Raw genomic sequence first — 57,671 nt, 5'->3', positions numbered from 1 at the left:
ATGCCCCCGCCTGTGAAGCGTTTTGCATTGATGCTGTCTTTCAAATGCTTTGAAAGGGCCGAATCCCTAACGCGGCGATTCAGTTCCTGCTGATATGCATGATAGCCTCTGCTGTAAGGTTTCTGGATGCTTCGGCCCGAAGGCGTGTAATACCTGGCAATGGTAAGATTTAAAGCAGAACCATCTCCAAAAGGAAATTGCTCCTGCACAAGGCCCTTTCCGAAAGAACGGCGACCGATAATAACGCCCCGGTTTAAGTCCTGCACGGCTCCTGCAAGTATCTCACTTGCCGAGGCGGAATTTTCGTTGATCAGTACCGCGAGCTTACCATTTTCGAACTCCCCTCCGCCTGTTGCGATATACTCTGTCCGGGGTTCGTGCTTTCCTTCTGTATATACAATCAGGGCATTCTCGTGTAAAATCTGGTTGGCCAATGCCGTCGCCGCAGTTAAGTAACCACCGCCGTTGTCGCGCAAGTCCAGCACCATCTTGGTCATGCCGGAAGCTTTGAGGCTTTTTATGGCGTCGACAAAGTCTTTGTCGGTCTCGGCGCCAAACCTGCTTATCCGGACGTATCCGGTTTCATTGTTCAGCATATAGGCTGCGTCGATGGTACTCACCCTAACCCGGTTCCTTTTGATGTTGAGCACCAGAGGCTCGGCCAGTCCCGGCCGCAAAAGCGTTAGCTTTACAGCTGTACCTTTTCTCCCTTTTATGCGTCCGGTCATCTGTTCACGCGGCAGCGCTTTACCGCTGACCTCAAACGTATCAACCTTCAGGATCTTGTCACCCTGCCGTATCCCGGATAAGTATGCCGGTCCGCCCTTGACCACGTTGGTGACCAGAAGGGTGTCTTTTAAGATATAGTATTCAATGCCTATCCCCTCAAAATTTCCAGCCATTTCCCGGGCAAATTCGCTCGCCTTGGTTGGCGGCAGGTACACGCTGTGCGGATCAAGCTTGTGCAGCATGCTGTCGATAGGCAGGTGCGTAAGCGTATCTGGGTTTACCTCATCCACGTAGTTTTTGCGGATGATGTGCATGATTTCTTCAGCCTTATCAGAATTATTATGAGCATACTGGGTTACTTTGGTAAAAGTATAGCCCTGGTCTTTTAAAAACTTATACCCGAGAAACATACCTGCGATCAGGGTGACCGAGTAAGTAAGTGCGACAAAGACATTTTCGCGAGTGCTCTTTTTCATTTTTAAGATACACAAAGTTACGCAATAAAGATACCAAACTGACTATCAACCTTTCTGATTTTAATTTGTTTTGACAGTAAAAGCAGGGATTTCCCATTTCATAGGAAAATCACGATTTTAGCCGGCGCAAGTTATTATGATCAGAACAACAGAACAGGAATCAAATTACCGTGATATTGACCAGATGTCGGTACACGAAATACTTACCGGCATCAACAATGAAGACAAGTCGGTAGCCCTTCAGGTTGAAAAATGCCTGCCTCAAATTGAACGTCTTACTGCCGCAGTTGCGGAGCGGATGCAGCAGGGCGGTCGCCTGTTTTACATTGGCGCGGGTACAAGCGGCCGACTGGGTGTTGTGGATGCTTCTGAATGTCCGCCAACGTTCGGCGTGCCATTTGATCTTGTTGTGGGCATTATTGCAGGTGGGGATACGGCCATACGCAGGGCCGTTGAAAATGCAGAAGATGATGAAACGCAGGCCTGGGCCGATTTGCTTGCTTATAATATTTCGGACAAAGATTGTGTCGTTGGACTCGCTGCATCGGGCACTACGCCTTATGTGATCGGTGGATTAAACGCCGCCAGGGAAAATGGTGTCCTTACCGGTTGTATTGTCTGCAATGCAAATAGCCCGGTTGCGCAGGCTTGTGAGTATCCTGTGGAAGTGGTGGTGGGACCTGAATTTCTTACGGGCTCAACCAGAATGAAGTCGGGCACCGCACAAAAAATGGTTCTGAATATGCTGAGCACCACAGTGATGATTCGCCTGGGACGAATTAAGGGCAATAAAATGGTGGATATGCAGTTAACCAATCATAAGCTGGTGGATCGCGGTACACAGATGATTATGGCGGAGTTGAATGTCAGTGAAACGGAAGCTGCAGAACTGCTCTCGCAACACGGCAGCGTCAGAGCTGCAATTTCCGCTGCGCAAAAAACCAAACTATAAAAACAGATGCACGAGATAGAACCTTTTTACTTGTGGAGAGACGATTACATTGCGTCGGAAGATGACAGGTCTCCTTTCTTTAATACCCAATATTCCGAGTTTTATTTCGACAAGCAGCTTTATAACTTTCTGATCCATCCGCAATGGGATGACTTTGGCTCAAATACCCTGTACATTAAAGTCCTGTTTGTGGATTACGACAGAAGGTATGCGATCATTGAGTTGATTGGCGAATGGAACGATGCCATCAATAATGACATTATGCTCCTTAAGCGTGAAATTATTGAAATGATGATGGACGAAGGCATCAACAAGTTTATCCTGATCGGCGAAAATGTACTGAACTTCCATTCCTCGGAAGACAGTTATTACGAAGAGTGGTTTCAGGATGTGGAAGATGGCTGGATCAGCGGCGTGAATTTCCAGGAACATGTAATTACCGAATTCCGGAACAACAACATTGATTACTACCTGAATTTTGGGGGACAGCTTGACGATTTGGCATGGCGAACCTTAAAACCTCTGCAGTTTTTCAAAAAAGTTGAGGAAATCCTGACAAAAAGACTCGGGGCATAGCTTTTGTTTGAGGCAAAGTATTACTAACTTTAACAAGCTAATATTACCATCAAAATTATTAAACATGGAAAATAACAACAATTATAACTGGACCTCCCAGTACACCAATGTAGAGGATGTGACGGGAAAGGTTGCAAAGAAGTTCTTTGCCAATGTATTCCTCTGGATGTTTGTAGCGCTCAGTCTGTCGACTTTCGCTGCCTATTATTTTGCAAATACACCTGAACTGCTTGCTTATATGTTCAATCCGGAAACCGGAAAAATGGCAGCACTGGGATGGGTAGCCATGTTTGCGCCGCTTGGCCTGGTATTGCTCATGAGTGCCGGAATGAGCCGTTTGTCTTATGGCGCGCTTTTGGGGGTGTTTGTGCTGTATTCTGCGCTGACTGGTGTGAGTTTAAGTTTCATACTCCTGGCTTATACCGCTAGTTCTGTGGTAAGCTGTTTTGCAGCCGCAGCGGGTATTTTTGGTTTGATGGCATTTTTGGGTTATACGACGGACATTGACCTGAGCAGGTTCGGCTCAATTCTAATGATTGGTCTGGTAGGCTTAATTATTGCCTCCATAGTAAATGCCTTTATACAAAGCGAGAGCTTCAGCCTGTTCCTGGCTTTCATCGGCATCGCCATCTTTACAGCGCTGACTGCCTATGATGTTCAGAAACTGAAACGTATAGGCGCTGGTCTTGAAGAAAGCGGCGCACGCATGGAAGATGCTGATACCAAAAAATTGGCCATCATGGGTGCTTTGTCACTTTACCTTGACTTCCTTAACATTTTCTTGTATCTGTTAAGAATCTTCGGCGACAGAAGATAATCACGCAAAATTCACAGTCAGTTAACACTGACTTCAAACCTTGAACGCATATTTGGAGAACACATTTTATTCTCCAAATATGCCTAAAAGGGAAGTGGACCTGGCCGTAATTTCTGATGTACACCTTGGAACGTACGGCTGCCACGCAAAAGAACTGCTCAACTATCTCAAGAGCATTAAGCCAAAAGCACTCATCCTCAACGGAGATATCATCGACATCTGGCAGTTCAGCAAATCTTACTTTCCCGAATCTCATATGAAAGTGATCCGCCGGATCATGAAGTTTAGCACGGAGGGTGTTCCGGTATATTACCTTACGGGCAACCACGATGAGATGCTGCGCAAGTTCAGCGATTTAAGTATCGGCAGCTTCCTGCTCACCGACAAACTTGTGCTCGAACTGGATGGTAAAAAGGCCTGGTTCTTTCACGGCGATGTATTTGACGTGACTATGCAGCATTCTAAGTGGCTGGCGAAACTAGGCGCCATCGGGTATGACACACTCATCCTCATCAATAGCCTCGCCAACTGGATGCTTACCCTTTTAAAACGAGAGAAAATGAGCTTCTCTAAAAAGATCAAAGCAAGCTTTAAAGACGCCGTTAAGTTCATTAACGACTTTGAGACTACAGCGGCCGAGCTCGCTATAGATAAAGGTTACAGTTATGTGGTGTGCGGACATATTCATCAGCCTGAGATCAGGGAAATAGCGACCGACCAGGGCTCGGTCTGCTATCTGAATTCTGGCGACTGGGTCGAAAACCTCACTGCCCTTGAATATCATCAAGGCGCATGGAGCCTATACAAATACCTGCCTGAAGATTTTATCGCATACGTAGACGATGCGGATCTGCTCGACAATGAAGATCTGAAGATGAAACTGGATGTAAAGGCCATGTTTCAACGCTTTAAAACAGAGCACATCTAGGATAGGAAGCTGGCATACCAGCGTCCTGACGACTTGACGATCCGATGCTGGGAACTAAAGTCGACATGCACGAGCCCGAATCTTGGATGGTATCCTTCAGCCCACTCGAAATTGTCTGTAAGCGTCCATACAAAATAACCGTGTACCTTCGCACCCTCCCGCTTTGCTTTAAGAACCTCTGTAATGTGGTCCTGCAAGTACTTCTTGCGAAGATCATCCTGCACCTCCCCGTTGGCCGTGACCTGATCCGGAAATGCTGCTCCATTCTCGGTTACGATGATCCGCCGGATTTGCGGGTAAGCATCAAACTTCTTTAATATATAATAGATCGCCGGAGGGTACACTTCCCAGTGCATTTCGGTTAACGGTACACCGCGTGTAGACGCCTTAACCAGCCCGGCATGAATATAGGGTGTGAACAGCGAGTAACGGACCACTTCCCGCGTATAGTTTTGAAGGCCAACAAAATCGAAGTCGAACACCATACGCTCTTCGTCGCCCGGATAAAAATATTTACCGATCTTTCGAAGTACCGGAACTTCACTCAGCGGATAGCCCAGACCCAAAACCGGCTCAATAAACAGCCTGTTAAACAATACATCGGCCCGCAACGCGGCGGCTACATCTTTTGGCGTTTGCGAATAGGGCTCTACATGGGAACAGGAGAACGTGGTTCCGATCTGAGCACTCGGACATAGCCGCCTTAAGGTTCTACCGCCCTCAGCCATGCACAATACGGCATGATGAACCGCCGGAAGGAAATTTCTTAGTCCCTTTTTGCCCGGTGCATGTACACCAAGGAAGTAGCCAGCTCCTGTAAAGACCATTGGCTCATTCATGACCATCCAGTTTTTGATGCGGTCGCCGAAATGAAGGGCGCAGACCTCAACGTATTCCGAAAACCAGTCGACGATAAGGCGGTTGGTCCAACCACCATTCTCCTCAAGAATCTGCGGCAGGTCCCAGTGATATATTGTAGGCCAGGGTTCAATACCAAGCTCCAGGCAGTAGTCGATGACCTGATTATAAAAGGCAATTCCTTTCTCGTTTACCCGCCCGGTGCCTTCGGGTAAGATGCGCGACCAGGACAGGGAAAACCTGAAATTGGGAATGTTCATCTGCTTCACCAGATCGATGTCCCGCTTGTATTCCGCATAAAAATCGCATGCAGTCTGCGCATGATGACCGCCCTTTACTCTGCTCTTCTTGGAGGTGAATACGTCCCAGATGGAGGGACTTTTACCATCGGTTCCGCAGCTCCCTTCGGTCTGAAACGCTGCAGTGGACACTCCCCATTGGAAATCAGCCCCAAAATACGCTCTGCTTAGCTCATCCATGTCTGGCTACTATAGTTTCCAAAATATTTCTCGTCTCATCAGGGTAGTCGACCGTTATCCGATCATTGCTTTCAAGCCAGGCACTGAGTACGTCACTATGTTTGCTCTTGAGGCTCTTCATAACCGGAACCCCCATTTCCATCAGCGCCGCTGCATTTAAATGCTGTTCATATTGGCCTTTCATAGGAATCACCAGCAGCTTTTTTTTCATAAACAGCGCTTCTGCCGGCGTCTCAAAACCTGCGCCGCATAGTACGCCCGTCGACATGGCCATACTGGCCGTAAACTTTTCAGAATTCACCGGCTGGATACTTACATTCTTAACAACGCGGCTTTTTTTGTTGTGTTTGGAAAACACCTCCCACTGCACATTCTTACAGGCCGTCAGCTGCTTTATCAGGCGTTCATCATCGTAAGCCGGCAGATATACTGTATAGTAGCCCATATCCTTCAACTCTTTGTCTCGCACCGCCTGCCTGATCACAGGGGTGAAAACATTCTTATTGTATCGCTCAAAATGGAATCCATAGTGCACGCTGGCTGGCGCGTAGTTATTCAGGATCAACCTGCCCGTAGGATCGGCATGCGAAGCTTTCGGCGCATTTGGTGCGATAACCGCCGCCTGGTGACTCAGGCCGATACATGGTTTGTTCTGGAAGTAGCAGGCCCAGGCAGAAACGGGTTCAAAATCATTTATAATGAGGTCATACTCGTGAACCGGAAGGGATCGGATGGCGCTTCTCAGGGCGCGCAGATCGGCTTTTACGATAGTCTTCCACAGATTTACGCCGCCTGCCTTTCCGAAAATAAAGCTCATGCCTTTTAATTTGTATCGGACAGGAAAGGCAAGTTCCAGATCGCCCTGGATGCCGCTGACCAATACATCCACCTCTCCCATCTCACGAAGGAGCGGAACAATATCCATTGCCCGGCTCAAATGACCGTTGCCCGTGCCCTGCACGGCATAAAGTATCTTCATTATGCGTTAACCCGCAAATGAAGCCCTGATAATCTGACGCAGAAACACCTCCTTGAAGAAGTCGATGAGCAGAAACGGGTTAAAAATGGTAGCCATAATCGATCTGTTTTGGTCGCAAGCTAGCGTTACTATGTAAACACTATATTTAGTTAATGTGAAGTTTTATCTCCGAACGCTTTCGGAATCTGAAGCTGCTTGTGTCTTGATCTTTATTTGGAATTGATTTTTCTTTGTTGCATTTTTGTAACGCTTATAGAGAAAGACGGAGGGATTAGACCCTGCGAAGTCTTAGCAACCTGTACTTACAAGGTGCTACATTCTACTGGAGCCTTCTTTGCTCCCGAAAGATAAGTTAACTGGTAGCATTGGCTAGAGCACATTCAGCTAAACTCCGCAACTTTCCATTAAGCTTTGTATGTAATCAGTTCGGCACTTGTTTTGGCGCTGCGCCACTATCAAAAATAGCTTTTTACATGCTCATATTGTGTAACCCGTTAAATGAATATTAGAGAAGAACTAGAGAAACGTATTTTAATTATCGACGGTGCGATGGGCACCATGATCCAGCGATATACCCTGACTGAGGAAGATTTCCGGGGGGAACGTTTCAAGGATCACCCCTGTGATGTAAAAGGCAATAATGACCTGCTCAACATCACCCGGCCCGACATCATTAAGGCCATCCATACCGAATATCTTAAAGCCGGTACGGACATTATTGAAACCAATACTTTCAGCACGCAGCGCATCTCTCTGGCCGATTACCAGATGGAGGAGCTCGACTATGAACTAAGCTTCGAGGGGGCTAAAATTGCCAAGGAAGCGGCCAATGAGTTTATAGCGGCAAATCCGGAGCGGAAGTGCTTTGTGGCAGGTGCCATTGGCCCGACCAACCGGACGCTATCCATTTCACCTGATGTGAACGACCCTGGGTTCAGGGCCATTAGTTTTGACGAACTTGTAGATGCGTATGACAGGCAGGTGCGGGGACTGGTAGACGGGGGCGCCGACGTGTTGTTGATTGAGACGATATTTGACACGCTGAACGCTAAGGCGGCGATTTTTTCTATAAAGAAATATGAAGCGGAAATTGGCCGCAAGATAGAGATCATGATATCCGGAACCATTACCGATGCTTCAGGGAGAACCCTGAGCGGACAAACCGCTGAGGCCTTTCTGAATTCGGTAATGCATGCTAAACCTTTAAGTATAGGGTTTAACTGTGCGCTTGGCGCAAAAGACATGCGTCCGCATATTGAGGAGCTTTCAGCTAAGGCGGGCTGTTATGTTTCTGCCTATCCGAACGCCGGACTCCCGAATGAATTTGGGGCGTACGACGAGACACCGCATGAAACGGCTCACCTGGTTGAGGATTTCATACAACATGGTTTTGTGAACATTGTGGGTGGCTGCTGCGGCACTACGCCCGACCATATTGGCTGTATCGCCGAAAAAGCAAAAGGTATTGCACCGAGGAAGATTCCTCAGGTTGAACCGTTTATGAGGCTTAGCGGTTTGGAGCCTGTTACGATTACACCGGAGAGTATCTTCGTTAACATCGGCGAGCGCACAAACATCACGGGATCACCTAAGTTTTCCAAACTTATCCTGAGTGGTGATTTTGAAGCGGCTTTGTCGGTAGCCCGCCAGCAAGTGGAAGGCGGTGCCCAGGTTATTGACGTGAACATGGACGAAGGAATGATCGACTCTGAAGCGGCCATGACGAAGTTCCTGAACCTGATCGCTTCGGAACCGGACATCTCAAAGTTGCCGATCATGGTCGACTCCTCGAAATGGACGGTTATAGAAGCCGGACTAAAATGCTTGCAAGGCAAGGGCATTGTGAATTCCATCTCTTTGAAAGAGGGCGAGGATAAATTCCGGGAAAGTGCCCGGAAGATCATGACGTATGGTGCGGCTGTGGTAGTGATGGCTTTTGATGAACGGGGACAGGCCGACAATTATGAAAGAAGGATCGAGATCTGTAAGAGATCTTACGACATACTGGTTAACGAACTTGGCTTCCCCGCTGAGGACATCATTTTCGACCCGAACATTCTGACGGTGGCGACGGGCCTGGAGGAGCATAACAATTATGCGGTCGACTTCATTAACGCAACGCGCTGGATTAAAGAAAACCTCCCTTATGCTAAGGTTAGCGGTGGAGTTTCCAATATATCCTTCTCATTTAGAGGCAACAACACCGTAAGGGAAGCCATGCATTCTGCTTTTCTCTATCATGCCATAAAAGCGGGGCTTGATATGGGCATTGTGAATGCCGGTATGCTTGAGGTGTATCAGGAGATTCCGCCTGAACTGCTTGAAATGGTAGAGGACGTTCTTCTGAACCGGCGGGATGACGCCACGGAACGGTTGGTAGAATACGCTGAAACCATTAAATCGAAAGGCAAAGAGGTGGTGCGCGATGAAACCTGGCGCAGAGGAACGGTAGAAGAGCGCTTGTCGCACGCCCTTGTTAAAGGGATTATCGAGTACCTGGATGCCGATGTAGAGGAAGCACGCCAGAAATATGACCGCCCGATTCAGGTCATTGAAGGTCCGCTGATGGACGGTATGAATATTGTCGGCGACCTCTTTGGCGCTGGAAAAATGTTTTTGCCCCAGGTGGTAAAGTCGGCCCGCGTAATGAAAAAAGCTGTGGCTTACCTACTCCCGTTCATTGAACAGGAAAAGCTTGCCAACCCGGATCAGGATCAGAATTCCTCGGCCGGAAGGGTACTGATGGCGACTGTTAAAGGCGATGTGCACGACATTGGAAAAAATATAGTTGGTGTAGTGCTTGCCTGCAACAACTTTGAGATTGTTGATATGGGTGTGATGGTGCCTGCACAGGACATTATAAAAAAGGCTAGGGAGATCAACGCAGATATTATCGGTCTGAGTGGCTTGATAACGCCTTCCTTGGATGAGATGGTCCATTTTGCCAAGGAGATGGAGCGCGAAGGGTTTACGATTCCGCTGATTATTGGCGGGGCAACCACCTCGCGTATCCACGTAGCCGTAAAGGTGGCACCAAACTACTCCGGCCCTGCTATCCACGTCCTCGATGCGTCTAGAAGTGTGACCGTATGCAGCACGCTGATGAACCAGGACACGCGCGACGATTATATAGCAGGCATTAAAGCTGAATATGAGAAGGCCCGTGAAGCACATTTGAATAAGCGGCCTGACAAACGGTATAAGACCTTGGAGGAAGCACGTGAGGGTAGTTTCAAATTGGATCTGGATCAGGTTGCGACAGCACCCCGGTTTTTAGGAACAAAGGTATTTGAGGACTATCCGCTGGAAGACCTGGTGCCTTATATCGATTGGACACCGTTTTTCCATACATGGGAACTTCGGGGCAGTTATCCGAGAATTCTGGAGGATGAGATAGTTGGCGACGAGGCGAAAAAGCTGTTTGAAGACGCTCAGTTGCTGCTTAAGCGCATTGTAGCCGAGAAATTGCTGGCTGCTAAGGCGGTAATTGGTTTTTGGCCTGCCAATGCGGTTGGCGATGATATTGTACTGAATGTTGACGGAGAAGAGGTCGTGATCCACACACTTCGTCAGCAGGCCGAGAAAGCAGACGGTCAACCGTACTATGCGTTGTCGGACTTTATTGCACCTAAAAGCGCGGGAATACAAGATTATTTCGGGGGCTTTGCACTCACTGCCGGTATTGGCTGCGATGAACTGGTAGCAAGTTTTGAGGCGAATCATGATGACTACAACAGCATCATGGCCAAGGCGCTGGCCGACCGACTGGCTGAGGCTTTTGCAGAACGTATGCACGAACTGGTACGCAAGGACTACTGGGGTTATGCAAACGAGGAATCATTTAGCAATGAGGAACTGATCAAAGAAGAATACGTGGGTATCCGCCCTGCACCGGGTTACCCGGCCTGCCCGGAACACACTGAGAAAGGCACATTGTTTAGCCTCCTTGAAGCTGAAAGCAAGATTGGCCTTCGGCTCACAGAGAGTTATGCCATGCATCCTACTGCGGCGGTTAGCGGATTTTACTTTGCCCATCCGCAATCGAGGTACTTTGGCCTGGGTAAAATAACCCGCGACCAGGTGGAAGATTATGCGGTGCGAAAAGGCATGACTACCGAAGAAGCAGAGAGATGGCTGGGCCCGAACCTGGCGTATTAATCCATATTTATAGACCGACCAACCATGAAAATTACCGACCATATAAAAAACGCAAACGGCAGGACGCTGTTCTCTTTCGAACTGCTCCCCCCTGTTAAAGGAAGAAGTATAGAGGAGATATATAAGGCTATTGATCCTTTAATGGATTTTAAGCCGCCTTTTATTGACGTCACTTACCATCGTGAGGACTACATCTACAAGCAGCACGACAGCGGTTTGCTTGAAAAGGTTTCCTATCGCAAACGCCCGGGCACCGTAGCCATCTGCGCAGCGATTATGAACCGTTACAAGGTAGACGCTGTACCTCACCTGATTTGCGGTGGATTTACGAAAGAAGAAACCGAGAATGCGCTGATTGACCTGCAGTTTTTGGGTATCGACAACGTGCTGGTACTAAGAGGTGATGCCCGGCACGGGGATTCCTCGTTCGTACCAACCCCGGGGGGCCATGCCTACGCTACGGAACTGCTTCAGCAGGTGATGGATATGAATAGCGGAAAGTACCTGCATGAAGATCATTCTGCTTTTAAGACAGACTTCTGCATTGGGGTGGCCGGTTATCCGGAAAAGCATTTTGAGGCGCCTAACCTGAAAATAGACTTCAAGTACCTGAAGCAGAAAGTAGAGATGGGTGCAGAGTTTATTGTAACCCAGATGTTTTTTGACAACACCAAATATGTCGATTTCGTAAAACAGTGCCGCGAAAACGGTATTCATGTACCCATTATACCGGGGCTAAAGCCGATCACCTCTTCCAAGCAACTGATCAGCTTACCTAAGATTTTCCATATTGACCTGCCGGAGGAACTCACGGAAGCAGTGTTGGCATGTAAAGACGAAAAACAGGTGAAAGATGTTGGCATTGAATGGATGATCCATCAGTGTAAAGAGTTGATTAAAGTTGGTGCGCCGGTTTTGCATTTTTATACCATGAGTAATCCGGAGCCAACCAGAAAAATAGCGGAAGCGGTTTTTTAATATTTGTGGAATACTCTTTGTATCTTTCGTATCCATCAACACGAAAGAATATGAAAAGACTGGCGATCATTGCTTTTATTTTTATAGTGAGCTCCGTGGGCTGCACCACCATGAAGCCGGGAACAATCAGTAATGGTGGACTTTCCGCTTTAGGAGGCACCTGGGAGCTGGTTTACATTTCCGGCCCGAGAATCGCCTTCAACGGATTGTATCCGGCTAAACGGCCCAGCATTAAATTCGATATTTCTGAAAAGCGTTTCAGCGGCAATACGAGCTGCAATTCATTTTCCGGGACACTCTCAGCTGATGATACCACGATTGATTTTACACAACCTTTTATGATGACAAAAATGGCCTGCCCGGGTGAAGGAGAGGCCATTTTTGTTGAAATGCTTCGTAAGGTGAACCGTTATGAAATTACTGCCGATACGGCATTAAATTTTATGACGGGAGATATCACGATGATGAGGTTCAATAAGAAATAAGGATTTCTTTCAGAGACTCAAACTTTGGAGCCATTGCAGTAACCTGCTTTTCTTTCTGCCTAAGCCCGTCGACCTGAGCTGGCACCTGGATATTGGCCCGTTGTTCTTTTGAGAACACGTCCGGAAACTTGCAGGCATGGGCAGTGGAAAGAAATACTGCGGCATCTTCCTGCTCACTTGAAATATACTGTTTTCGATGCTCCTGTATAGCCAACCAGGCGATCGCGGTATGCGGACAGGCGATATAGCTGTATTGCTCATATAAAGCATCCATACCTTTAAGGGTTTCTTCGTCGGTAAACCGGTAACTTGTAACCAGCTTTCTAATAGCCTCAACGTCCTGGTCAAACATATCCATAATTCTTACCCAGTTACTCGGTGCACCTACATCCATGGCGTTGGCATAGGTTTGAACGGATGGTCGCGCATCATAAACGCCGGTCTGAAGGAAGCGCGGAACAGTATCATTTACATTGGTAGCCGCGATAAACCTGCTCATAGGAAGACCCATCTTTGTGGCGAGCAAGCCTGCTGCGATATTACCGAAGTTGCCGCTTGGGACAGAGCATATAAGATTCGTTTTCCCCTGTCTTTTCAACTGCGCATAGGTATAAAAATAATAGAACGTTTGCGGGATGAGTCTTGCTATATTGATGGAATTGGCTGATGTAAGCCTTAGATGATTATTCAGTGCTTCGTCGGCAAATGCCTCTTTAACCAGGCGCTGACAATCATCAAAGGTGCCCTGAACCGATATTGCATGGATATTCTCCCCGTTTGTACATAGCTGCAGTTCCTGTATATCACTTACTTTACCTTCCGGATATAAGATTGTTACCCTGGTATTGGGAACGCCCAGGAAACCCAGCGCCACTGCTCCGCCCGTATCGCCTGAAGTGGCGACCAGAACATCCAGCATTTTTTCGCCGTCCTTAAGAAAATAACCCATCACTCGGCTCATGAACCTGGCGCCAAAATCCTTAAATGCCAGAGAGGGGCCATGAAAAAGCTCCAGCACATAGGTCTGCTCATCAAGTTTTACCGCTGGTGCATCAAAATCAATAGCGTCATCTATAAGCTTTCTAAGATCCGATGCCGGGATGGCTTCCTGCAGAAGTGAAGAGGCTACATGAAAGGCGATATCGCGCAGACTGTATTGATCAATCTGATCCAGGAAAGCACTATCGAGCTTAGGAATATGACTCGGCATGTACAAGCCTTTGTCGAGCGGCATACTATTAAATACCGCGGTTTGGAAATCGACGCTCAGGTCGTGATTATTGGTACTGTATAATTTCATGATGCTGCTTAGTCTAGTATTATCGGTCCTTTTTTGTTCACCTCGGAAACAAAGGAGAGGCTATTGATGTCGAGTCCTTTTAGATGATCCTGAAGCTTTTGTGTAATCTGCCGGGCCGTATCTGCGTCTTTAGTAAGCGCGAATACGGATGGCCCGGATCCGGATATACCAAAACCTATACCGCCTGCTTCCAGGGCCATCGACTTCATCACTGCGAAGTCCGGGATCAGGATGGCGCGGGTAGGCTCCACGAGTACGTCGGTCATACTCCTTCCAATGAGCTCATAATCGTTCATAAAAAGTCCGCTGACAAGTCCGGCTACGTTGCCCCACTGCGTTACGGCGTCTTTTAGCTGAACTTTGGCACGGATCATTTGCCTTGCGTCTTTGGTGGGTACGTCGACTTCGGGATACACTACCGCCGCATGCATGCCCTGCGGGAAAGGCAGGCTGATGATATCAAGCGGCTCATAACTTCTGATCAACACGAAGCCGCCCATAAGCGCCGGTGCAACGTTGTCTGCATGCCCGTAACCACAAGCTAGCTCCTCCCCTTTCATAGCAAAGGGCACAAGGTCACGGTTGCTCAGCTGACTGTCAAACAGGGTATTGATGGCAAAGAGTCCGGCTACGGTACTTGCCGAACTTGAGCCAAGGCCACTGCCGATCGGCATTTTTTTATGCAGTTCAATATCGACCCCAGTGTCAGGTTTGCCGATATGCCGGAGGTAGTGCTGTACACTGGCACTGACGGTATTCTTTTCGGGATCTAGCGGCAACTTACCCTCGTCGCCAGTGATCTTAGATATGGTCACCCCGCTGCCGCCAGTAAGACGCATCACGACTTCGTCGCCAGGCTGATTTACCGCGAAACCAAGCACGTCGTAACCACAGACAACATTGGCTACAGTAGCGGGAGCGAAAACTTTTACAGATTGTTTCATGTATAAATTATATGTCTTTCTAAATCTTATCTTTTTCCGACGTTGATGATATCTGCAAATACGCCAGCGGCAGTAACTTCCGCTCCTGCGCCCGGACCCTTTACGACCAGCGGCCGGTCTTTATATCGGTTTGTGGTAAAGGAAATGATGTTGTCACTTCCCGAAAGCGTAAAGAAAGGGTGACTTTCATCCACCATCTGCAGGTTGATGGATACCTTGCCTTGCTCCAGCTTACCTATGTACCTGAGCACTTTATTCTCTGTGGCAGCCCTGGTTTGGAGCTCCTGGAAATACGCTGCGTTTGTTTGCAGTTCCACATAAAAGTCCTCTACGCTTTCCGCGGCCATACATGAGGCTGGAAGCATGTTTTCCAGTTCAATATCTTTCTCTTCGAGCGCGTACCCGGCATCGCGGGCCAGGATCAGCATCTTGCGCATAAAATCCTTGCCATTCAAATCGTCGCGCGGGTCTGGCTCAGTATAACCTTTTTCTTGTGCCTCGCGGACAACCTCGTGAAATTGTTTGCCCGCTTTATAGTTGTTAAAAATGTAAGAAATGGTACCCGAAAGAATAGCCTCAATGCGCATAATCTTATCGCCGCTCAGCATCAGATCCTTGAGCGTCCGGATAATAGGGAGACCTGCACCTACATTGGTTTCATAGAAAAAGTCGACTCCGTATGTCCGTGCCGCCTGCTTAAACGAAGCATATTGCTCGTAGTCCGAGGAATTACCGATTTTGTTGCAGGTAACAACCGAGATGCTCGATTGGAGCACGTCGAGGTAATGGTTGATCGGGTTCTGACTGGCTGTATTGTCTACAAACACGCAGTTGGGCAGGTTCATCGACTTCATCTTTTTGATGAATTCGGGCAGACTAGCTGCCGTACCTTCTCTTTCCAGTTCTTCTTCCCAGGTCGACAGTTCAATGCCATCGGCGTTAAGGTGCATTTTGCGCGTATTGCTAATGCCCATTACCTTCACCTGCAGATCATTGTTGTCGGCCAGAAAAGGCATCTGTTCCTGCAGCTGGTTAAAGAGCGTTTTGCCGATATTGCCCGTACCCAGGCAGAAGATGTGCAGTGTTTTCTTAAGATCGGCGTAAAAGGCATCGTGGACTGCATTTACGGCCTTGGACAGGTCTGTTTTGGAGATGATTACCGATATGTTGTACTCCGATGAACCTTGAGCGATGGCCCTGACATTGATACCATTACGGCCCAGGGCACTGAATAACTTGCCCGACATGCCTGGGGTACGCTTCATATTCTCACCGACAATAGCGAGCACCGAAAGTCCGTTTTCCACCTCCGGATACTCCAGCTTTTTTGCCTGAAGTTCCAGTTCAAACTCCTTATTGATAAGTGATAAAGCTTTTAAAGAATCAGATGGTTTTACGGCAAAAGTGATGCTGTGTTCTGATGAGGATTGTGTGATCAGCACGACGTTGACTTGCTCGCGTGAGAGTAACGAAAAGAGGCGACCACTGAAGCCGGCTTTACCCACCATTCCGCTGCCCGACAGGTTGAGCACACTGATCTCGTCGATAGAGGATATTCCTTTGATCGGCAGTGTGGAGGGTTCTGTGTTATGCCGGATGTAGGTTCCTGAGAAATCAACATTGAAGGTGTTGCGGATAACAATAGGAATTCTTTTCAGGAAAGCCGGAATCATGGTAGGCGGATATATAACCTTTGCCCCGAAATAGGAAAGCTCCATGGCTTCCGTGTAACTCAGCTCGGGAAGAGAAAACGCCTTCTTTACCATTCGCGGGTCGGCGGTCAGCATACCGTCTACATCGGTCCAGATCTGGATCTCCGCTGCGTCTAATGCCGCAGCCCATATCGCCGCAGTATAGTCGCTCCCTCCCCTGCCCAATGTCGTGATCCGGCCTTCATCGTTGCTGGCGATAAAGCCGGTGACGAATAGCATTTGATCCCGATGCGCGTCGTAAAAATCACGGATAAGTATCTCGGTAAGGTTTGTGTTTACTTTTGCCTGCCCGAAATTGCTGTCGGTCTTGATCACCTGAGCACCGTCTACAAACACTGCCTCAGGAAATTGTTGCTTAGCGATGTGGCTGATCATTGCCGTTGAACAGCGTTCGCCATAACTCAGGATAAGGTCTTTCGTTTGCGCACTTAGTTCGCGGATATTGTGCACCGACTGCAATATGTCTTCGAGTTCGTTGAAATAGATCTTAAGCCTGGTAAGCACCGGATTCTGGGCTGCTGCCGGAAGTAGCGTACGAATCACATGAAAATGTCTTTCTTCTACTTCTTTCAGCATCGTGCCGTAATCGTCCTGATTTCTTGCCTTTTCAGCCATGCTCAGCAAAGCGTTGGTTACTCCGCTCATAGCTGATAGCACAACCACCGGCTTTTGGTCTATGCGTTCTGATTTGAGTATCGACAGTAAAGTGCTGATCCGCTCTGCTGAACCTACCGATGTACCTCCAAATTTTAAAATATTCATTTTTTTCATGTTAAAAAAAAGGCGCCTTCCGTTTGGGAAGGCGCCTTTGTGTTCTTTATGTATTCAGTTACACCACTAGCATACCTTCCCCGGAAATATCCCGGCGGTAATAATAATGGTAATAATTGATGAGTTTAAATACATTGTAAATTGTACACTAAGTGCTGTTCCTCAAAGTAAAGTTATATTTTTTGAATTCGCAACTAATATTTTAAAGTATTTCCTGAATACCTCGACGGCATCATCTGCAGCAATGGCATTTGTCTTGTTACTCGGCTTGATAATAAATACCTTTACAGAAGAATATGCAAGGATTAGTGATTAAATCGACAGGAAGCTGGTACCAGGTCCGAACGGAATCGGGGCAGGATTATGATTGCCGGATCAAGGGTAAGTTCAGGATTAAGGGCATACAGACCACCAATCCTATTGCAGTAGGCGATATTGTAGATTTTGAACTTGAACCGAATTCGGATAGAGGGGTGATCGACCGCCTGCATGAACGTAAAAACTACATCATCCGTAAGTCGATTAATCTGTCGCGCCAGGCCCAGATCATTGCGGCAAACATGGATCAGGCATTTTTGGTGGTTACACTGGCTTCGCCAAGAACCTCTCTTGGGTTTATCGACCGTTTTCTGGCAACGGCGGAAGCGTACGACATTCCTGCTGTGCTTATTTTCAACAAGCTTGACCTGTTTCATGAAGAAGGGCTAAAAGTGTTAGCCACCTATGCGTCAATCTATGAAAATATTGGTTATCCTTGTTATTCGGTGTCGGCCCTCGAAGGCACAAATATCCCGCTGATACAGTCCCTACTTAAGGATAAGACCACGCTTTTTTCGGGTCATTCAGGCGTAGGCAAGTCCAGCCTGATCAATGCATTGATGCCGGGAATGGAAATAAAGACCGGTGATGTTTCTGAAGCAACGGATAAAGGCCAGCATACAACCACCTTTGCAGAGATGCATGAACTCCCTTTTGGCGGTTTTTTGATTGACACGCCTGGCATCCGGGAACTCGGAATTTTTGATATCGGTAAAGAGGAACTTGGTCACTATTTCCGGGAGATCCGTGAGCTGATGCATGACTGCCGTTTCAATAACTGCCGTCATGTAAACGAACCGGGCTGCGCTGTGATCAAGGCTGTGGAACAAGGGGAAATGGAATTAAGCCGCTATGAAAGTTACCTAAGCATCTATCATGGTCATGATACCAGAGCCTAGTTAAATAGGATTAAACAATGAGAGCCGTTATACAAAGAGTTTCTGAAGCAAGCTGTGTAGTTGGTGACGCGGCAACCGGCGCTATCGGTACAGGCTTGGTGGTGTTATTAGGGATAGAGGATGCTGATGGCAGGGATGATCTCGACTGGCTGGCCGCAAAAATTGTCAACATGAGAATTTTTTCCGACGAGCAGGGCATGATGAACAAATCGCTTACAGATGTTGGTGGTGATATCTTGCTGATCAGCCAGTTTACCTTGTTTGCCGCCACCAGAAAGGGTAACCGTCCGGGCTTTACGCGGGCCGCACGTCCGGAGAAAGCCATTCCGCTCTACGAACTTATGATTGAGCGGCTTTCAGCGATTTCGGGGAGGACCGTGCAAACCGGAATATTTGGAGCGGATATGAAAATCAGTTTAGTTAACGACGGGCCGGTGACTATCATAGTAGATACGCACAACAGGGAGTAGCGGCTTGTACATTATTTTTTAACTTAGGCATATGACGATCAAAGAAGCACAGGAAACGGTAGATCAGTGGATAAACACTACGGGTATCCGGTATTTTAACGAGTTGACCAACACAGCGATTCTGATGGAAGAGGTTGGCGAAGTCGCGCGCATCATGGCCCGTAAATATGGCGAACAGTCGTTCAAGAAAAGCGACGAGGCGGTTAACTTACCCGACGAAATGGCTGATGTCCTGTTTGTGTTAATCTGCCTGGCTAACCAGACGGGAATCGATCTTACGGAAGCTCTTGAGCAAAACCTGCAAAAGAAGGAAATCCGGGACGCCGAGAGACACAGGAACAATGAGAAGCTCACTTAATCTTCCCGAAGACAAGCTTTTATTTTGGCGGCGGCTTCTTCCAACTCCTCCTTGCTAGGGCTAAGTTTAGGCCGACTGAAGTTCATATCGCTGACATCGTTCATCGGGATCAGGTGGATATGCACATGAGGAACCTCAAGACCGATTACGGCCACCCCCACTTTCCGGCATGGGAATGCTTCCTTTAGTCCGGTTGCCACGATCTTCGCGAACAAGGTAAGGCCGAAATAGCTTTCCTCATCCATATCGAAAATGTAGTCTATCTCTTTTTTTGGAATAACAAGAACATGACCCATAACCAGGGGATTAACATCCAGAAAGGCCATAAACTCTGTGGTTTCAGCTACGATATGGGCTGGAATCTCCCGGTCGGCAATCTTTGAAAAAATACTTGCCATAATGCTATCTGCTGATCTCCAGTATTTCGAATTCCAGTTTTCCGGCAGGAACCTGTATTTCGGTCTTGTCTCCTACCGACTTACCTAACAGGCCCTGGGCTATTGGCGACTTAACGGAGATCTTCCCTGTTTTAAGATCGGCCTCCGATTCGGCAACCAACTGGTAAGACATCGTGGCACCATTCTTAACATTTTTTATCTTCACTATGGATAGGGCAAGCACCTTTGATGTGTCGAGCTTTGACTCGTCGATCAGCCGGGCAGTAGAAAGCGTTGCCTCCAGTTTAGCTATTTTAGCCTCGTGTAACCCCTGTGCCTCCTTTGCTGCATCGTATTCTGCGTTCTCCGAAAGATCCCCCTTATCCCTGGCCTCAGCTATCGCTTTAGATATTTGCTGACGTCCTGTAGTCTTCAAATATTGCAGTTCCTCTTTCAGTTTATCTAACCCCTCCTGGGTGTAATAAGTTACATCTGTCATAGCTCTGTTAATTTATTAGTTACTATAAAAAACAAACAAGACTATACGGGCATTTGCCTACATAGTCTTGCTTGAATTGAAACGAAGATAACCGGGTATCTTCAGAAAACCAAATTATTTTGTCAGATCGTGCTCAGTTTTTCTGCCAGCACTTCGGAGATTTTCCGGTAAGATTCGAAGGTCCACCCGCCCACGTGTGGCGTGAGTAATACGCGGTCGTTACTGATAAGTTCCGAATACCAGTCTTGCTGTGCAAGTCCCGGAAATTTCTCGGTTTGCAGGACATCGAGCCCCGCACCGATTACCTTGCCAGACTTAAGGGCATTTAGTACCGATTGGATGCTGACGATTTCCCCACGGGCCGTATTAATGAAGAAAATAGGCTTACGGAAATGAAAGAAGTATTCATCATCGACCATCTGACGCGTCTCGGCAGTTAGCGGGATGTGGAGACTTAGAACATCACTGTGCTTCACAATTTCTTCCATACTAACCTCACGGGCGTATTCATCGGAAAACGCTGTCTTATACTTATCATAGGCAATCACCTGTACTCCAAATCCTGACAAGCGCCGGGCAAAACTTTGGCCCATATGACCGTAACCTATGATACCAACTGTCTTGCCTTTTAGTTCGTATCCGCGGTTGCCTTCCCTGTCCCACACCCCCTGCCTTATTTCCATATCTGCTTTCCGGAAATTATTCATCATGGCAAGAAGCATCCCCAGCGCATGTTCACCCACAGCATCCATATTTCCTTCGTTGGCGGCAAGGAGCTTAATGCCACGCGCTTGGGCGATCTTTACGTCAATGTTATCCAGCCCTGCTCCTGCCCGGGCTACAAACTTAAGTTTCCGGCCCCGGTCAAAAATCTCCTGATCTATTTTGAACTTCGTCCTTACGGCAATTCCCTCGTAGTCCGGAATTCTGGCGACTGTTTCGGCCCTGGTGATCTGAGGTTCATCATCTACCACATATCCCATGTCCTCCGCCCGTTGCTTAAACACCGGATGGAGATCATCCACGATTAAAATTTTTCCTTTATTCATGATTCAGGCTGCTGCAAGTTTACTGAGGTGTTGTGTTAACGCAATGAAATCGGCCACTGTGAGCTGTTCGGCTCGTTTATCGAAGAACGGATTCGTGTCCATCCTATCTTTAGGTATAAGCGAGGAAAGTGCATTCCTCAAGGTCTTCCTTCTTTGATTAAATCCCGCTTTTACGGTCCGCCAAAACAGCTTTTCGTCGCAGGGAAGCGTTTCTACCTCGTTTCTGCTAAGCCGGATAACACCGGAGTTGACTTTAGGCGGCGGGTTGAATGTGCCGGGTTTTACCGTAAACAAATACTCTATATTATAGTAGGCCTGAATGAGTACACTCAGGATGCCATACTCTTTGGTACCTGCTTTGGAAGCGCAGCGCTCGGCGACCTCCTTTTGAAACATTCCAACCATCTCTACAACCTGTTGACGGTTTTCCAATATCTTAAATAGGATCTGGGACGAAATATTATAGGGGAAGTTCCCGATTACCGCGTATTTATCGTGAAAAATGGCCGATAGGTTAAGCGCCAGAAAATCCCCGTTTATCAGGCGATCTCCAAGCTGTGGATACTTCTGATTTAAAAAATGATAGGACTCCGTGTCGATATCTATAAGGAAGGCCTCCAGGTCGGAGCGCTCAAGCAATATATCGGAAAGAATCCCCATACCCGGACCAACTTCAAGGACATGCTTATATTGATTCGTATGGATCAGGCTGCTGACAATTTTTGCCGCAATATTTTTGTCTGTCAAAAAGTGCTGCCCCAAGTGTTTTTTTGCCTTTACCAAACTCATATCCCGTGTATTTATCTGTTACAAAATAAGCAAACATTTGCCAGTATCGGCCTAAGTTTACGCGTAAATCTGTAATTTGCGCTAAATTTGTGCGCATGAGTAGTAAAATCAAAATCGGCATATCTATAGGCGATATTAATGGCATCGGGTTAGAAGTTATCATGAAATCACTTTCGGAGGCCAGGATACTGGATTATTGCACACCAGTGGTATATGGCCACACAAAAGTTGTTTCCTACCACCGCAAAGCGCTCGGCATGCATGATTTTAATTTCAATGTGATTAGTGACGCGGGTGCGGCGAACCCTAAAAAAGCCAATTTGGTGAACTGTTGGGAAGAGGACGTAAAACTTGAACTTGGACAGTCGACACAAATAGGTGGAAAATACGCACTCATCTCTTTGGAAAAAGCGATGAACGACCTGCTGGCAGGAGAAATTGACGCGCTGGTTACGGCACCGATCAACAAACACAATATACAGGCTGAGAATTTCAACTTTCCGGGCCATACAGAATATTTACAGCAACGCAGCGGCGACAAAAATGTGCTGATGTTCATGATTAGCGACAGCCTTCGCGTTGGCGTGGTAACCGGCCACATTCCGGTGAACGAAGTTGCTGCTAACATCAGCCGGGAAAAGATCGTCCATAAGCTGAAACTCATGAACGAGAGTTTGAAAAAGGACTTCTGGATCGAAAAGCCTAAAATTGCTGTACTCGGCTTGAACCCTCATGCCGGCGACAACGGTCTGCTGGGGAAAGAAGATGCCGAGATCATTTCACCGGCAATACAGGATGCTTTTGATAAAGGAATTATTTGCTTCGGCCCATATCCGGCAGATGGCTTCTTCGGTAATGCACTTTACAAGCAATTTGATGCCGTATTGGCGATGTACCACGACCAGGGTCTTATCCCGTTTAAAACCATTGCATTCGGCCGTGGGATCAACTACACTGCCGGATTAAAGATCATCCGTACTTCGCCAGACCACGGGACTGGTTTCGATATTGCGGGGAAGAATTTAGCAGACCCCTCATCCTTTATGGAGGCGATATTTGCTGCCATCCACATTTCAAACAACCGGAGAGAACAGGAGGATATGTTGAAGTCGCAATTGAGGACCGGCGGAAAGGTTGTGGAAACGGCGTTCGACCTTAAGGATGACGCCAATTAGGCGAAGCAAAAAATATTTGCACCGCATCAAAATATTCTCTACATTTGCGGGCTAAAATTTTGTTACAATTGAAACCATTAAAACAATTTTCAATCCCTTTCACAGGCTTAAAAATTGGCAAACATCAGTTTGATTTTGAGATTGATAACAGCTTTTTTGATGCTTTTGAATACTCCCTCGTAAAAAAGGGTCGTTTGAAAGCAGACGTTGAATTGGATAAGCAGGAGACGATGATGATCCTACAGTTCCATATTTACGGAACTATTGTACTGGATTGTGATAAGTGTCTGTCTGAATTTAATTCACCGCTCGACATACATGAGCGGCAAATTGTAAAATTTGCTGAGGATAATCTGGAGAGTGACGATCTGGAAATTATTATGTTGAGCAAAAAGGAGAGCGAACTGGATATATCGCCACTGATCTATGAATTTATCACGGTATCGGTACCATATATTAAGGTTTGTGAAGAAAACGGAGACGGACAACAATGCGATCAGGAAATGATCGAGAAGCTTGAAAGTTTTTCTGTAGAAAACAACACTGAAGAAAAAGAACAAAATGAAGACCCTCGTTGGGCCGAATTAAAAAAATTAAAATAAAAAATTAAATAAATCAGCAATGGCACATCCAAAACGCAAGGTTTCTAAGAGCAGAAGAGATAAAAGAAGAACCCACTACAAAGCCGAGGCACCTTCATTAGCTACTTGTCAGACCACTGGTGCTATACATGCACCTCACAGAGCTTACAATGTAGATGGCAATCTGTATTATAACGGCAAATTGGTTATAGAAAATACCGCAATAGGTTAATTTTCCAAAAAATAGTTTGTGTTTTAAGTCTTCGAAAGGTTAACTTTAGAAGCTGGAAACAAAGCATTCCGCTTTATACACAAACTGATTTTACTATGAAAATAGGTCTCGATATAATGGGCGGAGACTATGCTCCTAAAGCAAATATTTTAGGAGCTATAGCTGCCCATCCATTGTTATCTTCCAATGAGCAGATTGTGCTTATTGGAGACACCTCGCAAATCAAACCCCTCATCGAAGAAGCCGGGTTTGATTCCCATCTTTTTGAATGCGTCCACACAACCGAAGTAATCGGCATGGGCGAACACCCCACCAAGGCTATTGTTCAAAAGCCGAATTCAAGTATTTCTGTAGGTTTTAATATGCTGAAAAACGGCGAGCTTGATGCTTTCGCCAGCGCGGGGAACTCCGGCGCTATGCTTGTTGGTGCTGTTTTTAGCGTAAAAACAATTCCGGGTATCATCCGACCGTGTTTGTCAACTTTTCTCCCAAAACTAAGCGGCGGTGTAGGCCTTATGCTTGATGTGGGTGCAAACGCCGACTGCAAACCGGACACACTTCTACAGTTCGGCGTGTTGGGAAGCTTATATGCAGAAAACGTCATGCAGATCAACAATCCTAAAGTCGCGCTGATGAATATCGGGGAGGAAGATGAGAAAGGCAATATGCTAAGTATGGCAACCTTTCCATTGATGAAAGATACACAGCTGTTCAATTTCGTTGGAAATGTGGAAGGCCGGGATCTTTTCAACGATAAAGCTGATGTGGTTGTTTGCGATGGCTTTACCGGCAATGTATTACTCAAACTTGCGGAGTCATTTTATGTACTTACGCTGAAACGCGGACTAAAAGATGCGTTTTTCGATCGCTTCAATTACGAGAATTACGGGGGAAGCCCGGTTCTGGGCGTTAACGCGCCTGTTGTAATAGGCCACGGAATTTCGAGTCCAACCGCAGTAAAAAATATGATATTGCAGTCGCGGGACATGATTACCACCGGGCTGGTCGGTAAAATACAGACTGCTTTTAATAATTAATAGAAAAATGAATAAAATTCACGCTGCAATTACTGCTGTTAACGGATATGTTCCAGAATACGTACTGACAAATAAAGAACTCGAAAGCATTGTAGATACAACGGACGAGTGGATCACATCAAGAACAGGAATAAAAGAGCGTAGAATTTTAAAAGGCGAAGGACTTGGGACTTCGGATATGGCCGTTCAGGCTGTAAACGGCTTGCTTCAGAAAAGAGGCATTGGTGCTGATGAGATTGAACTGATCATTTTCTGTACAACCACACCAGACATGCCTTTCCCGGCTACTGCAAACATACTGGCCGATAAAATAGGAGCAAAAAATGCTTGGGGTTATGACCTTCAGGCCGCATGCTCGGGGTTTATCTTTGGTTTGTCAACAGCAGCACAATTTATAGAGTCTGGTAAACATAAAAAAGTACTTGTGGTCGGTGGAGACAAAATGTCGTCTATTATCGATTACAAAGATCGTACGACCTGCATTATATTCGGCGACGGATGCGGGGCCGTTTTGCTTGAACCCAATACAGAGGGTGTCGGCATTATGGATTCCGTTTTAAAGACGGACGGGTCAGGCAGGCAGTTTCTGCATCAGAAAGCAGGCGGATCGGTTCGTCCGGCCTCACATGAAACAGTTAATAATAACGAGCATGTTGTTTATCAGGAAGGTCAGGCCGTATTTAAGTTTGCTGTAACCAATATGGCAGATGTTGCAGCCGAGATCATGGAACGTAATAACCTCTCATCAGACGATGTGACCTGGCTTGTGCCGCATCAGGCCAATAAACGTATTATCGATGCTACAGCTTCAAGAATGGGCGTAGGCGCCGAAAAGGTGATGATCAATATTCAGCGTTACGGGAACACCACAAACGGCACCATACCGCTCTGTTTATGGGAATGGGAGCATCAGCTGAAAAAAGGCGACAATATCATACTAGCTGCCTTCGGCGGCGGATTTACCTGGGGCTCGGTCTACTTAAAATGGGCCTACTAGTAATATTTACTTGAATTTATCATAACTTAGCTGATTCTAAAAAAACATTGTTTTCTTAAATAACACCAAAATGGATATTAAACAGATTCAGGAACTCATCAAATTTGTTTCCCGTTCGGGAGTAAACGAGGTCGCTATAGAGCAAAATGATTTCAAGATCACGATCAAAACAAATCAAACGCCTACAGTTATTCAGACCACAGTTCCTGTACAACCTCCTGCGCCTGCGGCTAATGTTATGCCAGCGGCCGCCGCTCCTCAGCCTGTGGCAGCGGCCCCGGAAGCCAAATCTCCTGCAACTGAAGACACTTCAAAATATATCACTGTTAAATCTCCGATGATCGGAACATTTTATCGTTCATCCAGTCCGGATAAACCAGCCTTTGTGAATGTTGGCGATGAAATTTCCACAGGAAAAGTTATCTGCATCATAGAGGCAATGAAATTATTCAATGAGATTGAGAGCGAAGTATCTGGAAGGATCGTTAAAGTACTGGTAGACAATGCTTCCCCGGTTGAATATGATCAGCCTCTATTTTTAGTAGAGCCGGTTTAGTCGGTCAGTCGGTTTCACAGCGCATAACCTACATCTTTATTATCAGAACATGTCCCGCGTTGCAGAACACGGGACCACGAAAATAAAACTCTATGTTTAAAAAAATATTAATTGCCAACAGGGGCGAGATTGCTTTGCGCATTATCCGAACCTGTAAAGAAATGGGCATTAAGACAGTTGCGGTTTATTCTACGGCCGATCGCGAAAGCTTACATGTACGATTCGCTGATGAAGCTGTATGCATAGGTCCACCACCAAGCAGAGATTCTTATTTAAGCATTCCAAATATTATTTCCGCGGCTGAGTTGACTAACGCAGATGCCATACATCCCGGCTACGGCTTCCTGTCAGAAAACGCTAAGTTTTCTTCCGTATGCAGAGACTACGGAATTAAGTTTATTGGTGCCACACCTGAGCAGATCAACTCGATGGGCGACAAAGCTTCGGCCAAAGAAACCATGAAAAAAGCTGGTGTGCCGACGATTCCTGGGTCGGAAGGCCTGCTTGATAACATCAAGGAAGGTATAAAGCTGGCCAATGAGATCGGATACCCGGTAATTCTGAAAGCTACTGCAGGTGGCGGTGGCCGCGGAATGCGCGTGGTATGGAAAGATGAAGATTTCGAAAATGCATGGGACAGTGCCAAACAGGAGTCTGGAGCCGCTTTTGGTAACGACGGACTTTATATGGAGAAATACATTGAAGATCCGAGACATATCGAAATCCAGGTTATAGGCGATCAATATGGTAAGGCCTGTCACCTTTCGGAGCGCGACTGTTCTATACAACGGCGCCACCAGAAACTTGTAGAAGAAGCCCCTTCTCCGTTTATGACCCCCGAACTCCGGGAAAAAATGGGTGAAGCTGCTATCAAGGGAGCTATTGCGGTGCAGTATGAAGGCGCTGGAACCATTGAATTCCTGGTCGACAAACATCGCAACTTCTATTTCATGGAAATGAACACCCGGATACAGGTGGAGCATCCGGTAACTGAGGAAGTTATCAATTACGACCTCATCAAGGAGCAAATCAAGGTTGCCTCGGGTGTACCTATTTCCGGCAGAAACTACATGCCGGATATGCACGCTATAGAATGCCGCATCAACGCCGAAGACCCCTTTAATAATTTCCGTCCGAGCCCGGGTAAAATAACCAACTTCCATTCTCCGGGTGGACATGGCGTCCGCGTCGATACACACGTCTATGCAGGCTACCAGATTCCGCCAAATTATGACTCTATGATCGCCAAACTTATCTGCGTTGCACAAACCAGAGAAGAAGCCATAAGTACCATGGAACGTGCCTTGAGCGAGTTCGTGATTGAAGGGGTAAAAACAACGATACCTTTCCACATGAAGCTGATGAAAGACCCCAATTTCAGGGCCGGTAACTTCACTACCAAGTTCATGGAAACCTTCGAATTTTCAGAATAACGATAGCTAAAGGATTTATTTTGATATATACCGGAAATACCATTCTAAATAAAATTAGAATGGTATTTTTGCTTAACATATTATGAGCGAAACTAGAACGAAGAAACTGATTGGCGCAATAAAGGAGAAAGGAAAGACGCTTGAAGCCGAAATGTCTTTCTTCGACCATATCGATATCCTGCGAAAACATTTGCTTAGGGCACTGGCCGTTATCTTTGTGTTGACCATTGGTGCGTTTTACTTTTCAGACTTCATCTTCAATGAAGTGATCATGGGCCCCAAAAACCCTGATTTCTGGACCTATAAAATGATGTGCCAGCTTTATGAACGCTTTCCATCGATAGGTTCAGAATTTTGCATTACGAAGATCGACGCCAAGATCATCAACACACAGATGTCCGGGCAGTTTACCTTACAGCTAAACTCCTGTGTGATGGCCGGTGTTATACTAGGGGTTCCATACCTTCTCTTCGAAATCTGGTTGTTCGTGAAGCCTGCCTTGCACGACAACGAACGAAAATCGGCAAGTGGTTTTGTATTCTTTGCTTCGTTTCTTTTCTTTTTGGGAATTCTTTTTGGCTATTACCTCATTTGCCCGCTTTCTATAAATTTTCTCACAAATTTTACAGTGAGCCCGGATATTGAGAACACCTTCACCATCGATTCTTACCTGTCATCGATTATGACATTGACGCTGGGCTCAGGTCTGATCTTTCAGCTGCCAGTCATTATTTTTGTATTGTCAAAACTTGGCGTAATGACTCCGGCCTTTATGCGTTCAAGCAGAAGATATGCCGTTGTGATCATTTTGATTGTGGCAGCAGTAGTTACCCCAACGGCCGACCCCTTTACCATGATGATCGTAGCCCTGCCTTTATTTATATTATATGAGGTGAGTATTTATATCTCTGCCCATATTGAAAACAAAAGAAAAAGGGAACTATACAGTGCGGCAAACTAGGAAACAAATTGTATATTAATAAAAAATACAGGTATGTCTGATAATACGAAAATTAAAATAGCCATCGGCGCAGACCACGCCGGCTTTGAATACAAAGAAGCCCTGAAGGAATTTTTAAGCGCTTATGAGCTGAAAGACTTCGGCACCCATTCACTGGATTCTGTGGATTATCCGGATTTCGCCCACCCGGTTGCTTCAGCAGTGGAATCCAAGGCGTATACGCTTGGCATCCTGATCTGCGGCAGCGCAAATGGTGTGGCAATCAGCGCAAATAAACACCAGCAGATACGTGCGGCGATTTGCTGGCTGAACGAACTGGCCGCCCTTGCACGACAGCATAATGATGCCAACGTCCTTTGTATTCCGGCCAGATTTGTCTCTCTTGATCTTGCCAGGCAAATGACCACGACATTTATAAACACACCCTTTGAGGGAGGCCGGCACGCGGCCAGGGTAAATAAAATTTCATGCTAATGTACAGATACTTATATATTGCAGCTGTCCTTCTGGCCAGCCTCAACGGATACGGACAAAACAAAGAGGCAATTAAATTCGGAAAGCATGTCAATAAAGATGCGGCTTATAAGCATCTTTCAGTTCTGGCATCCGATGCCTACGAAGGTCGCGAAACAGGAACCGAGGGCGGTTGGATGGCGGCTGAATACATCAGAAATCACTTTAAAGCTATTGGACTTAAGGGGCCGGTCAACGGTGACTACTTTCAGCCCGTAGATATGGCCTCGTTTAGCCTCAACCAGCAGCTCTTGATCGCCGGACAAGCTGCTATGCCCATCACTGATTTCTACAACATGCCTCAGGCCGTCAGTATAAAAGGATACAACCTGAGCAGCCAGGATGTATTGTTTGCAGGATATGGCCTCAATACGGAAGGTTACAACGATTACAAAGATCAAACCATAGCCGGCAAGATCGTCCTCATCCTAAAATCCGGCAGGCCTGACGGTCAGCGTACAGACAATAACGCCCGTGCTGTAAGCGCTGCCTTGAATACTAAATTAAGATATTTGGCCGAGAACGGCGCAGCGGCGGTGCTGGTTATTGATCCGGCTGTGGACGTCATGCCTGACAATTTGAAGGCATACCTCAGTGAAGATCAAATGGTGATGAAGAGCGAAGAAAACGTTGCGCGACTAAATCAGCCGCAATCAATGCCTGTAGTTACCATCACCACGGCTACGGCCAACCGAATCCTTAAATCGGCGGGCACGGATCTGGAAGCTGTTAAAGCCAGAATCAGGACAAGCGGCAAACCCGCCACGCAAGTGATCAAAACCCAAATCAATATCAGCGCTAGCAAAAGCGAGAAAAAAGTACGCGCTGAAAACGTGCTGGGCTACCTTGAAGGCTCTGATCCAAAACTGAAAGATGAAGTTCTGGTTATTACGGCGCATTACGATCATATCGGTATCACCCCGGGCGTAAAAGGCGATGATAAGATCAACAATGGTGCGGATGACGACGGCTCAGGGACCACAGGCGTTCTTCTCATTGCAGATGCCTTTATGAAAGCGAAAAAGGCTGGTAAAGGCCCTAAAAGAAGTATTTTGTTCATGACCGTTACCGGCGAAGAAAAAGGCTTGCTCGGATCAGAATGGTATTCAGATCATCCCATATTTCCGCTGGCAAATACGGTTACCAACCTCAACATCGATATGATTGGCCGCGGCGATGCCGATCACGCCGGCGATAACAACTTCGTTTATATTATAGGCTCGGACATGTTAAGTACAGAACTTGACAGGATTGGAAAAAAGGCAAACAAGGACTATGTAAATATCAACCTGGACGAGCGTTATAACAACCGTACAGACCCAAACAGGTTCTACTACCGTTCTGATCATTACAATTTTGCCAAGCACGGAATTCCGGTGATCTTCTATTTCAACGGTGTGCACGACGATTATCACCAGCCTGGCGACGAAGTAAGTAAAATTGACTTTCCGATGCTTGCAAAGCGGGCCCAACTGGTTTATTTTACTGCTTGGGAGCTTGCAAACGGGGCAAAACGGCCAGCGGTGGATAAGAATGAGGACGGCACCCCAAAACAATAACCACAGCAAACCGTTAGCTTTATAACAATCTATTTTCACAGCAGCGACACGATGAATATTGCAGAGGAGTTTCTAGTAAAATCGGACGAAAAGGCTTTCGATCTCGGTCACCGTACCACCATTAATTACAATATTGGCAAGTACAATACTGCTGTGGAACGCGGACTGTCCAGATTTGAAAATCTGGAGAACTCTAAGAAGAAGGCACATGCGATCAAGTGGCGCGTTATGGAGAATCTGGATAAATATCTTCCGGAGTTTGAAGCTAACTTCCAGCGCAGAGGTGGTAAAGTGATCTGGGCCAACGACGCTGCAGAGGCACAGAAAGAGATATTAAATATCATCAATAATGCCGGCGGAAAATCTGTAATAAAGTCCAAATCTATGACCACCGAAGAAATTCACCTGAACGAATTTCTCGAGAAAAACAACATCGAATCGCTAGAGAGCGACCTGGGCGAATACATCGTACAGCTGCTTGGCCAGCACCCATACCATATTGTAACCCCTGCCATGCATCTTAGCAAAGAGGAGATCGCTCAGCTCTTTCATGAGAAGTTCGGCACGCCGGTAGACTATACACCGGAGCAGCTCACCCAGAAAGCGCGGGAATTGCTTCGGGACAAGTATCTGACTGCCGACATAGGCATTACCGGAGGTAACTTTCTGATCGCCGATACGGGCAGCATAGCACTTACGGAAAACGAAGGGAATGCCCGGCTTTCCACCACCTTCCCAAAGATTCACATTGCGGTGGTCGGTATCGAAAAGCTGATCCCTTCCATCGCCGATTTGGATTTGTTCTGGCCGCTTTTAGCGAGCCATGGAACCGGGCAGAACTTAACAGTTTACAATACCGTTCTCAGCGGACCCAGAAGAGGTGACGAAACAGATGGCCCGGAGGAGATGTATGTTATACTGCTCGACAACGGCAGAACGAAGCTGCTCGCACAGAAAGACCAGCGCCAGGGACTCTATTGCATCCGCTGCGGTGCTTGCCTGAACGCCTGCCCCGTGTATAAAAATATTGGCGGTCACACCTATAACACTACGTATAGCGGACCAATCGGATCCATCATTACCCCACATTTCCAGGGGATGAAGAACTTTAAGCACCTGAGTTATGCCTCGAGCCTGTGTGGTAAATGTTCTGAAGTTTGTCCCGTGAAGATCGACATCCATAAAATGCTCCTGTTGAACCGCCGCGACGCGGCTTCCAGTGGCAGCAATACAAAAGCCGAGGAGATTGGCTGGAAGATGTGGAAAACAGGAATGCAGCGGCGCTCACTGATGGACAGGTTTGGTGGTCGCATCAAAAACTTTCTTTTGAAATACCTGTTCAGGAAGAAGTGGGGAAAATACAGGGAAATGCCGCTAGTATCGGAAAAGTCCTTTGCTAAGCAGTGGCAGGAACGTCAAAAACTTCAGCAAGAGGATTAAAAAGATAGATCTTTCCGTTGTCCAGGCATGTGCACCTGTAGCGCTTCCGCAAGCGTTCGCCCTTTCTAAACCGTCGGCCGTCTTTGATACTGAACACCGCATCCGGCGGCAGTTCTTCGAGTTTAAACACGCCATCAGCGCTTAAATCATATTTTTTTAACGCTCTTGAAAGCTTAAGGTCGGTGCAACTAGCTGCCGCAGGGTTATTCAGGTAACTTGCTATAGCACGGCTTAGGTCATCAGGGAAAACGTCGCGTTCAAGAAAAGGAGCCATCATCCGCTGAAAGTTGCGCTTCCACTCGCCACCATGCGGTTTAACACGGTTCTTATACTCGTTCCAGGTCACCAAATGAGCAAATTCATGCACCGTTGTCACCAAAAAAGCATAAGGATTCAATGTCCTGTTTACTGAAATCTTATGCCCAAGCCCTTTAAAGGGATGCCGGTAATCGCCAAGCTTCGTAGCCCTGCCCTTCGATATGGTGAACTCACATTGGAAATAATCGATCCATCGTGCTATCATCGGTGCCGCCACCGCCGGCATATGCTGAGCTAAAATAGCAACCTTATCCACACTGCAAGATAACCAATTTACTTCAATAGCTGATAGGCGATCAAACTGGCGACATAAGCCAGAAGCGTCATATAGGTTAGCTGTATAAGCGGCCACTTCCATGACTTTGTTTCACGATACACTACCGCTACCGTACTCATGCACTGCATAGCAAAAGCATAGAAAAGCATAAGTGAAAACGCAGTTGCAAAAGTAAAGATTGGCAAACCCGTGTCAGGGTCTACTGCGTTTCTCATTTTGTTCCGGATGGTGTCAGTCTCTTCCGCGTCACCCACACTATAGATCGTCGCCATTGTGCCCACAAACGCCTCACGGGCGGCAAAAGAGGTAATTAGTGATATCCCGATCTTCCAATCGAAACCCAATGGCCGTATGGCAGGTTCAATGGCATGCCCCAAAATACCGGCATACGAATTCTCCAGGTACTCGGCAGATTTATCCCGCTCCAGAGTCTCCACTACGGTACTATCCTGGCGAGCCTCCAGCACGGCGTATTTTTGATCTATAGCCTCCATCCTTTCTGAGGGACCGTACGACGCCAGTACCCACAGCACAATAGATATTGCGATAATCACTTTACCAGCTTCAACAACAAAGGTCTTCGACTTCTCATACATGGTATAGATGACATTAGACCATCTGGGCATGCGGTAAACCGGCAATTCCATAATGAAATATGATCTTTCCTTCGCCTTAATCAGGAACTTCATTACCGCTGCCACCACGACAGCTGCCACGATGCTGATTACATACATGCCCATCAAGGTCAGGCCCTGCAGATTAATAAAGCCCCAAACCGTATCTTCTGGCACTACAAGCGATATCAGCAAGGTATAAACAGGCAGACGGGCAGAGCAACTGACCAGCGGGACTACCATAATCGTAATGATCCGGTCCTTCCAGCTTTCTATAGTACGTGCACTCATAATAGAAGGCACCGCACAGGCCAGACTGCCGATCATGGGCACCACCGATTTGCCACTCAGACCAAACCTTCTCATGATCTTATCCATCATGAATGTCACCCTGGCCATATATCCGGTATCTTCAAGTATCGAAATAAAGGCGAAGAGAATAGCGATCTGCGGGATAAAAATCACCACACCACCGAGACCTGCCAGTACACCGTCGATTAGCAGGCTCGACAGCACGCCTTCAGGCAAATGTGCATGACCATATTCCGTCAGAAACAGAAAAGCACCCTCAATCATGTCCATCGGATATGACGACCAGGCGAAAATTGAATTGAATATGAAAAACAAAAGCCCAATAAAGATCAGGAAACCCCAAACCTTATGGGTTAGCACGGCATCCAGCCTGTCACTGAAAGTAAACTTCCTGGCGGCACCTGTGTCCTTCATCACACCACTTAACACGGTGCCGAGGTACCTGTACCGGGCTATTGTCTCGGCCGCTTGAAGCTTGGCGCTCTCAAAAGCCTGACCACTGCGGATCCCATCAAGTGCAGCATGTTCCTCCTCCGTAAAGATATCCAGGTCCCGATGCTGATGCAGCATCTGTAAGGCCAGGTAGTCGTTGTCTATCTGCAATATCGCCTTCGCCTCCCGGCGCGCCTCAGGTGCCAGAATACTTAGGTCTGCACCCGGCAACTGTGTCGGAATGCGGGTGGTGTTTGCCACGGCCGTTTTCAACTGATCAAGCCCAATATTGCTACGCGCTGAAATCGGGACAACCTGAACACCAAGGCGTTCAGAGAGCTTATCAACATCAATGTCGATCCCCGCACGTTTGGCCATATCAGTCATATTCAAGGCTAGGATAACAGGCACCCCCATATCTGCTACCTGGGTATACAGAAGCAGATTCCGCCTAAGGTTAGTCGCATCTGCCACCACAATAACCACGTCGGGAAAACCTGGATTGTTCCTATCCGCGAGGACCTGCAGTACAATTCGCTCGTCCCTGCTTTTCGGATAAAGACTATAAGTACCCGGCAGGTCGATGATCTCCGCTTTGCGGTCGGCAGACAATTTGCAATAGCCTACCTTTTTGTCGACCGTTATTCCGGGGAAATTACCGATTTTTTGATTAAGTCCGGTAAGGAGGTTAAAGAGCGTAGATTTTCCTGTGTTGGGGTTCCCAACCAACGCTATTTTAATGTATTCAGTCAAAGCTTATTGTTCGATTATGATCATGGACGCCTCACTCTTCCGCAAGCAGAGCTGGTATCCCGCAATGCGGATGGCGACAGGGCAACCCATCGGAGCGAAGCGCTCTATCTCCACCACTTCACCCGGAAGACAGCCCATTTCCATCAGCTTTACTGACATCTCCAGATCTGTAAACGAAATAATTGTAGCCTGTTCACCAGGTTTAAGCTGTGAAAGTTTCATTTGTGCTATACGGAGTTATTTGACAGGCAAGATACCCTTTATCTATAATAAATCCAAATAACGAGACCGCCCGCACCAAGGATGACAGTTTATTTACCGAAAGACCGATAGCTTACCTTCGGACAATCGCAGCCTTGCCTGAACAGACCGCAGCCGTTCAGAACAAACATGAGCAGCGCAAGAAAAATTACCGAATATAATGTTCTCATATCAGGGACTAACTAACTACATTCTTCCGGTGCAACAGCACATAGCTGAACACACCCATGGCAACTCCAAGCATATCACAGCCAAAATCCCACCACTCGGCAGAGCGGTAAGTAAAAACCTTCCACTGAAGAATCTCGATCCCCCCTCCTACAAGCGAAGTGATCACAATGATCTTGAAGATGGTCAGCGAACGGAAACTGTAGCTATGCTGGTGTTTTATCTTACCGTAAAACAGCAATATCGTGAGGATGTAGAAAAAGCCGAGATGGGCAAGCTTATCAAATCCTTCAAAAAAAATGCCCGACACACCGGTGTCAGGCATTTTCATATTGCAAAATATCAGTATCAGGACCGTCCATATTACAGCCCAGCTTTGATACTTCAATGCTTGCATTTTATTCATTTATCAGGCACCTACCAATGCCTGGTAGCCTTCAGCATTCAACAGGCCATCTACTTCCGACGGATCCGTAAGAGAAACCTTCACCATCCAGCCCTGTCCATAAGGATCAGAATTAACCAGTTCAGGATTATCGTTCAGCGCAGGGTTTACCTCAAGCACCGTAGCACTAACCGGCATGAACAGATCCGAAACGGTTTTAACCGCTTCCACGGTTCCGAATACCTCGTCTTTACTTACTTCCTCACCTAATGTGTTTACATCGATGTAAACGATGTCGCCAAGTTCGCGCTGTGCAAAGTCAGTGATGCCAATATAGGCCTCGCCACCTTCAACCCTCAACCATTCATGGTCCTTTGTGTACTTTAATTCTGATGGAAAATTCATCTTGTTGTTGTTTAAATATCTCGAGTTTTTTTATGTAACAGCGGTCAAACCGTGTGTTCAAAGGTAATTAATCTAACACTTTATAACAATCCTAATTAAGGGTAATCCTCAAACTAAATCCAAAGTTGCTATATGCCGTATTGAAGCTCTGAGAGGTATAAGGCCGGGTAACATTCGAATCGTAGAATATCCGGAAATTAAACCGCTGGTTCAGCACATAGTCAACAGTGGGCCGAAGCGTTATGTTCTTTGCACCAGAGGAAACCTCCGCCTCAAGAACATCCGGCCGGTAAATGACCGTTTTATTGTCCCTCAGTGCCACATCAAGCTTAAAGTCCATATTGTTATCCATCTTCAGTCCCGGGAACATTCCGAACGGGAAACGGAACTTGTTGGTACGGTAACCTAAGCCGAAGATCATGTTGTTCTCCGAAAGCTGTGCCAGCTGGCTGTTGGCCAGGCTCAAACCGAGCAGCCTCGACCTTCCGATCTCAAAGTTGGCCGTCAGGTTGCTTTTCAATCGTGCATCAACGCCAATAAGGGGGGCAAATTGTTCTGCAATTGTTACCTGGTTATACTGATATTTAGGCAGGAAGTTCCCGTTCGCATCTCGCGTCCTGGAATATCCGTTCAGCTCCTCGTAACGGATCAGTGTATTGAAACTGTTCACACTATAGGCAGAGCGATACGAATGCCGCAGGTCTATGGAACTGAAACGCTCCCCGAGAAACGGAATTCGCGTAAGGCCGCGATAATTCAAACGCCAGTTGGGCAGAGGCACCGACGGCATGGTATTTAAGCTAACTGAAGAAGCCGGTTTACCTGTATACGCGGCCAGGAACGCTGGTACAACTACATCCTGCGCATCCTTGCTGTATCCGTCGGCAAACCCGCCCCCGCCTGCCGAATTCGGGTTTAATGCACCGAGACGCTGCGAAATCACCTGCCGGTTTTCCATAAACCGACCAAAAACTTTCGAAACCGTACTTCCTGTACCATCAGAAAATGCAGTCTTCAGCGATATAAAAGAGATACTGTAATCACCCGTAGTGTACGGACTCTGATTCTCAAAACCGCCCATCTCAGCGTCGTACCGGAAGTTCGTGGAAAAGTTTCTGGTCTGATTCTTATTCAGAGTAAGTGTGATGGTCAGGTCTCTGAGCGGTTCCAGCAGATTGGTGAAGCTCAGGTCTTCCCGCAGCGTGTTAATGTACAACTGCGACTGAAGCGTATCTCTGGTTAGCCAGCCATGCAGCATTGCTGTGTTTCGAATGTCGCGCTGACTTCCGAAAACAAAACCCAGACCCGGTGCGCCCGTCACATCATCTATACCAAAGAAACTGGAGCCGGGCAGATAGCCTGGTAAAAACGTTCCCTTGCTTTGCGTATAAGCTCCCACAATATTTCGCACACCTGTAAGCAACCCGACTAAAAAGCCCGGCCCTGAGCCATCTGACCCTGCGCGCCTTACAAAGCCAAACTTATTGTATAAACCTGCCAGATTAAGGTTGGGATTAATCTGTATAATCCGCGAATTCTGAATGGTATTTCCCATATCTATGTACGGGTTCCTCAAGGTCGACAACGGCTCAGCCTGCCAGTTAAAAGTTGTACCGTATCGGGTCGCAATGTTAACCCAATTCAGACCCGGGAGCTTGTTTACCGGGAGGTTGTACGTCAGGTTCATATTATGACTGTAATCCGTGGTGCGACCCAGCCGAAGCAAATTTTGCCACACTGTGTCCCGCTTAGAGCGATCCAGTCTTCCCTCTGGCTCATCAATAATAGAATAATTGGTGGCATCGAAGTCTAGTGTCATCGACCTCGACAAATTCCAGGAGATGCCATAAACCCGTGTAACCAGGAAATTCTTGTTGAAAGTCGTGTTCACCGGAATATAGTTTGCCGGATCATTATTACGCAGACTGTTCTCAGAATAATACCGGTCCAGATCGATCCTGAAATTTATGGAATTCGGCAGTAAGCTGAAATTGAACTCTTTAAGCAACGCAAGCATGTTAGATTTAATGATGCGGTCAAAGGGTTGATAATTGCGCGACTGGCCGGAATAATTATAGGCCAGTGATGCTCTGTAAGTATGCTGCACACTGTGCTGATTGATGAAATCTCGGTGCAGGTACTTCGTCTGTGCATAACTCACGTTCAGGTTCTCAACATCCCACAACCGCGGATTTCTTTCCAAGTCCGTCCGCTCCTTCCTCACATTATTAAAGCTGATGCTGTTTCGGGTGGTATAGTCCTGTGCATAGTTCAGCACCTCCTTCTTTTCTTCCTTCGTCGCACCCTCAAGCGAGTTCTTCAGTTCAATATCCGGCGTCCTCGGATCAAACTGCGGTGTGCTCACCTGACTTGAGTAGCTAACGAACATAGGAATCTTAATCCCCGTCTTTTTGGGTAGCAGCATCCCCAGCTCCATGCTGGATGAGACGTCAAAAAACACGTGATCTGCCCGGTTTCGTTCACTCACGCGTTTCTCAATAGAGCCAAATCCTATGGTCGATTTGCTTCCGGAAATATTAACATCTGCAAAATCCGCCAGCTGCGCATTCATCCGTGCATTTGCGGCCCATCCTCCCCGCTCGTCAAATTCCGTAAGCCGCAGCTCATTAAACCACACAAGCGCATTCTTATCCAGTCCGTCGTCGCTCCCGGTGCCGGTCCGCAGGGGGTTTTTAACGCCAAGCATATAAACCCTTACCTTGCTCATGTCGGGCTGACCTTTAATGGTAATGGTCCGCCCGTTTTCCACATAGTCGAAAGGAACGTTCACGGGCCATGGCTGCCCGCCGAGCAAGGCCTTGTTCCTGGCCAGTTTCGCATGCTGGAAAGATTCCAGCTCGATGTCCATCTTGTTCTGCTGCGGCCATATGGCGTCCGGATCACTTGTCCCCGGCTGCGTTACCCGAAGGGGCAGTGAATATTCGTAATAATTATCCTGATTGTCGGTACCTATCCGCAAAAAAGCACTCAAATCGCTGTCGCTTAATATACCGCTCCCCAGTGCTTCGGCGTGGATAAACATTTCCAGACGCCGGTACGATCTGAAATCATTGATCGCCGTTTTAAATGCCGCCCTTCCATAGCCATCACGCAAATTTCTCACAGTAAGCGCGAGCGATTGTTCATTCTGACGCGCATCCCCCCTAAAATCGGTAAGGTTACGCTCCCGTTCTATACCCGGTGGCACCACGTAAGGGATCGGGCTACGCTTACCATTTTCCTCGATATTCACGGTTGCCACCTCTATGGTAGAGTTATCAGGCGCTGCGGGAACCAATGCCTGATCGGCGATAACTTTATCTCCCTCATTGGCTGCGTTATACTGCCGCCATTCTCCACGGATCAGTTGAATCTTGCCAAACCGCAAAATTGCAGTATCTGCAAAATTGGTCATAAACATACGTATAAAGCGTATCGACTTAAAATCGGGGATATTGCCCACACGCTGCTGGTACTGTGCTAGTGGGATCCTGATCTGGTACCAGGTAACAGGCTGGGTTGAACCGTTGGCCAGCTTCACCTGCGACGTAACCTTATCGGTAATGAAGTTTTGCCCCACCATCAGATCGCCGGGACGCATCGACACCTTGTACTGGAAATACTCGTCGCTCTGCGTCATGTTGTTATCGCGATTTACATCCTCGCCATCAGGCAAAGAAGTCGAGGCTGAATTCTCCACACCAAAGTCCTGCTGCGACTGCTGAGGTGTTTTGGAATTTCCTTCTGTCCCGTTATAGCGTTGGTAGCGTCGCAATATCCCCGCGTTTTCCTGGTCAAGCGCTCTCGATCTGTAATAGGAGTAGTCGTCCGATGAAGGATCGGCATCCAGGGCGGCAGCCGCATCCGGATTTAACTGTGCTTTGATCTGATTGATCTGGGCCGCAAACTTAGTACGCTCCTGTTCACTGCTCAAGCCGTCAAGCCCAACGTCCTGTATTCTTCTGGCTTCAGGATCATTGTCGAATGCCTGCACTACTGGCTGTAGCTTAGGCACCCTTCCCCAATTGGTCTCGTCGTACTTAGACGGGTCGGCGTTTGCAGGCAGGCCGTTTTCGAGCGACTTCCGCCCGTCTTTTAAAATATCCTCAGAAAGATTCCCCAAATTGAAGTACAGGTCCCCGCCTTCCGAATTCGGCTTGTAAATAAAGGGATCCATGACCCAAAGCTCAATGAATTCGATGTTCAGCGCTTCAAAATCGTTTGTTTCAATTCTGCGAAACAACCCTCCCCATCTCGAGCGCGGATTATTCAGTGAGCCATCAGCATTAAAGCCCGTTGTGCTGAAATTGTATGGCCCCCTTACCTTAGGATAAAAGGCAATGTCCAGTGTCGGCAACATCACCGGCTGGCCCGTTGCGATCTCTTTAAACGGAAACACCTCCTGCTCTACGATCTCCCTCACATAGTGGTTAGAAAGCTCATTCCGGTTCCCCCGGATACCCGCTGGGATTTCACCGCCGCCCCTGCCATAGAACAATGGATCGATATTGTAAAAAGCGATCCGGGCCCTGTTATAGCCGTAAGCCAGGTCGTTTACTAGTTGCGATTCGGGGAAAAGCTGCGGGGTGCCCGACAACTGCCAGGCAATGGAGCTTTTTAGATCTATTATCGACCTCGAACCCTCGAAATCATCTAAATAACTTACCCCTCCCGCTTTCCCCGCGAAATTCAGCGCGCGCGGATGGCCAGGCATCAGTTGGGCAAACTCTCCCGCGAAAGTAATGCTTGAAGGAGCCTTAGTAGAAATCAGGGGGAGCCTGTCGATCAGCCTCGTCAGAAACCTGGAGTTGGAACTGTAATTCAGGTCCATCCCCCAGATCGTATTCGATATCGGTTCCTCGCCTATGTTTACTTTGGGTGTAAGCGGCTTCTCCGTCAGATTCATCAGCGTACCGCCGATATTCCATTTATTGTTCACCCGGTAATCTAGCCGCGTACCGAAAAGCGAGCGTTGCTGAAGTCCGAACAATTCATTGTTCTCCGTCGAGATCCGGACCGGCTGGCCCGACAACAGTACGCCCGTGTTCAGGATTTTGACCCGGCCGCCCTGGTAGTCTACCGTATAGTCGACCCCTTCCTGAAGCGGGATGGTGCCTGAAAATACACGTACCGAGCCCTCTGGCACATTTATAGCATTCAGGCTAAACTCAGATGATATATCTGACTGGTAATTACCTTTGATGATATACCTGTTCTGGCGCGTAAACAACTGCTGCGCGATGACTTTCGTCGAGTCATACAGTGCGGGATAAGTATACCTGTCTATAAGCGCCTGTTCAGAGGGCAGGAACTGATCGGCCAGATCCTTGCCAAAAGGTTCAATGACAGGAAAAATAATCCTTCCATTAAAAGGATCTATGGTTATATATCCGTTTGTCATATTCGTGACCAGCGACGTATTGCTGCTCCCTGACGCCGCTGTCCCCGGGGCAATCGCCGACGAGGTCTGCGCAGTGTTTGAACGTGGGTCAAAAGGCTTGTTCTCGGCTTCAAAATCAAATATCCCGTCCGGTTTCAGTTCATCCTGCTGATTCAGCCGGTCAAGCCCAAGCACCTGAATCCATTGCTTATCCCGCAACGGTCTGTTATCAGCATCCAGACGCTCGCCTTCGGTAATCACGGGCCTTTCCACGCCGCTGGCCTCATCTATACGGAAAATATCCAGTCTGAAATTCTGGGGACTGATCTGGTATCCTCCGATCGCGTAGATATTTTTCATCATTAAATCCCAGGTCGGCAGACTGGTCTTCGTCGTTTCATTTTTAAGAAGCTTTGCAAACAGCACGTTAGGTGTAGCCTGATCGTAAGGAACATCGGTGGAAAACTCACCCACCTGGTACTCCACCCCGTTATAGGTATAGCGATAGGCAACCGCCAAAACCTCGTCGGCATTCAATGCATTGTTCAACGAGATATAACCCAGTTTCGGGTGAAAGGTAAACTCCCGGTCGGCAAGCTTCCGGGCATACGTAAGCTTCGCGAAATTGTCTGTACCTCCGGTTCCCTGAAAATAAGAGAGTGCCGCGTTCGAGTTCGCTTGTCTGGCATCTGCTGGTAAATTCTCAAGTAAATTGTTGGACGACCTTGGAAACAACGGATTTGAAAACCCGGAAGGTAAAGCGGTATAACCGGCCCCGCTTACCAGAGTAGTGTTAAAGGGGCTGTTCTCGCCGAGGTCAATCAGCGCGAGTATATCTCTCGAATCCTGGGTTGTACCCGCCTTGTTAGTGATCCAGACCTCAATTTTCGTGATAATAACGTTGGATGTGATCACCGGCGCCGTAGCCGGTGCCCGGTTATAGTTGTTGCGAAAGTACTGGGCCAGGAAGAAATGTTTATTAGCCTCATAGTTATCCCCGGAGATACGGAACTCGTTTTGCTGGGCGCCATTATTAATCACAATCTCCCTTGATTGCGATTTCTGCTGACTGAATATGGTGTTTACACTGAGCCTTCCAAACTGCAATTGCGTTTTTACCCCAAAGAGCGCCTGTGTTCCCGTAATTAGTGTAGTGTTTAGCGGCAGGCTCACATTTCCCGCCTCAATTTTCTTGATGATATCGTCCTCACCACCTGTATAGTCTATCTTGATCCGGTTTTCGAAATCAAACTGAGCCTCGGTGTTATAGTTCATGTTCACCTTCAGTTTGGTCCCGATATTCCCGATCACATCCATCTGGATGCGCTGGTTAAAATCGAAATTTCCCTGAACGCGCTGGCGCTCATTAAACAGCGGGTTCTCATTTCTGTTGATCCGCCCTAAAAAAGTCAGCTCGGCTTCACCGCGCGGCTGAATATCAATCGTATTTCCACCAAAAATACGCTCAAAAGCCTCACTGTTAACTTTAAGGCTCGGTATCACGCCTGTCCTGCGCACCTCAGCTACCTCCTTGTCCGACAGTCGCTTCCAGTTTTCCCGCTTGATCTCGCTTTCCACCAGGCGCTGGTACTCCGTAATGCTTAAATACTGTGGCAGTCCGAATGCCCGGCCGCCGATAAGCTGCCTGATGACATAACGCTTGTTGGCCGCATCGTATTCAACCTGACGGGTAATATTACCCGGAAGGGGAGCAAAAGGCTTGCTGAGCGAACCTGTGCCCAGTAGCCGCCTTTCTCTGAGGCCAAAGGTGTTCTTTAAGGTATCTGAGGTCACCCGCCCGGGACTAACCTGAGCGCGAAGCAGCCCGGAACCGCCAATAGCTAATAAAAGAAAGATCAGCGCTAACCTTTTCAAGGATAAAACAATTAAAGATTCTTCAAAGCCAACTTGATCATTTGCTCTACCAGTAAATCCTTCCCATGTACCTTTTCAACTGCCACAAGGGCCTTCTCGGATGCCGGCTTCGAAAAACCAAGCATAACCAGCGCAGCGATGGCTTCATCCTTTACAGAATTCCTTACCGGGGCGGCCATGAGCGAGCCGCTACCCTCCTTTTTCAACTTATCCTGAAGTTCCAGAACAAGACGCTGGGCCGACTTCGCACCTATCCCCTTAATACGTTGTATAAGCGGAAGATCTCCCTGAATAATAGCCGCCTGGATCTCTGTCGGTGTAATCGATGAAAGCATCATCCTGCCCGTGTTAGGTCCAATACCCGATACCGAGATGAGGTGAAGGAACAACCGCCGCTCATCCTCATCGGCAAACCCGTAAAGTGTGTGTGCATCCTCCTTTACATGCAGCCAGGTATATATTTTACATCGCTCACCCTCGGGCAAACTACTGTATGTACTCAGGGAGATATTTATGTGGTAACCCACGCCGCCGGCTTCCACCACCACATAAGCAGGGCATTTAAAAGTCAGCTTCCCATCGATATATGCAAACATGTTATTTTCTGGAAATTCTTTTCAAAAGCCCGCCTCTGTCCGATGTTGCGTCAAGTTTCTTCTCCTGGGCATCCACAACAGCGATGGTCACCATGTTAACGATCTCCCTCACCGAGCTTCCCAGTTGCACAATATGAACAGGTTTTTTCAGTCCAAGCAAAATAGGGCCTACAGCTTCTGCTTCGCCGAGCTCCTGCAGCAGTTTGTACGCAATATTGCCCGATTCCAGGTTTGGAAATACCAGGGTATTTGCCGGCGCATCAGCCAGCCTGCTGAACGGAAAATTATCCTTAAGCATGAGATTGTTTATGGCAAAGTTGGCCTGCATCTCGCCGTCAACGATCATTTCCGGGTGACGGTCATGCAGGATCCTGACAGCCTTCCTTACTTTTTCAGGTACCGGACCATCATTAGATCCGAAATTGGAATAGGAAAGCAGTGCAATCCGGGGTTGTATGTTAAACTTCCTCACCGCCCGTTCCAACAGCAACGTGAGGTCTACAAGCTCCTCCGCCGTCGGGTCCACGTTTACTGTGGTATCGCCAAAAAACACCGGACCCTTACGGGTGATCATCATATACATACCCGCAACCCTGTTCACACCTTCCTGGGTACCGATCACGCGCAATGCAGGCTTAATAGTAGCCGCATAGTTCTTCGTCAGGCCAGACACCAGCGCATCCGCCTCCCCGAACTCCACCATGGACGCCCCGAAATAGTTTCTGTCGCGCATGAGCTTGGATGCTTCCGAAGAAGTAATGCCCCGCCTTTGCCGCTTGCGGTAAAGCGCTTCAGCATATTTGCTCAACCGTTCAGTCTCCGCAAAATTATCAATGATTTCCACACCCTCAAGGTCAAGCTCATTCTCATCGATGATCTTTTGGATCGCCTGTTTATTGCCAAGCAATATCGGAACCGCAATATTCTCATCCTTTACGATTTGGGCCGCCTTTAAAATCTTATAATTGTCAGCCTCTGCGAAAACAATACGCTTAGGGTCAGACTTAGCCCGGTTGGTCAATGCACGCATAATGGCGTCGTCTCCGCCAAGCCGGCGTTTAAGCTCCTCCTCATAGGCATCCCAATCAGAAATAACCTTACGTGCAACGCCCGACTCAATCGCCGCCTTAGCCACTGCTATCGATACATTCGTCATAAGCCGCATGTCCATCGGCTTGGGTATAATATAGTCTTTACCAAACTTGATGTTGTTTTGATTGTAGGCCATGTTCACCGCTTCAGGCACCGGCTTCCTTGCCAGTTCAGCTATAGCCCGCACCGCCGCAACTTTCATCGCTTCGTTAATTCCGGTAGCACGAACATCCAGTGCCCCCCTGAAGATATACGGGAAACCAAGCACATTATTCACCTGATTAGGATAATCAGACCGGCCCGTGGCCATGATGATATCCTTACGGCTCGACACAGCAAGGTCATAAGCAATTTCCGGATCAGGGTTAGCCATCGCAAATACAATCGGATTCCGGGCCATGGATTTCAGCATTTCTTCTGTCACACAGTTACCTGACGACAAACCAATGAACACGTCAGCATCCTTCATCGCGTCGGCCAGGGTCTCCAGTTTTCTGGACGTAGCAAATTCTGCCTTAATTTCATCCAGGTTGTCACGTTTGTCCGTAATCACGCCAGAACGGTCGCACATCACGATATTCTCCTTCTTCGCGCCCAAAGATACATACAGACGCGTGCAGGAAATCGCTGCCGCACCGGCACCGTTAACAACGATCTTTACCTTATCTATTTTCTTCTTTTGCAGGTCGCAGGCGTTCAGCAGCGCAGCTGCCGAAATAATCGCTGTGCCGTGCTGATCATCATGCATCACCGGGATGTTCATTTCCGCTTTAAGCCTGCGTTCTATTTCAAAACACTCAGGCGCCTTAATGTCCTCCAGGTTTATGCCTCCGAAAGTGGGCTCCAATGCTTTAACGATGTTTACGAACTCGTCAACATTTTTAGTATCCAGCTCAAGGTCGAACACATCAATATCGGCGAATATCTTAAACAACAAACCCTTACCCTCCATCACAGGCTTACCCGCTTCCGGCCCAATGTCGCCCAGCCCCAGTACCGCGGTACCATTGCTGATCACCGCAACAAGATTTCCCTTGGCGGTATATTTATATACTTCTTCTTTTTTATCCGCTATCCTCAAACAAGGTTCTGCAACCCCGGGTGAATATGCAAGAGTTAAATCCCTTTGAGAATTGGTAGGCTTAGTTGGCACTACCTGTATCTTCCCCGGCCTGCCCTGCGAATGATAATCAAGCGCATCCTGTCTCCTGTTAATTTTGCTCATAAACCTCTTGAATATAAGGCGTCAAAGTTACAATTCTTTTATATAGGGATAAAATGAAATGCGCCATTACGGCGCATTGAATGAAATGAATAATCTAGCTCTTGAGGGGAAGCTTTCCGGCAGGCTCCTCGTCAGGCCGGTAAACCTTCAACTTCTGGCCCGGCACTATCACCGTGCTTTTCAGGTTATTCCAGAACTTCAGGTCCTGCACCTCAACACGGTATTTATCTGCAATAGCACCGAGGTTCTGCCCACGGGTTACTTTATGAATCGTGTAGCCAGGGCTCGAGGCGAATACCACTTTGTGCCCACTTTCTGCACCCCCGTTCAGCACATCATATACAGCGGCATAATCAGCCACGGCCACCCTGGGAACCACCACACGGCGCGGCGCGTCCATCGTGCCGTTTACAATCTTCTTCTTGTAGGAAGGGTTCAGTTTCAGAAGATCCTCTTCCGGTATCGAAAGCGCCTGGGCCAATTTAGGAAGCGACACAAAATGGTTTACATGAACAGTGTCTGCCTGCCGGGCCAGGGCCGAGGGCTTTAGCTCAATATCATGCTTTTTCCAGCACTTCATCACATATACTGTCGCAATAAAAGCCGGCACATAGTTCCTGGTTTCCTGCGGAAGAAATTTTCGAACCACCCAAAAATCATTCGACTCCGCTTTCTGCATGGCCCGCTTCACGCCGCCCATCCCGCAATTGTATGCGGCTATCGCCAGCAGCCAGTCGCCCAGTTCCTCAAAGGCATCCCGAAAATAGGCAGCGGCAGCATAACTTGATTGCACCGGATCCTTACGCTCGTCCACATAATTGTCTATGCCCAGTCCATAACCCTTTGCAGTGGTATACATAAATTGCCACAGGCCTGTCGCGCCTACCCTCGACACCGCATGCGGGTTCAGGGAAGATTCAATGATCGGCAGGTACTTGATTTCGTCAGGAATATCGTAGCTCTTCAGCGCCCTCGAGAATATGGGAGAATAATAATCAGACAAGCCGAGCATCTTGCCCATCATGTCTTTACGGCCGGCGTATATGTCGATATACTCCTGCACATACTCATTGTAGGTGAGGGGAACCGTACGCTGGATAGAATCCAGGCGGCTTTTCAGCATATAATTGTAAGACGCAAACCGCGTCTGCTCTTCCAGTTCAGGAATAGCCGTGGTATCAGTTAGAAGAGGCCTTTGCTGGGCCGATACGGAAAAGCTGATAAAAGCCAGTAAGCAATAAGATACTATACGTATTTTTTTGTTCATAGGCACGTGGTGCTTAGCTTGTTTAGTTTGGGCCGGCCGGGGCCGACAGGTATTCATGGGCAAACGACAGCAGACTTTCTTCCTGAAAGCGGCCGGCCATTAGCTGAATACTTAACGGCAGATTCTGCCGATTATTGCCCAGGGGCAAAGCCATAGCTGGAATGCCGGTAAGTGAAGCCAGCACCGTAAAAATATCAGCCATGTACATCACCAGTGGGTCCTCGGTTTTTTCACCCAGTTTAAACGCGGGCGTGGGTGCCACCGGCAAAACCAGCAGATCAAAATCTGTCAGCAGCTTCTCCATACGTTCCCGGATCAACTGCCTCACCTGCTGAGCTTTCTGGTAGTAAGCATCATAATAACCAGCGCTTAATACAAAAGTGCCCAGCAATATACGGCGCTTCACTTCTTCTCCAAAGCCCTCTGCCCTGGAGCGTTTATATAAAGTGTTCAGGCTGCCGGCCTCCATATTTCTGTAGCCATAGTGCACACCATCGTATCGCGACAAATTGGAGGAAGCCTCGGCGGTCGTCAACACATAATAAGCAGGCACCAGGTAATCTAAAAGATCAAAAGAAACATATTCCACACTGTGTCCATCTGCTTTGAAACGTTCCAAAGCCCTGCTTATCGAAGCCTTCAACTCAGGGTCCAGCGCCTCACTGTCCAAAGTTTCCTTCAGCACAGCAATTTTCCTTTTTGTGTTTTTGTTCAGCAAGGAAGCATAATCAGGGACCGGAAGCTGAGATACCGTGCTGTCGTAGGCATCTGCCCCCGCAAGCACATTCAGCAACAAGGCCGCGTCGTATACGGAAGAAGTGATTGTACCCACCTGATCAAAAGACGAGGCATAAGCAATAACGCCGTATCTGGAGATGCGCCCATAAGTGGGCTTCAGACCAATATTCCCGCAAAAAGCCGCGGGCTGTCTTACAGACCCTCCGGTATCCGTACCCAGCGCACACAGGCACATATCCGCCTGTACCGCTACTGAAGAACCGCCCGAAGAACCGCCCGGCACACGCTCCTCATCAGCAGCGTTTCGCACAGCACCAAAAAAAGAACTTTCGTTAGAGCCGCCCATCGCAAATTCATCACAGTTCAGGCGACCAATAATCACCGCGTCCTCCCTAAGCAGGCGCTCCACCACCGTTGCGGAATAAGGCGAAACAAAATTCTCCAGCATCCTCGAGGAAGCAGATACCTGATGATCCTTGTAGCAAATATTGTCCTTAATACCGATCACCATCCCGGCAAGCTTACCGGCCGTGCCTGCATCAATTTTCTTCTGCACCGCTAGAGCCTGGGCATTGGCAGAATCGAAAAACACCTCATTGAACGCGTTGAGGTGTTTATGTTGCGCTATTTGCTCTAAATAATAGCTAAGCAGGGCAGGCACGCTAAGTTTACCTTGCGCAATAAGGCCCTGTATCTCTGTGAGGCAGCTATACTTTTTATTCAAACCAGGAAAAGACTATCTGATGTTCGATTGGTTCTGATCTGCTTTTTCGGAACTGTCTACACCGTCTTTACCTTCTTTAAATTCCTTCATTCCCTTACCCAGACCGCGCATCAGCTCAGGTATTTTCTTGCCGCCGAAAAGTAAAAGCAAGGCTACAATAATCAGGGCAATCTCTCCGCCACCTAATCCAAAGGCTGCTATTGTTGTGTTTAACATAATATTTCTTGTTAAGAATTTGTCTTTTCTGTATCTGTCGCTGTGTCCGTCCTCGTATAGCTTCTGGACATTGGCACCGTATTAGGAATACCTGTTTCCACCGGAGGTGCGGGCTTCTCAAAATCTTCTTCTTCCGTAGTCTCCTCTTCCACGGCGGCAGTACCGCTCTCAGTCATATCGTCTTTAGCATCCCGGATCATCTCGTCTATATCTTCCTTGATGCTTACCGCATTGATGTTCCTGTGAATCTCCCGCTTTACGTCGTCAGAAGCGTCTTTAAATTCCCGGATACCCTTGCCAAGTCCCCTGGCCAGCTCAGGCAATTTTTTACCGCCAAACAACAAAAGTATGGCAGCAACAATCAGCACCATCTCTCCCCCGCCTATATTCAGGAATTCAGCTAACGTTCCTATGTACATTGTTCCTCGCTATTTTGATTGTATTTGCAAATATAGTGTTTTTTAACCAGCCAGCTTTTACTTGGCAATCCATGCCTCAGGATTTTGCGCGGCCATACCCCGTCTTATCTGGAACTGAAGCTGGGGTGTTCCGTCCGAATTAGCCACTGTTCCGATGGTCTGCTTTGTGGAAACTTTATCGCCGCGCGACACGCTCACGGACTTCAGGTTGGAATACACGGTAAAGTAAGCCCCGTGTTTAATCAGGACATAATACCTGCCCAGTTGCGAGTCTACTGCACTTACCACCCCTTCAAATACGGCACGTACCGCAGCGCCTTCGGCGGTCTCAATATTTACACCGTCATTGGTATAACTGGCCTGGCCTTCCTTGTGAACACCAAACCTCTCTGTGATAATTCCAGTAGCCACAGGCCATGGCAGTGATCCCCGGTTTCCTTCAAACTGTGAAGACAAACGTGCCGATTCAGGCGTAGCTGTCAGATAGCCACTGCTTGTCTTGGGCTTAGCCGCAGGCTCTGGCGCTTCCCTGTTCTCTGCCTTGGCTTTTGCTGCCGCTGCGCGGGCTTCTTCTTCCTCCCGTCGTTTTGCAGCCTCAATTTCACGCGCTATAGCTGCACGTAAACTTCGTTCAACCGCAGCTTGCGTCCGTTGTCTGGCCGCTATATCCTGTTTAATCTGTTTCTCCTGTTTGCTGTACTGATTGAGCACCTTAGATTGCTCCGATTTATTTTTGCCGAGTTTGTTACGCTCGCTCTCCTGCTCTTTCAGCAAATTGCTTTTTTCTTTCAGACTCTTGTCGAGCGTCACGATCCGATAGTTGAGATCCTTCTGCTTGCCCTGGATATAATCAGCCTGCTTCTTCCGGTATTGCCCAAATTGCTGAAGATATTTGATCCGCTTATAGGCCTGGTTGAAATCCTTTGCCGCAAAAATGAACATCATTTTATCATAAGCATTCCGGTTTCGCTGGGCAAAGCGGATCATGCTGGCATATTCTTTTTTCAGTTGGCCCAACTGACCTTTCAGATTAGTGACGGCATTTGTATTTTCATGGATTTCGTTGTCCAGATTCTTTATTTCTGAGTTGATCAGCGATATCTTGTTCTGCATGAGCCTGATCTTAGCGTTCAGCGCATTGATCTGGCTCAGCGTAAGGCGCTTTTTCTTCGCTGCCTCTGCGGCGTTTTTTTGCAGGAGATTAATTTCCCGCTGAATAGCCTCCTTCCTCCGTTTCAATTCTGCACTGCTTTGCCCGAAAGCTGCAGACCCACACAACATGAGCACAAAGAGAATAAGTAATGGATATCGCTTCATTCCACCAAAAGTATGAAAAATCAATTTATTACCTCAAACTTGCCGGGAACATTAAACGGAAACTCCAGCGGTACGTTGCCCTCGATCTTCGAATATTCCAGCTGGACACCGATGGTCTGCTTTCCGGCCATAGAGTTTATTTTCAAAGCGGTCGGGAACAGCGTCTGCCCGATTTCCTGATACTCCCCGTAAGTTACCTTCAAACCCTGCCCGCTTTTTAACTCGTTCAGATGCTGCGCTGCTACCTTAAAGAGTGTATTAAAGCCGCTCCGGTACACCAGGTCCTCGCGCTGTCCCTTTAGTACCCAAACCCCGTTTTCCTGATTGAGGCTTGCTTCATTGGTCATAAAGCCTGTAATGGTATTGCCCAGGAGGATCGACTGCAGCAACTGGAAGTCCACCGACTTGCCGGTAAACCTATGTATATAATTAAAAGGCTTTTTAAGATAGACGCTTTGCAGGTTATTCCGCACCTTAATGCTATCAGGAGTGATCAGTGCCCGCGCCACCTCAATGCCGGCGAAGGCGGTCAGGCTCACCCAGATCCTTTTGTCCTTCTCCATGCGGATGGTCATATTTACATTGCTGCTGTTGCCATTGATGTCCATGCTCGCACGTGCCTTCAGCGAAAGCGTATTGAAGTCAGCATCCTTACTCTGCAGAAGGCGCAAAGTTTCCGCCCTACCGTCTGGAGCCGCCACAACAGTATCTGCACGAGGCACTGTCACTACAGCTTTTTTGGTTTTACATCCTGCTGCCAGTACCACCACCAGCAGGAGCAGCAAGCTATTTAATTGATTTCTTTTCATTGATCTTCTTCTCCAAATCCAAATACACTTTATTTTCCGAATCAAACTGCAGGGCCGATTTAATACGATCCAATGCCGGTTTCAGGTCCCCTTCCCTGAAAAGCGCCAGGGCAGCATAATAATAAAGCACTGCCTGGTTCGGGTATAAGCTTAACGCATCTTCGCTGCTTTTAATTGCCTGGCTGTACAAACCCAGCCCGATCTCACTTTGCAGTTTACGCTCCCAAACCTTAAACTGCCCCTTACCTGCTGCAAGAATCGCGTTAAATTGCACCAGCGCCGCCGCCAGGTCGCCCTGTTTATACAACTGCTCCCCGGCCGCCATATCCGGCGCCACCGTATTTTTGGGCAACTGCGGATGAGCAATGTCAGGATGCATATCTTTAGCACTTACACGTGCCCTCGCTTTGGTAAGGGCTTCCGACGAACCAAACTTCTTCTCGAGTTCGTCATAGCCGTCTATAGCCGCCTTGGTATTTCCCGAAAGCAGCAAGGCATTTGCCCGGTCAAAGTAAAACGAGTCCTCATTTGGCGAAAGCCGGATCAGCTCGTTAAAAACGTCAATAAGGCTAAGCATATCACCTTTCCGCTTATACAATTCAGCAAGCAACTTCCAGTACCACACATTATTCCGTTCAATCGATGTTGCCCGCCGTATCGCCAACTCAGCCTCGGGCAACTTGTTCTGTCTGAAGTTAAGCACAGCCAGTTCGTAATACGCCGCCGCATGGTTCGGGTCCATCGCTATCACCTTCTCAAAACGCTCGGCAGCACGCGGATAATCCTCATTAAGCTTTTCCCGAAGCCCAGCGAAAAACAAGTCCTTAATAGCCGTTGTGTCCGGCAGCAACATCCGCGGTTGCTGCGCGCGCGCAGCAGCTGTCCATGTCAGCTGACACACACCAAAAATGCCTGCTATCAAATATGCCTTTCGCCCCATTATGTTATGTTTTACCTGCCGGTATGGCCGTAGCCCCCCGCCCCTCTTGCCGTATCACTCAGTTCATCCACCAGGTTCCATTCCACTGTTTCATGGCGGGCCACTACCATCTGGGCAATCCGCTCACCGTCGTTTACCACAAAATCGGTGTCCGAAAGGTTCACCAGCAATACTTTGATCTCACCGCGGTAATCCGCATCTATCGTCCCCGGAGCGTTTACAATGCTGATGCCATGCTTATAAGCCAGCCCGCTTCTCGGCCTGATCTGTGCCTCATAACCTACCGGCAGTTCAATATGTATACCCGTTGGAATCAGCACACGCTGCAAAGGTTTAATGGTGATTGCAGATTCAACAAAGGCCCGCAGGTCCATTCCCGCTGCATGTGCCGTTTCGTATTGTGGCAAGGCATGGGAAGAATGGTTAATAATATTAATGTTCATATCACTTTTTTAAAAGGCTCATCACCGTTTGTTTTTCAAAATAAACGGCCGCGCCGATAAACATCAGCAGCAGTCCGTTTCCAATATAAATATTTCTGTCAAATACCCAGAAAGAAAGTACAACGAGCACAACGGCCGTACACAGGTAAGCCAGGATCTTTTTCAGGTCGTACGGTATCGGATAGTTGCGCTGCCCCAGCACATAGGAGATCACCATCATTAGAAAATAGGCCAGCAGGGAAACCCAGGCCGAACCCATATAACCGTATTCCGGCACCAGTAAAAAGTTAAATACGATGGTAGCCACGGCGCCCACCACCGAAATATACAGCCCGTAGCGTGTCTGGTCCGACAAGCGGTACCAGACCGACAAATTCATGTAGATTCCCAGACAAACATAGCCAAGCAACAGGAAGGGAACCGCGCCAAGGCCCGACCAGTATTCGCTGTTTATGAAATATTTCAGCAGTTCTATGTTGGCCACCAGGCCGACAAAAATGACGGCCAGGGCTATCGAAAAATAATTGAGGATGACCGCATAGGTTTGCCGCGCATTGGCGTTTTTAGCGTGACTGAAGAAAAAGGGTTCGGCACCCAAACGGAAAGCCATGTTGAACAGGCTCAGGAACACTGCGATCTTGCAAACCCCGCCGTAAACACCCAGATCATGATCAGACACCCCAAGTTTACTGATGATCATCTTATCCAGGTGCTCATTGATCACGAAGGAAAGATTGGCCACAAGCACAGGCCAGGAATACGAAAACATACTGGCAAACAAAGCCCGGTCAAACCGCAGTTGCAATTTCAGCAGTTCGGGCAGCAGCATAAAAAAGGTCACCGAACTGGCAATAAGATTCGCAATAAACACATAACCTACCCATTCCGTGCGGTACCAGGAAGCAAACCACTGCCCCGTCGCCCCGCCCGCTCCTATGATCAACGGGATACCAAAAAGGAAGAAGAGGTTAAAGCCGATAAAACATCCAATATTCACAAACTTGATAATGCTATATCTAACCGGCTTTCCGTCGGCTCGTACCCGCGCAAAGGGGATCACGCACATGGCGTCCACAAACAGCACCCAGATCACTGAGCGTACATATGTTTTGTAATCTTCAAGCTGCGCAGGACTTTCTGCAAAATAGCTGGCCACCGGGGTGGTAAACACAAGGCCGGTCACCAGAAAGAGGAGTGAAATGAATGCAATACAGAAAAAGGCATTGTTATAAACCTCCTGCCTCTTTTCCTCATGCTTGTTCAGGTAGCGAAAAAAAGTAGTCTCCATGCCAAAGGCCAGAATCGCATTGAGCAGGGAGGCAGACGCATACATCTTCGTAAAAATGGCATAGACCCCCGGTTTGAAGACATCCGTAAAGAGGGGGGTCAAGATAAAATTGAACAGCCTGGAAACCATGGTAGAGATACCATAAATTGCTGTCTGCCCCAGAAACCGCTTCAATGCCCCCATAACTATTTTTTAAGGATCACAAAATCCTTATAATTTTTAAGCTCACCTGCCGTCACGGTACATGCCTCCACCCTCGCACGGTCCGGACCATCCTCGCACCATTCCACAAAAGTGTCCAGTGCCCACTGATCACCTTCAGCCTCTATATAAACGGACCCGTCTGATTCATTTCTTACCAGCCCCTTAATGCCCGCCTGATCGGCTACATACTTTGTCGTTTGCCGGTAGCCTACGCCCTGCACTTTGCCTGTTACCCGTATGGCAATATGTTGTTTTGTCATAAATTCATTAATCTGTTCTTTTCCCGCAAAAACTCCGCCCATATATCCTCAAGAATTCGCGCGGCCGGCCGCACCTCTTTAAGCATGGCAGCTACCTGACCGATCTCCAGCTCACCCTCCTCCATATCGCCCTCAAACATCCCCAGTTTAGCACGTGCGCGACCCAGCAACTGTAGCAGCGTGGCCGAATCCGCCCCCTCGGCCTCCGCCTGTGCCACCGCATCAGCAAAAGTATTCTTCAGCAGGCGCACGGGCACTAGCTTCTTCATGCGCAGCCGCGTGTCACCTTCACCTGAAACCACGATCCTGTCTTTAAAGGCCGGATGCGCGGAAGACTCCTCTGCTACCGCAAAGGCAGAGCCCACTTGCACCGCCTCTGCGCCCAGCGACATTGCCGCCAGCATCGCACGGCCGCTGCCTATGCCGCCTGCGGCGATTACCGGAATCTTCAAGGCATCGCAAACCATCGGTACCAGACACATGGTAGTCGTTTCTTCCCGACCATTATGCCCGCCCGCCTCGAAGCCTTCGGCCACCACGGCATCTGCACCGGCGCTTTCCGCTTTAAGCGCAAACCTGGTGTTGGCTACCACGTGAACTACTTTAATGCTCTTCTCTTTCAGATAGCCCGTCCAGGTGGCAGGATTACCTGCGGAGGAAAAGACAATCCCGACTTTCTCATCCACAATCACCTGCATGAGCGCCTCGATACTTGGATACAGCAGGGGCACATTCACCGCAAAAGGTTTAGCGGTGGCGAGCCGGCATTTACGGATATGTTCACGCAAAACTTCCGGATACATCGAGCCCGCGCCAATGACACCCAGTCCGCCCGCTTCAGAAACTGCCGAGGCAAGCCGCCAACCACTGCACCAAACCATTCCCGCCTGAATAATGGGATACCTGATACCAAAAAGTGCTGTGATCCTGTTTGTCATCTCTTAATATAGTCGCCTCATTGCACTGCCCAGCATCACCCTGCCGTCACTTTCCTCAAATTGCAGCAGGTTTATACCCGGCCGCTTACCCACTTCGAGGCAACCATAACGATCGTCGACGCCCAAAAAGCGTGCGCCGTTCCAGGTTGCCCAAACAAGCAGTTCTTCTACAGGAACGCCGAAATGCTTCTGTAACGTAACCATTTCAGCAAAAATACTCAGACTTTCATTACTTGCCAGACTGTCCGTACCCAGCGTTATGGTGAGCCCCTCTTCGCGCAACATCTGCACGTCGGGCAGGCGGTTTTCGATATAAAGGTTGGCATTAGGACACAAACACCAGAACAGGTTCCGGTGCATGGCCCTGGCAAACTGCACGTCCGACCTCGAGGTAAAAGTATTATGTACCAGCAATACACGCTGGTTTGGCGGCAGCATGGGCAGGTAACTCCGCAGGGAAGACCTGCCCGTAGGCTTGTAGAAATCGATATTCAGTCCGAGCGACTCGTAAAGGCTGAGGAATGCGCCCTGCTTACTTTCAAAGAAAGCATTTTCGTCAGCCGTCTCCTGGTTATGGATACTTAAAAACGTGTCTTCTTGTTCCACCACCTCTTTCAGTCGCTCAAACAGGGGTTGCGACACAGAATAGGGCGCATGCGGCGAAAGGGATACCGACAGCGGGGCGAACTTCGCTTTGCTTTCCATCGCACGCTCCAGTACCTTACCCGCCACATCGGGATTAAACCCCATCGTTTCCAGGAAAGTATGGTACCAGATCAGGCTTCCCCTTTTAATCATCTTTGAAACCGGCGTGTTGGAGATATCGCCAACGGCGACGATGCCGTTTTCCAGCATCTCTTTATCGGCCCTCCGCATAGCAGCATCAAGCGCATATTCATCTGCGGTACGCATCTTCATTACGGCCTGGACGAATTCTGGCAGACCAGTATGCTTGTCGATCTTTCCGCGCAAACTCGAGAGCTCCAGGTGACAATGCGTGTTCACAAAGCCTGGAACCAGCAGGCCATCATAATGCTTTGCATCGCCAATCCCCATGGCTGCAGCCTCTTGCTCCGTAAGCACTTGCCTGATCGTGCCCTTGGAGTCTACGCCAAGCACCCCGTTTTTTATAGGGGCTGAAGTGACCGGGTAAACATAACTCGCAGAGATATATGAAACCATGATACAAAGAAAAGGTATTTCCGCTAAAGAATGGTCAATTCACCTAAGTAATTGCTTGTACTTACCGCATCACCGGCCGCAGCCACAAACAACACATAGAGGTGCACCGCATCGCCTGTGAAACTGCCGGGCAACTGCAGCAGGGCCTCCCGGTCCTTTCGGCAAGCCACCTCATGAAAGGTTACGAACTTTTCCTTGGCTGTATTGTACACCACCACGGTGATAAGGTCATCATCTGCATTAAAAGCAGACGGCCTGTAATTCGCCCAGCTCAGGAAAATCGCTGCCCCGCCCGCTGCAGCCGGTGCGGCAAACCAGGAACTAAGCAGTTCACCGCGACTGATCACTGCACGGGTATAATCAATGCCTTTCACCCCGTTGTCGACCTTTATTGCATGTTTCATCAAATTCGAGATCGCCATATTCATGGGGGTAGGGCCCTCCGTAA

Annotated in this window: 52 protein-coding genes and 1 riboswitch (2 of these 53 only partly in view); of the genes, 21 read left to right on the top strand and 31 right to left on the bottom strand. The window is 48.0% G+C overall.

The window, feature by feature from the left end; all coding sequences use genetic code 11:
- Positions 1–1,205: the 5' portion of a S41 family peptidase gene (locus J3P40_RS05510; protein WP_256003645.1), read on the bottom strand. 364 nt of this gene lie to the left of the window's left edge; only the first 1,205 of its 1,569 coding nucleotides appear in the window; the start codon lies at positions 1,203–1,205; its stop codon lies off the left edge, out of view.
- Between the two features lie 136 nt (positions 1,206–1,341).
- Here J3P40_RS05510 and murQ point away from each other — a divergent pair, with 136 nt between their 5' ends.
- From murQ to J3P40_RS05490, 4 genes are all read left to right on the top strand, one after another.
- Positions 1,342–2,157, top strand: coding sequence for an N-acetylmuramic acid 6-phosphate etherase (gene murQ / locus J3P40_RS05505; RefSeq protein WP_256003642.1), 816 nt, complete (start codon positions 1,342–1,344; stop codon positions 2,155–2,157).
- A gap of 6 nt (positions 2,158–2,163) precedes the next feature.
- Positions 2,164–2,733: a hypothetical protein gene (locus tag J3P40_RS05500; protein WP_256003640.1), complete on the top strand. Its 570-nt coding sequence runs from the start codon at positions 2,164–2,166 to the stop codon at positions 2,731–2,733.
- 64 nt (positions 2,734–2,797) lie between these two features.
- Complete coding sequence (locus tag J3P40_RS05495) at positions 2,798–3,550, top strand: Bax inhibitor-1/YccA family protein (RefSeq protein ID WP_256003639.1); 753 nt, start codon at positions 2,798–2,800, stop codon at positions 3,548–3,550.
- A gap of 79 nt (positions 3,551–3,629) precedes the next feature.
- Positions 3,630–4,478: a UDP-2,3-diacylglucosamine diphosphatase gene (locus tag J3P40_RS05490; RefSeq protein ID WP_256003638.1), complete on the top strand. Its 849-nt coding sequence runs from the start codon at positions 3,630–3,632 to the stop codon at positions 4,476–4,478.
- On the opposite strand, the gene J3P40_RS05485 is transcribed toward J3P40_RS05490, so the two are convergent.
- The gene (locus J3P40_RS05485) at positions 4,475–5,815 is read right to left on the bottom strand and encodes a GH1 family beta-glucosidase (RefSeq protein ID WP_256003637.1); all 1,341 of its coding nucleotides are present in this window, start codon (positions 5,813–5,815) and stop codon (positions 4,475–4,477) included. The genes J3P40_RS05490 and J3P40_RS05485 overlap by 4 nt on opposite strands.
- Complete coding sequence (locus J3P40_RS05480) at positions 5,808–6,794, bottom strand: glycosyltransferase family protein (protein ID WP_256003636.1); 987 nt, start codon at positions 6,792–6,794, stop codon at positions 5,808–5,810. The genes J3P40_RS05485 and J3P40_RS05480 overlap by 8 nt, the downstream gene beginning before the upstream one ends.
- A 247-nt stretch (positions 6,795–7,041) precedes the next feature.
- A riboswitch (SAM riboswitch) is annotated at positions 7,042–7,148 on the top strand.
- Positions 7,149–7,292: 144 nt separating this feature from the next.
- On the opposite strand from J3P40_RS05480, the gene metH reads away from it, so the two are divergent.
- The 3 genes from metH to J3P40_RS05465 are packed head-to-tail and all read left to right on the top strand — an operon-like array spanning position 7,293 to position 12,415.
- Positions 7,293–10,952, top strand: a complete 3,660-nt coding sequence (metH, locus tag J3P40_RS05475; RefSeq protein ID WP_256003634.1) for a methionine synthase — start codon at positions 7,293–7,295, stop codon at positions 10,950–10,952.
- A 24-nt stretch (positions 10,953–10,976) separates the two neighbouring features.
- Positions 10,977–11,930, top strand: coding sequence for a methylenetetrahydrofolate reductase [NAD(P)H] (gene metF, locus J3P40_RS05470; protein WP_256003633.1), 954 nt, complete (start codon positions 10,977–10,979; stop codon positions 11,928–11,930).
- A 50-nt stretch (positions 11,931–11,980) separates the two neighbouring features.
- A complete protein-coding gene (locus J3P40_RS05465) occupies positions 11,981–12,415 on the top strand; it encodes an META domain-containing protein (protein WP_256003632.1) in 435 nt (144 codons plus the stop codon).
- On the opposite strand, the gene thrC is transcribed toward J3P40_RS05465, so the two are convergent.
- From thrC to thrA, 3 genes are read right to left on the bottom strand one after another with little or no spacing between them, the layout of a single operon-like run.
- Positions 12,402–13,715, bottom strand: coding sequence for a threonine synthase (gene thrC / locus J3P40_RS05460; RefSeq protein ID WP_256003631.1), 1,314 nt, complete (start codon positions 13,713–13,715; stop codon positions 12,402–12,404). The genes J3P40_RS05465 and thrC overlap by 14 nt on opposite strands.
- An 8-nt stretch (positions 13,716–13,723) precedes the next feature.
- A complete protein-coding gene (locus J3P40_RS05455; RefSeq protein ID WP_256003630.1) occupies positions 13,724–14,659 on the bottom strand; it encodes a homoserine kinase in 936 nt (311 codons plus the stop codon).
- A gap of 26 nt (positions 14,660–14,685) precedes the next feature.
- Positions 14,686–17,133 (bottom strand): bifunctional aspartate kinase/homoserine dehydrogenase I, encoded by a 2,448-nt coding sequence (gene thrA, locus J3P40_RS05450; protein ID WP_256003627.1) that lies wholly within the window; start codon positions 17,131–17,133, stop codon positions 14,686–14,688.
- Positions 17,134–17,438: 305 nt separating this feature from the next.
- Between thrA and rsgA the strand changes: the two genes are divergently transcribed.
- Genes rsgA through J3P40_RS05435 form a run of 3 tightly spaced genes read left to right on the top strand, consistent with a single transcriptional unit; the run spans position 17,439 to position 19,187 of the window.
- On the top strand, positions 17,439–18,359 hold the full coding sequence (gene rsgA / locus J3P40_RS05445; protein WP_256003625.1) for a ribosome small subunit-dependent GTPase A: 921 nt from the start codon (positions 17,439–17,441) through the stop codon (positions 18,357–18,359).
- 17 nt (positions 18,360–18,376) lie between these two features.
- The gene (gene dtd / locus J3P40_RS05440; protein ID WP_256003622.1) at positions 18,377–18,829 is read left to right on the top strand and encodes a D-aminoacyl-tRNA deacylase; all 453 of its coding nucleotides are present in this window, start codon (positions 18,377–18,379) and stop codon (positions 18,827–18,829) included.
- 31 nt (positions 18,830–18,860) lie between these two features.
- Complete coding sequence (locus J3P40_RS05435) at positions 18,861–19,187, top strand: nucleotide pyrophosphohydrolase (RefSeq protein WP_256003620.1); 327 nt, start codon at positions 18,861–18,863, stop codon at positions 19,185–19,187.
- Here J3P40_RS05435 and J3P40_RS05430 read toward each other — a convergent pair.
- The 4 genes from J3P40_RS05430 to rsmA form a co-directional block, all read right to left on the bottom strand.
- Entirely contained in the window at positions 19,184–19,585 is a 402-nt protein-coding gene (locus tag J3P40_RS05430; protein ID WP_256003619.1) for an HIT family protein, read from the bottom strand. The two genes, J3P40_RS05435 and J3P40_RS05430, sit on opposite strands and share 4 nt — an antisense overlap.
- 4 nt (positions 19,586–19,589) lie before the next feature.
- A complete protein-coding gene (gene greA, locus J3P40_RS05425; RefSeq protein ID WP_256003618.1) occupies positions 19,590–20,063 on the bottom strand; it encodes a transcription elongation factor GreA in 474 nt (157 codons plus the stop codon).
- A 122-nt stretch (positions 20,064–20,185) separates the two neighbouring features.
- A complete protein-coding gene (locus J3P40_RS05420) occupies positions 20,186–21,112 on the bottom strand; it encodes a 2-hydroxyacid dehydrogenase (RefSeq protein WP_256003617.1) in 927 nt (308 codons plus the stop codon).
- A gap of 3 nt (positions 21,113–21,115) precedes the next feature.
- Positions 21,116–21,901 carry a 16S rRNA (adenine(1518)-N(6)/adenine(1519)-N(6))-dimethyltransferase RsmA gene (rsmA, locus tag J3P40_RS05415; protein WP_256003616.1) on the bottom strand — a complete coding sequence of 262 codons (786 nt, stop codon included), beginning with the start codon at positions 21,899–21,901 and terminating at the stop codon, positions 21,116–21,118.
- A gap of 95 nt (positions 21,902–21,996) precedes the next feature.
- On the opposite strand from rsmA, the gene pdxA reads away from it, so the two are divergent.
- The 11 genes from pdxA (at position 21,997) to J3P40_RS05360 (ending at position 32,385) form a co-directional block, all read left to right on the top strand.
- Positions 21,997–23,076, top strand: coding sequence for a 4-hydroxythreonine-4-phosphate dehydrogenase PdxA (pdxA, locus tag J3P40_RS05410; protein ID WP_256003613.1), 1,080 nt, complete (start codon positions 21,997–21,999; stop codon positions 23,074–23,076).
- A 68-nt stretch (positions 23,077–23,144) separates the two neighbouring features.
- Positions 23,145–23,678 (top strand): YceD family protein, encoded by a 534-nt coding sequence (locus J3P40_RS05405; protein WP_256003610.1) that lies wholly within the window; start codon positions 23,145–23,147, stop codon positions 23,676–23,678.
- A gap of 19 nt (positions 23,679–23,697) precedes the next feature.
- A complete protein-coding gene (gene rpmF / locus J3P40_RS05400; protein ID WP_256003608.1) occupies positions 23,698–23,889 on the top strand; it encodes a 50S ribosomal protein L32 in 192 nt (63 codons plus the stop codon).
- Positions 23,890–23,984: 95 nt separating this feature from the next.
- Positions 23,985–24,926: a phosphate acyltransferase PlsX gene (plsX, locus tag J3P40_RS05395; RefSeq protein ID WP_256003606.1), complete on the top strand. Its 942-nt coding sequence runs from the start codon at positions 23,985–23,987 to the stop codon at positions 24,924–24,926.
- A 7-nt stretch (positions 24,927–24,933) separates the two neighbouring features.
- A complete protein-coding gene (locus tag J3P40_RS05390) occupies positions 24,934–25,923 on the top strand; it encodes a beta-ketoacyl-ACP synthase III (protein WP_256003604.1) in 990 nt (329 codons plus the stop codon).
- Between the two features lie 70 nt (positions 25,924–25,993).
- The gene (gene accB / locus J3P40_RS05385; RefSeq protein ID WP_256003602.1) at positions 25,994–26,479 is read left to right on the top strand and encodes an acetyl-CoA carboxylase biotin carboxyl carrier protein; all 486 of its coding nucleotides are present in this window, start codon (positions 25,994–25,996) and stop codon (positions 26,477–26,479) included.
- A gap of 92 nt (positions 26,480–26,571) precedes the next feature.
- Positions 26,572–27,912: an acetyl-CoA carboxylase biotin carboxylase subunit gene (accC, locus tag J3P40_RS05380; RefSeq protein WP_256003601.1), complete on the top strand. Its 1,341-nt coding sequence runs from the start codon at positions 26,572–26,574 to the stop codon at positions 27,910–27,912.
- A gap of 82 nt (positions 27,913–27,994) precedes the next feature.
- Entirely contained in the window at positions 27,995–28,873 is an 879-nt protein-coding gene (tatC, locus tag J3P40_RS05375; RefSeq protein WP_256003600.1) for a twin-arginine translocase subunit TatC, read from the top strand.
- 33 nt (positions 28,874–28,906) lie between these two features.
- Positions 28,907–29,347, top strand: coding sequence for a ribose 5-phosphate isomerase B (rpiB, locus tag J3P40_RS05370; RefSeq protein WP_256003599.1), 441 nt, complete (start codon positions 28,907–28,909; stop codon positions 29,345–29,347).
- Complete coding sequence (locus J3P40_RS05365; protein WP_256003598.1) at positions 29,347–30,945, top strand: M28 family peptidase; 1,599 nt, start codon at positions 29,347–29,349, stop codon at positions 30,943–30,945. The genes rpiB and J3P40_RS05365 overlap by 1 nt, the downstream gene beginning before the upstream one ends.
- 51 nt (positions 30,946–30,996) lie before the next feature.
- Positions 30,997–32,385, top strand: coding sequence for a LutB/LldF family L-lactate oxidation iron-sulfur protein (locus tag J3P40_RS05360; protein ID WP_256003597.1), 1,389 nt, complete (start codon positions 30,997–30,999; stop codon positions 32,383–32,385).
- Here J3P40_RS05360 and J3P40_RS05355 read toward each other — a convergent pair.
- The 21 genes from J3P40_RS05355 to J3P40_RS05255 form a co-directional block, all read right to left on the bottom strand.
- On the bottom strand, positions 32,342–32,959 hold the full coding sequence (locus J3P40_RS05355) for a SprT-like domain-containing protein (protein WP_256003596.1): 618 nt from the start codon (positions 32,957–32,959) through the stop codon (positions 32,342–32,344). The genes J3P40_RS05360 and J3P40_RS05355 overlap by 44 nt on opposite strands.
- 17 nt (positions 32,960–32,976) lie before the next feature.
- Positions 32,977–35,091 (bottom strand): ferrous iron transport protein B, encoded by a 2,115-nt coding sequence (gene feoB, locus J3P40_RS05350; protein ID WP_256003595.1) that lies wholly within the window; start codon positions 35,089–35,091, stop codon positions 32,977–32,979.
- Positions 35,092–35,094: 3 nt separating this feature from the next.
- Positions 35,095–35,313: a FeoA family protein gene (locus tag J3P40_RS05345; RefSeq protein WP_256003594.1), complete on the bottom strand. Its 219-nt coding sequence runs from the start codon at positions 35,311–35,313 to the stop codon at positions 35,095–35,097.
- Positions 35,314–35,530: 217 nt separating this feature from the next.
- A complete protein-coding gene (locus J3P40_RS05340; protein WP_256003592.1) occupies positions 35,531–35,851 on the bottom strand; it encodes a VanZ family protein in 321 nt (106 codons plus the stop codon).
- 78 nt (positions 35,852–35,929) lie between these two features.
- A complete protein-coding gene (gene gcvH, locus J3P40_RS05335; protein WP_256003589.1) occupies positions 35,930–36,310 on the bottom strand; it encodes a glycine cleavage system protein GcvH in 381 nt (126 codons plus the stop codon).
- A 91-nt stretch (positions 36,311–36,401) separates the two neighbouring features.
- A complete protein-coding gene (gene sov / locus J3P40_RS05330; protein ID WP_256003587.1) occupies positions 36,402–43,565 on the bottom strand; it encodes a T9SS outer membrane translocon Sov/SprA in 7,164 nt (2,387 codons plus the stop codon).
- 11 nt (positions 43,566–43,576) lie between these two features.
- Positions 43,577–44,161 (bottom strand): Holliday junction branch migration protein RuvA, encoded by a 585-nt coding sequence (ruvA, locus tag J3P40_RS05325; protein ID WP_256003586.1) that lies wholly within the window; start codon positions 44,159–44,161, stop codon positions 43,577–43,579.
- 1 nt (position 44,162) lies between these two features.
- A complete protein-coding gene (locus J3P40_RS05320) occupies positions 44,163–46,478 on the bottom strand; it encodes an NADP-dependent malic enzyme (protein WP_256003585.1) in 2,316 nt (771 codons plus the stop codon).
- Positions 46,479–46,572: 94 nt separating this feature from the next.
- Entirely contained in the window at positions 46,573–47,745 is a 1,173-nt protein-coding gene (locus J3P40_RS05315; protein WP_256003584.1) for a lytic transglycosylase domain-containing protein, read from the bottom strand.
- Between the two features lie 22 nt (positions 47,746–47,767).
- Positions 47,768–49,207 carry an Asp-tRNA(Asn)/Glu-tRNA(Gln) amidotransferase subunit GatA gene (gatA, locus tag J3P40_RS05310; protein ID WP_256003583.1) on the bottom strand — a complete coding sequence of 480 codons (1,440 nt, stop codon included), beginning with the start codon at positions 49,205–49,207 and terminating at the stop codon, positions 47,768–47,770.
- A 12-nt stretch (positions 49,208–49,219) separates the two neighbouring features.
- Positions 49,220–49,423: a Sec-independent protein translocase subunit TatA/TatB gene (locus J3P40_RS05305; RefSeq protein ID WP_256003580.1), complete on the bottom strand. Its 204-nt coding sequence runs from the start codon at positions 49,421–49,423 to the stop codon at positions 49,220–49,222.
- A gap of 11 nt (positions 49,424–49,434) precedes the next feature.
- Positions 49,435–49,842 carry a Sec-independent protein translocase subunit TatA/TatB gene (locus J3P40_RS05300; protein ID WP_256003578.1) on the bottom strand — a complete coding sequence of 136 codons (408 nt, stop codon included), beginning with the start codon at positions 49,840–49,842 and terminating at the stop codon, positions 49,435–49,437.
- 57 nt (positions 49,843–49,899) lie between these two features.
- Entirely contained in the window at positions 49,900–51,159 is a 1,260-nt protein-coding gene (locus tag J3P40_RS05295; protein WP_256003577.1) for a murein hydrolase activator EnvC family protein, read from the bottom strand.
- Positions 51,160–51,179: 20 nt separating this feature from the next.
- On the bottom strand, positions 51,180–51,968 hold the full coding sequence (gene lolB1 / locus J3P40_RS05290; protein WP_256003576.1) for a lipoprotein insertase outer membrane protein LolB1: 789 nt from the start codon (positions 51,966–51,968) through the stop codon (positions 51,180–51,182).
- A complete protein-coding gene (locus J3P40_RS05285) occupies positions 51,946–52,908 on the bottom strand; it encodes a tetratricopeptide repeat protein (protein WP_256003575.1) in 963 nt (320 codons plus the stop codon). The genes lolB1 and J3P40_RS05285 overlap by 23 nt, the downstream gene beginning before the upstream one ends.
- A gap of 11 nt (positions 52,909–52,919) precedes the next feature.
- A complete protein-coding gene (gene dut, locus J3P40_RS05280) occupies positions 52,920–53,351 on the bottom strand; it encodes a dUTP diphosphatase (RefSeq protein WP_256003574.1) in 432 nt (143 codons plus the stop codon).
- A 1-nt stretch (position 53,352) separates the two neighbouring features.
- The gene (locus J3P40_RS05275) at positions 53,353–54,822 is read right to left on the bottom strand and encodes an MATE family efflux transporter (RefSeq protein ID WP_256003573.1); all 1,470 of its coding nucleotides are present in this window, start codon (positions 54,820–54,822) and stop codon (positions 53,353–53,355) included.
- Between the two features lie 2 nt (positions 54,823–54,824).
- Positions 54,825–55,103, bottom strand: a complete 279-nt coding sequence (locus J3P40_RS05270; protein WP_256003571.1) for an acylphosphatase — start codon at positions 55,101–55,103, stop codon at positions 54,825–54,827.
- Positions 55,100–56,041: an NAD(P)H-dependent flavin oxidoreductase gene (locus J3P40_RS05265; RefSeq protein ID WP_256003569.1), complete on the bottom strand. Its 942-nt coding sequence runs from the start codon at positions 56,039–56,041 to the stop codon at positions 55,100–55,102. The genes J3P40_RS05270 and J3P40_RS05265 overlap by 4 nt, the downstream gene beginning before the upstream one ends.
- Before the next feature lie 3 nt (positions 56,042–56,044).
- Positions 56,045–57,223, bottom strand: coding sequence for an amidohydrolase family protein (locus J3P40_RS05260; RefSeq protein ID WP_256003566.1), 1,179 nt, complete (start codon positions 57,221–57,223; stop codon positions 56,045–56,047).
- A 23-nt stretch (positions 57,224–57,246) separates the two neighbouring features.
- Positions 57,247–57,671, bottom strand: the 3' portion of a protein-coding gene (locus tag J3P40_RS05255; RefSeq protein ID WP_256003563.1) for a DUF6266 family protein. It continues 259 nt past the right edge of the window; 425 of the gene's 684 nt are visible here — the last part of the coding sequence; the start codon falls outside the window, past its right edge; it ends in the stop codon at positions 57,247–57,249.

The sequence above is a fragment of the Pedobacter deserti genome (assembly GCF_024436415.1).
GTDB classification, from domain to species: domain Bacteria; phylum Bacteroidota; class Bacteroidia; order Sphingobacteriales; family Sphingobacteriaceae; genus Pedobacter; species Pedobacter faecalis.
Note: the sequence above shows the minus strand (reverse complement) of the source record. Positions and strands in the feature narration are given on the sequence as shown.

What these genes read in the sequence shown, in the direction of transcription:
- accC (WP_256003601.1), top strand. Translation starts at nt 26,572, where the DNA reads ATGTTTAAAAAAATATTAATTGCCAACAGGGGCGAGATTGCTTTGCGC.
- J3P40_RS05260 (WP_256003566.1), bottom strand. Translation starts at nt 57,223, where the DNA reads ATGGTTTCATATATCTCTGCGAGTTATGTTTACCCGGTCACTTCAGCC.
- thrC (WP_256003631.1), bottom strand. Translation starts at nt 13,715, where the DNA reads ATGAAATTATACAGTACCAATAATCACGACCTGAGCGTCGATTTCCAA.
- tatC (WP_256003600.1), top strand. Translation starts at nt 27,995, where the DNA reads ATGAGCGAAACTAGAACGAAGAAACTGATTGGCGCAATAAAGGAGAAA.
- J3P40_RS05490 (WP_256003638.1), top strand. Translation starts at nt 3,630, where the DNA reads ATGCCTAAAAGGGAAGTGGACCTGGCCGTAATTTCTGATGTACACCTT.
- J3P40_RS05345 (WP_256003594.1), bottom strand. Translation starts at nt 35,313, where the DNA reads ATGAAACTTTCACAGCTTAAACCTGGTGAACAGGCTACAATTATTTCG.
- rpmF (WP_256003608.1), top strand. Translation starts at nt 23,698, where the DNA reads ATGGCACATCCAAAACGCAAGGTTTCTAAGAGCAGAAGAGATAAAAGA.
- J3P40_RS05390 (WP_256003604.1), top strand. Translation starts at nt 24,934, where the DNA reads ATGAATAAAATTCACGCTGCAATTACTGCTGTTAACGGATATGTTCCA.
- J3P40_RS05485 (WP_256003637.1), bottom strand. Translation starts at nt 5,815, where the DNA reads ATGGATGAGCTAAGCAGAGCGTATTTTGGGGCTGATTTCCAATGGGGA.
- pdxA (WP_256003613.1), top strand. Translation starts at nt 21,997, where the DNA reads ATGAGTAGTAAAATCAAAATCGGCATATCTATAGGCGATATTAATGGC.
- J3P40_RS05435 (WP_256003620.1), top strand. Translation starts at nt 18,861, where the DNA reads ATGACGATCAAAGAAGCACAGGAAACGGTAGATCAGTGGATAAACACT.
- rsmA (WP_256003616.1), bottom strand. Translation starts at nt 21,901, where the DNA reads ATGAGTTTGGTAAAGGCAAAAAAACACTTGGGGCAGCACTTTTTGACA.
- J3P40_RS05265 (WP_256003569.1), bottom strand. Translation starts at nt 56,041, where the DNA reads ATGACAAACAGGATCACAGCACTTTTTGGTATCAGGTATCCCATTATT.
- J3P40_RS05340 (WP_256003592.1), bottom strand. Translation starts at nt 35,851, where the DNA reads ATGAAAATGCCTGACACCGGTGTGTCGGGCATTTTTTTTGAAGGATTT.
- J3P40_RS05455 (WP_256003630.1), bottom strand. Translation starts at nt 14,659, where the DNA reads ATGAAACAATCTGTAAAAGTTTTCGCTCCCGCTACTGTAGCCAATGTT.
- murQ (WP_256003642.1), top strand. Translation starts at nt 1,342, where the DNA reads ATGATCAGAACAACAGAACAGGAATCAAATTACCGTGATATTGACCAG.
- J3P40_RS05365 (WP_256003598.1), top strand. Translation starts at nt 29,347, where the DNA reads ATGTACAGATACTTATATATTGCAGCTGTCCTTCTGGCCAGCCTCAAC.
- rpiB (WP_256003599.1), top strand. Translation starts at nt 28,907, where the DNA reads ATGTCTGATAATACGAAAATTAAAATAGCCATCGGCGCAGACCACGCC.
- J3P40_RS05295 (WP_256003577.1), bottom strand. Translation starts at nt 51,159, where the DNA reads ATGAAGCGATATCCATTACTTATTCTCTTTGTGCTCATGTTGTGTGGG.
- gcvH (WP_256003589.1), bottom strand. Translation starts at nt 36,310, where the DNA reads ATGAATTTTCCATCAGAATTAAAGTACACAAAGGACCATGAATGGTTG.
- plsX (WP_256003606.1), top strand. Translation starts at nt 23,985, where the DNA reads ATGAAAATAGGTCTCGATATAATGGGCGGAGACTATGCTCCTAAAGCA.
- J3P40_RS05285 (WP_256003575.1), bottom strand. Translation starts at nt 52,908, where the DNA reads ATGGGGCGAAAGGCATATTTGATAGCAGGCATTTTTGGTGTGTGTCAG.
- metF (WP_256003633.1), top strand. Translation starts at nt 10,977, where the DNA reads ATGAAAATTACCGACCATATAAAAAACGCAAACGGCAGGACGCTGTTC.
- lolB1 (WP_256003576.1), bottom strand. Translation starts at nt 51,968, where the DNA reads ATGAAAAGAAATCAATTAAATAGCTTGCTGCTCCTGCTGGTGGTGGTA.
- dtd (WP_256003622.1), top strand. Translation starts at nt 18,377, where the DNA reads ATGAGAGCCGTTATACAAAGAGTTTCTGAAGCAAGCTGTGTAGTTGGT.
- accB (WP_256003602.1), top strand. Translation starts at nt 25,994, where the DNA reads ATGGATATTAAACAGATTCAGGAACTCATCAAATTTGTTTCCCGTTCG.
- J3P40_RS05320 (WP_256003585.1), bottom strand. Translation starts at nt 46,478, where the DNA reads ATGAGCAAAATTAACAGGAGACAGGATGCGCTTGATTATCATTCGCAG.
- J3P40_RS05270 (WP_256003571.1), bottom strand. Translation starts at nt 55,103, where the DNA reads ATGACAAAACAACATATTGCCATACGGGTAACAGGCAAAGTGCAGGGC.
- greA (WP_256003618.1), bottom strand. Translation starts at nt 20,063, where the DNA reads ATGACAGATGTAACTTATTACACCCAGGAGGGGTTAGATAAACTGAAA.
- thrA (WP_256003627.1), bottom strand. Translation starts at nt 17,133, where the DNA reads ATGAATATTTTAAAATTTGGAGGTACATCGGTAGGTTCAGCAGAGCGG.
- ruvA (WP_256003586.1), bottom strand. Translation starts at nt 44,161, where the DNA reads ATGTTTGCATATATCGATGGGAAGCTGACTTTTAAATGCCCTGCTTAT.
- J3P40_RS05430 (WP_256003619.1), bottom strand. Translation starts at nt 19,585, where the DNA reads ATGGCAAGTATTTTTTCAAAGATTGCCGACCGGGAGATTCCAGCCCAT.
- dut (WP_256003574.1), bottom strand. Translation starts at nt 53,351, where the DNA reads ATGAACATTAATATTATTAACCATTCTTCCCATGCCTTGCCACAATAC.
- J3P40_RS05420 (WP_256003617.1), bottom strand. Translation starts at nt 21,112, where the DNA reads ATGAATAAAGGAAAAATTTTAATCGTGGATGATCTCCATCCGGTGTTT.
- J3P40_RS05360 (WP_256003597.1), top strand. Translation starts at nt 30,997, where the DNA reads ATGAATATTGCAGAGGAGTTTCTAGTAAAATCGGACGAAAAGGCTTTC.
- J3P40_RS05495 (WP_256003639.1), top strand. Translation starts at nt 2,798, where the DNA reads ATGGAAAATAACAACAATTATAACTGGACCTCCCAGTACACCAATGTA.
- J3P40_RS05305 (WP_256003580.1), bottom strand. Translation starts at nt 49,423, where the DNA reads ATGTTAAACACAACAATAGCAGCCTTTGGATTAGGTGGCGGAGAGATT.
- J3P40_RS05315 (WP_256003584.1), bottom strand. Translation starts at nt 47,745, where the DNA reads ATGAACAAAAAAATACGTATAGTATCTTATTGCTTACTGGCTTTTATC.
- rsgA (WP_256003625.1), top strand. Translation starts at nt 17,439, where the DNA reads ATGCAAGGATTAGTGATTAAATCGACAGGAAGCTGGTACCAGGTCCGA.
- metH (WP_256003634.1), top strand. Translation starts at nt 7,293, where the DNA reads ATGAATATTAGAGAAGAACTAGAGAAACGTATTTTAATTATCGACGGT.
- J3P40_RS05500 (WP_256003640.1), top strand. Translation starts at nt 2,164, where the DNA reads ATGCACGAGATAGAACCTTTTTACTTGTGGAGAGACGATTACATTGCG.
- J3P40_RS05480 (WP_256003636.1), bottom strand. Translation starts at nt 6,794, where the DNA reads ATGAAGATACTTTATGCCGTGCAGGGCACGGGCAACGGTCATTTGAGC.
- J3P40_RS05465 (WP_256003632.1), top strand. Translation starts at nt 11,981, where the DNA reads ATGAAAAGACTGGCGATCATTGCTTTTATTTTTATAGTGAGCTCCGTG.
- J3P40_RS05300 (WP_256003578.1), bottom strand. Translation starts at nt 49,842, where the DNA reads ATGTACATAGGAACGTTAGCTGAATTCCTGAATATAGGCGGGGGAGAG.
- J3P40_RS05275 (WP_256003573.1), bottom strand. Translation starts at nt 54,822, where the DNA reads ATGGGGGCATTGAAGCGGTTTCTGGGGCAGACAGCAATTTATGGTATC.